The sequence below is a fragment of the Microcystis sp. M113S1 genome, assembly GCF_020246945.1.
Lineage (GTDB): Bacteria > Cyanobacteriota > Cyanobacteriia > Cyanobacteriales > Microcystaceae > Microcystis.
Map to the genome: position 1 here is coordinate 1 of NZ_JADBSA010000160.1, position 47,441 is coordinate 47,441.

Genomic DNA, 47,441 nt, shown 5'->3' on the forward strand with positions numbered 1-47,441 from the left:
CAGGTGGTCAACTACCTAATTTTCAGGGAAAAAGTACCTGAATTTTCCCCCTGATCACTCCCAGGCCTGGTACTTTTTGATTGACAAAAAGTCTAAAAGTCTTACCCAACAAGGTTTTTAGATTTATTCAGCAGACCCTATCTAACAATTATTTCCTGTCGCTATCATTACCAAGATTAGCTATTGCTGTAGGGTGCGTTACCTAATCTGGCTCCTACTGCTGCACCGATAGATTTTGGGGAACGCACCATGCTAATTCATTCAAGCAAGTGATTGCCAGCTAACAACGCCTCTGCACACCGACTGCCGAGATTTAATCGGTTATGACCCTAAGGTTATCCCCACAGTGAACAGCAATCAGTGAACTGAAAACTCACATCTGATAACTGATAACTGATCACTGACTTCCCAACCCCTGCTATACAATGGTTTTTGACTTGTTTTTTGGAAGGGAACGCTAAACTATGTATTCGATCGATATTACCCTGAAACTCTCCCCCATCCCCATTTCCGTGCAGCGCAAGGAAGAAGCAGCAGCAGACGCTTTGTATCAAACAATTATTAACGCTATGCGATCGCCAAATCCGGAATTATTAGAATTAACCTGCGAAAAACAAACCGATAAAAAGGTGGCGGTTTTGAGCGATCAGATCAGTGCGGTGATTGTTTCACAAAAATCCGGGGCTGCCTCCACTGGTAGAGCGCCGGGGTTTGTCGCTTTAGCCACAGAATAGTTCTTTAATCAGTTATCAGTGAGCAGTAACCAGTAATCAGTGACAAGAAAACGGCAATCGCCTACATAACACTTTCCACTGAAAACTCAAAACTGATAACTGATAACTGATCAACTCATAATTATGACTATAAAAGTAAAAGACCTCTGCTTTAGCTGGCCGAATGGGAAATCAGTATTAAATGGCTGCTCTTTGCAAGTTCCCAGAGGGGAATTTTGGATGTTGTTGGGGACAAATGGCAGCGGTAAATCAACCCTGCTGCGGCTCTTAGCGGGATTATTAAAACCTAGTCGCGGGGAAATAGAGATACCTAACCCCCTCGGTTTTGTTTTTCAAAATCCCGACCATCAGTTAGTTATGCCAACAGTGGGGGCAGATGTGGCTTTTGGGTTGGTATCCGAGGGTTTATCCACGCCGGCAATTCGGGCGCGGGTGCGGGAATCCCTAGGGGCGGTGAATTTATTAGAAATGGAAAAACGACCGATCTATGCTCTCAGTGGCGGACAAAAGCAAAGAATCGCCATTGCGGGGGCTTTAGCTCGTCATTGCGAGGTTTTGCTCTTTGATGAACCCACCGCCCTTTTGGATGGGGATACCCAGCTAGAATTAGTCTCTCAAGTGCAGAAATTGGTCAAAAACCGGGGGATTACGGCCCTTTGGGTGACGCATCGCCTGGAGGAATTGGATTACAGCGATGGGGCATTTTTGTTGGAGGGGGGCAAGGTAACGGATCAGGGAAATGCCCTAGAATTAAAAGCGAGATTATTGGCAAGTGCGGCGGTTGAATCTTAAATTTTTTGTTAATATCATTAGGATGCTGTTTTTTAGAACTGCCCTTAATGCCACACCAATTACTCTCAAAGCCATGGTTAATTTCTCTGATCGTTCCCTTCTGCTGGTTGATGGCTACAACGTAATCGGCTCTTGGCCGTCCCTGAAAAAAATTAGCGATCGCCACGGTCTCGAACCGGCGCGAGACAAGTTAATTGAAACCCTAATCGGTTACACCCACCATCAGGGTTATCAAACCCAAATCGTCTTCGATTCCTACCTTCAAGATACCCCCGGCAGCCAGGAACGCTACACTAACCATTTATCGGTTTATTTTACCGCTCACGCTCAAACCGCCGACACCTATATCGAGAAAACCTGTGCCGATTTTTGGCACGATCGCGCCCCAGCTATCGGACGGATTATCGTCGCTACCTCTGATAATGCCCAAAAAATGACGGTTATGGGTTATGGGGCCCAGTGGATTTCCGCTCAACGTCTGGAAATCGAGGTGGATTTAACCGGTCGTCGTCTGAGAAAATCCCAGAGTTCTTCTCAAAGTCCCAAAGGGCGTTTTTTATTCCATTCTCTCGATGCTAAGGTGCAACAGAAATTAGAGAAAATGCGCCACGGAATTAGTTATCAAAAACCTTGACAAATTACCCCAAATATGTATCGACAAAAATCCCCCTTAGAGGCACAGGTAACTGTGTCTCTAGGTTTTTAAAGGTCAGTTGCGGTCTGGGGGATTTTGTCAAAAGCTGGCCCCTCTAAACCACTGGTGTCACAGTTGCAATTCTGCTAAACCTAAATAATAAATTCCCGTGGGTGTCACTTGGAAGCGACAGGGTAAAACTTTGACTCCTTTAGCCACTGCTTGACGCAATAACTGCCCGTATTTAGTATCCTTACTATCCCCCGGAGCAAACTGGTCACAATCACCCCGATTAATAAAGTAGAGCATAATCGCCTCCGCTGCCGGCAATAAAGCCATTAATTCCTGTAAATGCTTCTGTCCCCGCGTGGTGACAGTATCGGGAAAAAGTGCCGTTTCTCCCTGATTCCAAGTGGTATTTTTGACCTCGATATAGGTGAGGGATTTATCACCATGGGTCAACAGAAAATCAATTCTACTGCCATTATTTTGACCGTAGGCCACTTCCGATCGCACCTCGGTGTCATTTTTGACCAAATCGGGAAAAAATCCTTGCAACAGGGCATTTTTCACCACCTGATTGGGAAGATTGGTATTAACTCCCACCCAAGTCTCTCCCAGTTGAATCATCTCCCAGGTATAAGCTAATTTTCGCTTCGGGTTATCACTGCGAGAAAGATAAACCGGTTGACCCTCTACACATACATCCGTCATCGGTCCGGTATTAGCGCAATGGGCCGTAATTAATTCTCCGTTGTCCAGTTGTATCTCGGCAAAAAAGCGTTTGTAACGTTTAATTAAAATACCCTTGACAAGAGAAGGATAAGTGTGAACCAACAAGGGAGTCATTAAATTTTCGCCACGGAAAAAAACAGCGTGTTCTTTTGATATTAACGCGAGTTTTAGCGGAAAATAGCTTATAGTTTCAGAAGAATTGTCCCAAAGTTTCTAAGTCTAGATTAAGAGGAAAACTACCTTGAAATAGGTTTGTTCAGTCTGTGGCTACGAATACGACCCAGAAATCGGCGATCCTGACAACGATATACCTCCTAACCCCCAACCCCCAACCCCTAACCCCTAACCCCTAACCCCTAACCCCTAACCCCTAACCCCCAACCCCTAACCCCCAACCCCTAACCCCTAACCCCCAACCCCCAACCCCTAACCCCTAACCCCTAACCCCTAACCCCTAACCCCTATTCCCGAAAAACTGATAACCGCTCAGGTACAATAAAACCTTGAGGCTTAATAGACATTGAGATTATGGGTAACACTTTCGGACGACTATTTCGGGTTTCCACTTTTGGAGAATCTCACGGGGGTGGGGTAGGAGTGGTTATCGATGGTTGTCCCCCGCGCTTAGAAATTTCCGAAGAGGAGATTCAAATCGATTTAGACCGTCGCAAACCGGGACAAAGCAGAATCGTGACCCCGCGTCGGGAAAATGACATTTGTGAGATAATTTCGGGCGTTTTTGAAGGCAAAACCCTCGGTACACCGATCGCTATTTTAGTGCGGAATCAGGATGCTCGTTCGCAAGATTACAACGAAATGGCCGAAAAATTCCGACCTTCCCATGCGGATGCCACCTACGAAGCAAAATACGGCATTCGCAACTGGAAAGGAGGAGGCAGATCTTCGGCCCGGGAAACCATCGGCCGGGTGGCCGCAGGAGCGATCGCTAAAAAAATCCTTAAATCTGTCTATAATGTCGAGATTATCGGCTATGTGAAGCGAATTAAAGATCTTGAGGCAATCATCGACCCCAACACCGTCACCCTCGACGAGGTGGAAAGTAATATAGTGCGTTGTCCCAACGGGGAAACGGCCGCCAAAATGATCGCCCTGATTGACCAAATTCGCCTGAATAAGGACTCGATCGGCGGTGTGGTGGAATGTGTAGCCAGAAATGTGCCGAAAGGTCTAGGAGAACCCGTTTTTGATAAGCTAGAAGCCGATTTAGCTAAGGGGATGATGTCCTTACCCGCGAGTAAGGGATTTGAAATCGGATCGGGATTCGCGGGAACCTTCTTAACCGGCAGCGAACACAATGACGAGTATTTTATCGATGATAACGGGGAAATTCGCACCACTAGCAATCGTTCGGGAGGCATCCAAGGGGGAATCAGTAACGGTGAAAATATTATTATCCGCATCGCTTTTAAACCCACCGCGACTATCGGTAAAGAACAAAAAACCGTGACGCGCACCGGGGAAGAAACCACCCTGGCAGCCAAAGGAAGACACGATCCTTGCGTTTTACCCCGGGCCGTCCCTATGGTGGAAGCGATGATGGCTTTGGTATTATGCGATCATCTGCTCCGTTTTCAGGGACAATGTACGGTTAGCGATCGCTTTTTCTAAACCTTTACCCGCGATGAAATTTTTATTCCTTCATTCCAATTTTCCCGCCCAATTTCGCCATTTAATCACGGTTTTAGCTCAAGAACCCCGAAATCAAGTGATTTTCGGCACTACCCGGCAGGAGGGAGAGATAGCGGGGGTAAAAAAATTTATTTACAAGGAAAGTCGCGCTGTTTCTCCCCAAACCCATCATTATGTCCGTCCCCTTGAAAGTGCGGTTTTACAAGGTCAAGCGGTTTATGCTGTTTGCCAACAACTGAAAAATCAAGGATTTTATCCCGATATTGTCTATGCACATTCTGGCTGGGGGCCGGGTCTATTTATCAAGGATATTTTCCCGAAAACTAAGTTTTTAGCTTATTTTGAATGGTTTTATCATGCCCATGGTTCCGATGCTGATTTTGATCCGGCGGACCCCCTTAATGCTGATGCCGAGGCCCGGATTAGAATTAAAAATGCGCCAATCCTCATCGATCTGGTCAGTTGCGATCGAGGTTTATCGCCGACTATCTGGCAAAAACAACAATTTCCCCGCGAATTTCACTCGAAACTGACGGTTTTACACGATGGCATCGATACGGACTATTTTTGTCCCCGTCCCGATGTGCAGTTAGTGATTCCAGAGATAGGTTTAGATTTATCGGGTGTTAAGGAGATTGTCACCTACGCAACCCGGGGAATGGAACCCTATCGCGGTTTTCCCCAATTTATGACGGCTGTTTCCCTAATTTTAGCCCGTCGGCCTAACTGTCATATCGTAATTGTCGGGGAGGATCGGGTCGCTTATGGGAAAACTCTACCGGACGGCAAAACCTATAAACAATTGATGTTAGAAAGCCTTTCTTTGGATTTATCCCGGGTGCATTTTACCGGTTCTCTGCCCTACGGTCAATATAAACAGGTTTTACAGGCATCGGCCGCCCATATCTATCTTACTCGTCCTTTTGTGCTTTCTTGGTCAATGTTAGAGGCTATGGCTATGGGTTGTGTGGTGATTGGTTCCGATACTCCCCCCGTGCGAGAATTAATTACTGATGGGGAAAATGGTTTATTAGTGGATTTCTTTTCTCCCCAACAAATAGCCGATCGCGTGGATGAAGTGTTAAATTATCCCCAGGGTTGGCAAAATCTGCGTTTAAATGCTAGGGAAACTATCAAGCAACGCTACGACCTCAAGCAATGTTTACAGAATCATCTAGATTGGTTATTGAGTTGATTTTTCAGTGATCAGTAATCAGTGAACAGTAATCAGTGAATAGTAAACAGTAATCAGTGAAAAGAAAGCTGCGAACTTGCTGGGTAATTAGTCACCGCAATAAGGACAGCCTTATTGAGAATGACTAAACATAGAAGTATTACTGGGTAAGGGTTTCTCAATCAACATATATGAAATACTTATACTAAATCCAGTTATTAAAGACTGATTATCTATTCCTCCTTTTGCCTCTTGCCTATCCTGATATGTAGCCTATGCTCAACGGATTTAGTATAATATCGCTATTAAATTCTTTCTCTTACAATTCTAATTTCTTCCCAAGCAGGAATATTACCTGCTCGTCTTTCTTCTAATAATACGGAGGCGATGAAACGGTTAAAAACTTGTTCCCTTTTGATGGAATATTGAGAATTTAATTCTTGACATTCTGCCACTGTTAAGTTAACCCCTAATCTTTAGATAGGCGGAAAAAATCACCATTTTATATTGTTATGTTGATTCAATAATTTTTATCCCTGCTCTAAATTCCCGCAGTGCTTGAGCATGATTTTCTATACCAATACAACGCATTAATAAACCTACATCTAAATTCGGTAAAAGTTGCGATTTACTAACAGCTTCATAACCATCATTTCCTAAACTATAAAACAATAACTCATCATTCATCCAAAACCAAACTTCGGGAATTTGTAACCGTTTGTATGCTTCCAGTTTATTAATTCCTCCACTACTAACAACCACCTCAATCACTAAATCAGGATGTTTTCTATTTGCTCCCAATTCATAGGATTTATCACCTTCTCTTTTAACCTTTTCAAATTCATTTTCTAAGGTGACAGAACCAGTAGGAGTAAAATCTAATCCCAAAAATTCTAAATAAATTTCTAGTAAAGCACCAATACGTTCTTTGATAGTTTCGTGTTTTTTCCCTGGCATTTTTCTAATCTCCAAAACTCCATCTAAAAAAGATAACCTTAACCCTGGTCGATCAATTAGCTGTTCAACAGCTTTAAATTCTCTCCAGGTTAAGTCACTAATTAAAATTGGTTCTGCTTCTCGTTCGATGAGTGTAGTTATCATGATTTAAACCCAAATTTAGAGCGTGAATTTTGTTCACTATGATATGATATAAAAACAGAGTATCATAAAAAACATCATGCAAGCATACAAACTCAAAGGAAAAATTGATCAATCTGGTAACTTGCTGATTACCGAACCCCTGAATTTACCCCCCGGAAACGTGGAAATTGTAGTTTGGGCAGCCACAGACACCCTTTAATATTTAATAGAATTTTCTTGCAGCCATTCTGATATAGTTTCTTGACTTTCTTGGTCGTTTGCTAGTCGTTCCATTATTAAAACGACTTCGGGTTCTGGAACATCCAACGAATATCCATTTAATTCCAGAAAGATAGCCATTACTACGAAAGCTACCCGTTTATTACCATCTATAAAAGCATGATTTTTAGCAAATCCATAACCATAAGCCGCAGCTAAATCAAATATACTGGGTGTAGGTTCACCATAAGCAAGTAAATTTTTCGGTCTATCTAAACTAGCTAAAAACAAATTGTTATCTCGCACACCTGCAAGACCACCATGCTGTATTAATTGGTCTTCATGTATAGCTTTAACAATTATTTCATCTAACCAGAAAATTCCATTCATTTCCCTAACTCATGAAGTGCATTTCTGTATTTTGTGCTGACTTTTCTGTAAGCCTCCATTGCTTTTTCAAAATCAGGATTACCAGCAGTTATAATAATACCTGTTGGTGTTTCAGTGACAAATACACTGTCTCCTTCTTGAACTTTAAGTTTTTCCATGGCTTCTTGAGGTAATGTTATAGCCAAGGAATTTCCAACTCTACTAATTTTTAAGGTGTACATTTAGTTAATAACCTCCTATTCAGCCAATTTGAGATAATAATATAAAAACAGAGTATCATAAAAAACATCATGCAAGCATACAAACTCAAAGGAAAAATTGATCAATCTGGTAACTTGCTGATTACCGAACCCCTGAATTTACCCCCTGGAAACGTGGAAATTGTAGTTTGGGCAGCCACAGACACCCTTGATCATACCACAACCCCAACCACTGAATCAGCACCAGAAACACCAAAAAAGACCAACTAAAATCAAGGTTTTGCAAAACTGGTTTGAGAAAACCCAACCTGCACCTCCTGATTTTGATCCAGATCAAGCTAAATGGGAATATTTAAAGGAGAAACATAACCTGTGAAAGTCTTGCTTGATACCAACATAATTGATAGTGTAAACTTAAAGAGTTCACCTATTACCAAAATTCTATGACTCGCTGGTTTAATATTGCCGGTCCTTGTAAAGACGATATCCACTATATGCTCTCTCCCACAGTACGATTACCAGATTTAGAGGAGCTAATTCAACAACGTAGTTATTTTGTCCTTCACGCACCACGACAAACGGGGAAAACCACCGCTATGTTATCCCTAGCAAAACAACTGACTGATACTGGAAATTATGCCGCAGTCATGGTATCTGTAGAAGTAGGAAGTGCATTTAATCATGATCCTACTGCCGCAGAATTAGCAATTTTAGGGGCATGGTATAATACAATTGAGGATAGTTTACCGACCGAATTACAACCAGCTGCTAAACAATGGCAACAGGAAGAACCAGGAAGCAGAATAAAGGCTTTTTTAAGAGGTTGGGCAAAATCTTTAAACCGACCTTTAGTATTATTTATAGATGAAATCGACTCTTTACAAGACCAAACATTAATATCGGTTTTACGACAATTAAGAGATGGTTTTCCTAATCGTCCAGAAAATTTCCCGACCTCAGTAGGATTAATTGGTTTACGAGATGTGAGAGATTATAAAGTAGCATCTGGTGCTAGTGATAGATTAAATACATCTAGTCCTTTTAATATAAAAGTTGCTTCTCTGACTATGCGAAACTTTAATCTTGCAGAAGTGGGAGAATTATATCAACAACATACAGCAGCAACTGGACAAATTTTTACACCTGAAGCTATAGAAACAGCTTATGATTTAACCCAAGGACAACCTTGGTTAGTCAATGCTTTAGCTAAAGAAATTATAGAAAAAATGGTAAAAGATAGAAATACTGCTATTACTAAAGAACACATTTTAACAGCCAAAGAAATATTAATTGCTCGTCAAGATACTCATTTAGATAGTTTAGCGGAAAAACTCAGAGAAAAACGAGTTAAAAACATTATTGAACCAATTTTAGCAGGGCAAACCTTACCCGATACCCTAGCAGATGATAGGCAATATTTAATTGATTTAGGATTATTAAGACGTGATCCGATGGGGGGATTAGTTATTTCTAACCCCATATATCGTGAAGTTATCCCCCGTGTTTTAGTTCAAGGAACTCAGGACAGTTTACCTTTAATTAGTCCTAGTTGGTTGACGGCAAAAGGTGAATTAAATATTGATGGTTTATTAACAGCATTTCTCAAGTTTTGGCGACAACAGGTCGAACCTTTATTAAGTAGTGCTGCTTACCATGAAATTGCCCCCCATATAGTATTAATGGCTTTTTTACATCGTGTGGTTAATGGTGGGGGAGTTTTAGAAAGGGAATATGCAATTGGTAGTGACAGAATGGATTTATGTTTGCGTTATAAAGATGTAATTTTAGGGATTGAATTAAAAGTATGGCGGGATAAAAAACGTGATCCTCAAGCTGATGGAATTGAACAATTAGAATCTTATTTAGGACGTTTGGGATTAGATTTTGGTTGGTTATTTATCTTTGATAGGCGGAAAAATGCCTTACCAATGGAAGAAAGGTTATCAACTGAAGTTGTGCTGACGGAAAATCAATATAGAATTACTGTGATTAGAGCTTGAGTGTTTTAAAAACTTACTGTTTGCGTTACATTTCATTAACGCACCCTACAGGATTAACTTTGAGAATTTTGCTAAACTAGAAATAGGTAGAAAACGAGGAAATATGGCTCTACCGAACCTGTCATGTAAAACTATCAACAACTTATGCTTGTAAAGCTTGTACAATAAGCCTTTGAGTTTTTGTTAGATTGATATTTATCAACTTTAGAGCATTGCTGTGCAGAGAGGGAGCTTGAGGAATTTTCTACAGTGTAAGTTCGGAAGAACCAGAAATATAAAGTTATGACAGTTGCTAATTCATCACTTTCTCAACAATACATACTTGATATTGAACCAGAAGGACGTTTAACTTTACCGCAATAAATCCAACAAATTCTTAATTTAGAATCTGGATATAGATTAATTTTAACTCTGGAAGATAATGGTACATTACAATTAGTTAGTCTCAAAAACCAAGTTAAAAAATTAAGAGGTTTATTAAAAGATAAATCACCTGATAGAAATTTAGTAGATGAACTTATTCAAGAAGGCAGACAGGAGTATTTAAGTGAATAAATCTGTGTTAGATGCTGCTGCCTTTTTAGCTTATCTTAGAGATGAACCAGGAGCAGAAATTGTAGAAAATGCCTTGATTAATGGGTGTTATATCAGTATTATTAATCGGGTAGAGGTATTATCGAAAATTGTTGACCTAGGAGAATCCCCAGAGGAAATTATTAAACGATTGAGAGATGAAGGATTATGGCTCTTCGTTACTTGTTATGGTTCGATAGGGGGGCATAAATTGACTAAATCCTTCTCTGGCAAGAGACTTAATTGATGAGTTCGCTCTAGATCAAAAACAATTGACAAAAATCGCCAAATGCCTTTCTACATAAGAGTTCCATCCTTTATAATCCCAGTCCATTGCATAACACAAACCGAAGAACCAAGGAATTATTACAAAATAGTCCAGAAATTCTAGAAATAGATCTAGCGATTCTAGGCAAAAAGCTAACGAAAGAATTAGGAATAGGAGCGAGCTTACTAGGAATTATTATTAATAAGTGAGAGATGGTGCGGCGGACTTTTTCGAGCTAAAACCATGAAAAGCTTATGATATATGGATTTCATCCTTCTTGTCCCCCTGTCAGATTTTTGATTGTTGTTAGTTGATAAAAAAGTGATATGCTAAATAGATACGGCAATATTACCCAATAAAATCATCAATGAGTAACCGATATACTCGGTAATTGCTTAGAACTGGATTTATTAGGTAACAATAATGACCAAATTTCCCTGCGAATAAAGAATTATGCAAAATCCTAAACAACTAATTGAGAAAATATTCAATGAAACAGGTCAGTCTGAAAGAGATGCTGAAAACCTTGCTAATGCTTTAACAAGACTTACAGGTGATTTGTATACAGAAACAGAACGATTTATCTTTGAACTCTTGCAAAATGCTGATGATATACCTAATGAAACTGGTCAAGTAAACGTACTATTTGTCATTCTCTGCGAACATTTTTTGATTTTGCATAATGGTAAGCCTTTTGATAGCACTAATGTAGACGCTATATCGAGTATATCCAAAAGTACAAAAGTCAATAATTCTGAGCAAACAGGTTATAAAGGTATAGGGTTTAAATCTGTATTTGCGGATTCAGAATGTGTATATATTAATTCTGGTAATTTTTCATTCAAATTTGATAGAAATGACAAAAGACATAAAAACCTTGAGAAAACTCCTTGGCAAATCAAACCTATTTGGATAGATAAAAAAGAATATCCTGTAGAAATTCAGCAGTATCAACAATTTTTTACTTTTCCTGTTGCAACTGCTATTTATGTGGGACAAGCTAAAATTAAAGAATATAAAACAAAGTTAGAAAAATTATTTCAAGATCCTAGATTAATTTTATTTTTACGTCATGTTCACAGAATTGATGTAATAGGCTTAAATATAGGCTTAAATATTGATATCTCCATCACTAAAGAAAAGCAAGGAGAAAAATACAAAATATGTAGAAATAACCAAACTACTTATTGGTTAGTACAGGGTTTTGAATTTAATGTGTCTAAACAAATCAAAGATAAGATGGAGGGCGATAAAAAAATACCTGATAAACTCAAATTAGTTGAACGGTCAAAACTTACCTTTGCTGCTCAAATTATAGATAATAAATTGGTTGCTGTAAATGAAGAAGATTCTGTTTTATTTACATATTTACCAACCAATGTAAAAGAATATAAATTTCCTTTCTTAGTTAATGCTGATTTTCTGACTACAGCTAACCGACAAGAAATTCATCATGATAATCCTTGGAATATATTTCTTTTTGCTAACATAGCTTATTACTCGTTAACATGGATAGCTGAAGTTGCGAAAAAGACAGAATATAGAAACCAAGTTACTAATATTTTACCATCTAAATTTTCTTTGAACTTAGCTAAAAGTGAAACTTTTATCTCATTTAATCAAAAATTTGATCAAGCTCTAGAATTAATTGCTTTTATTCCTTCAGAACAAGATAATAAATTATTAACTGTAAATAATTCTATTTTAGATGAGACAGAAATTACTAAAATAATACCAGTTGAAACTGTAAGAACATCTTTTGATTCTAAGCGATACTTTATAAGTAATTCATTACTCAATAAAACAAAACTAAAGAATTTTGGTGTTAAAATTTTTGATGTAAAATCCCTTGGTAGTTTTTTGAAGTCCATACATTACCAAAATATTGTTAAAAGCAACCCGCAGCTTATTTTTCAAGTATTAGCTCATTTAAAAACAAAAAACTTATCTAATAGAGAATTACTTTCTATAAAATTTATTTTGGATGAAAATAGTAATTTGGCTAGTCCTGATCTATTATATTTCCAAATTATTGAATCAGAGAAAGAAATAAAAGAAATATTAAATTTCGATATTTTTTATTTTATACATCCTGATATAGACGAAAAACTTAGACAAGACCAAGAACTCTTTGCATGGGCAAAAAATAATTTAAGAATTAAGATTTTTAATGGTTACGAAATATTGAAAGAAAGAATAAATCAAGCTAAATACAAACCAGATGTAAAATTATCCTTAGATAACTGTATAAATTATGTCAGATTTATTTTTAAATATTATTCTCAACTGAATTCTGAACAATGTCAAAAATTAAATGAATTACAATTAATTTATCGTAATCCAAAGGATAATAAATATTATCTTGATTGTGCTTGTAATTTTTATTTATCCGATTTTTATAAACCTCAATATCCAACAGAGGAAGTAGCAAATTTAATTGGTATTGAAAATTTTAAGTTTGTTATTCATAATTATTGTGAAACTACAGCTACAGTTAGTAATTGGAAATATTTTTTCTTATTTATAGGTGTTAAAGATCCTAATGGATTAGATATTATATCTAACACAATAATTCCTATGATTACCAATAATGCAATTAATGATACAAATACCATTAATATTACTAGATATATTTTTAATGTGTGGAAGACGTTATCGTTGAGTAATGAGGATATTGAATCACTTCATAAATTACCTTTATTAACTAACAATGGATTAGAAGTAGCAAGTCAATGTAACTTATCTGAGTTTTATACAAATGAAGAGTTGGAAGATATATCACTATTAGAGGTATCATTACCTAATTTAATCAGTAATAAATATTATCAAGAAGGAGATTCTATTATTGAATGGAAAAGGTTTTTTACTGGTGTCTTAGGAGTATCTGACTTAAAGGGTGTCGATTTAATTAGAGAGAAAATTTATCAAGTCCTCAATAACCCAGAGATTATAACATCTGAAAATGCTGTTGATATATGCAGAAAAATATTTACATATCGTACCTATTTAACTCAAGAAGACTTTCAGAAATTACGTGGATTAAAACTTTTGGTCAGAAACAATAATTTAGAACTAGCTAAAAAGTGTTACTTATCAAATTACTATAATCCCCAGCAAAATTTAGAAACTTTCTATGAAGATACTGATTTTTATCAATTTGTTAGTTCTAAATATTCCGAACATGAATCATCTAATAAAGAGCAATGGAAGGAATTTTTTATAAATATAGGAGTAGAAGAGAAAGTCAGATTTTGGATATATAATGATAAGCGAGAAATTCAATTTTCAACGCAATTTGAAAAAGAATACTTAGGAGTTATTGGACTTGATTCTAATGAGCAAAAACACTTTTTTCAAAATTTTATTTATTACCCCCATTATGTGTACTTTAATAATTTTAGATTTTCTCAGAAAATATGGAGGTATATAAATGATAATTGGGATAGATTAAATTTAGGACAGCAATCAAAAGTATGGAGAAATAATATTCCAGTAGAAGTAATTTCCTATTTTCAAGTTTCAGTAAAACATAACTACTCAATTCCTTGCTTTGATGAAAAATGCCATAAGTCATCTGAGGGTATATACTCTAATCGAATCAGAGAACTCGCAGGAGATTGCTACAATGTATGTATATGTAGCTTGAAAGAAGAAGTAGAAGATTTTATTGGTGTGAAGCGAGAGCTTAATGTAGAAAGTTGTTTAACTATCTTAGATGATATTGCTGAAAAATATACTGAGCATACCAACAAACATGATAGACGACTAAATCAAGTCTTTGAACATTTTTTAAGATGTATTATACAAGGAATAAATGAAGAAGATAAAGAAAAAATTAAAACTTGGATAAATAGTGGAAAATTACTAACTTATGATGGTAAATTTCGTTTTATTAATGATTTATTCTATTTTAGTACATCATTGAAATTACCTCCTAAGCGCAACTCTAGTTTAGTAAAATTTGCTGATTCTGGTGTAAATTGTTCTCAATTTGAAACAATACTTGATATTTTAAAAGTTAAAAAAATCACTATTGAGGATATGGATATTAATTTGGATAAAAGTGAAATTGATAACTATCTACCTGGTTTAATTAAAGCAAGGTCTATATTTATAGGTATATTACTTACTGGAAAACGTGATATTTTAATAGAGGAGCAAATTAAAGAGAAAGTAGATAACATTCGATTTTATAATCCTCCTAAAATTCTCATGATGTGTAGTTTAATAGACTATAAAGAGTCTTTACATAATTACTATGATAAAGATAATAATTCTATTTATTATGTAAGGAAGTGGAATAGTATTAAAAATGTTAATTTGGGTAAACATTTACTTGATGCTTTGAAGTTAGATAAAATGAAAATTACAGAGCAATTAATGTTACAGTTACTAGATGATGAGATTGAAGACATCAAAGAATACTTACTAGAAAATGGTTATGATATTGGGGATATTCCTGAAGAAGAAAAATTTACGCCCCCTCCAGAAAATATCCAAGAACCACTAAATCAAAAAAATATATCTAATAACTCTATATTTGTTTATTCTCCTGGTGGTACAGGTGAGAATAAAGAGTATTGGGGAGAATGGGGTGAGAGAAAAGCAAAAAGAATGTATAAATTACTAGGTTATTTTGCTGAAAAACAAAGTGATTATTTAGCTTTAGGATATGATTTTTTGTGTAAAGATTCAAAAGGTAAAAATATTTACAGTGAAGTCAAAACTATAAGTTATAACAATCCTATCATTCGCTTAAAAACAAGCCAGTGGGAATCTTTATGCTCAGAAAATCGAAAGGATAACTATGAACTTGTAATAGTAATTCATAAAGGAGATACATTAATAGAAATTATTAGAGTAAGTTCAGTTTGGGCTACTTTAAAAAATATTTTAAGTAAACTTAACCACCAGAGTATATCTCAAGCTAATTATCAAGGAACTGTTGAAGTGATACTTGGGTTACAAAAAAATCAGGACGGAAACGCTAATGAAATTTTAATCAACTGGCAAAGGCTTTTTAAATCAATACAACATTCCCATGTCAATATATATCCACAAGGGATACCTAATGTTACAAAGGGATCGTGAATGTTTTCAGAAAGTCACTAACTTTCTTTTATCCATTTTACAAGCTCGTCACTCACATTTCTCTTCCCGTTAATATACTGAAATTCTCTCAACCAAAATCTGATTGATAATTTGCTGCTTCAACGAATCCACAGCAACTGAAGCAATAATTTCTTAATCGTTTTCTATCAATATTAACCCAAGCAATTCGGTTTAATCCCTGCTCTAAATTCTCCCAGCGCTTGAGCATGATTTTCTATACCAATACAACGCATCAATAAATCTACATCTAAACTCGGTAAAAGTTGCGATTTACTAACAGCTTCATAACCCTCATTTCCTAAACTATAAAACAATAACTCATCATTCATCCAAAACCAAACTTCGGGAATTTGTAACCGTTTGTATGCTTCCAGTTTATCAATTCCTCCACTACTAACAACCACCTCAATTACTAAATCAGGATGTTTTCTATTTGCTCCCAACTCATAGGATTTATCACCTTCTTTTTTAACCTTTTCAAATTCATCTTCTAAGGTGACAGAACCAGTAGGAGTAAAATCTAATCCCAAAAATTCTAAATAAATTTCTAGTAAAGCACCAATACGTTCTTTGATAGTTTCGTGTTTTTTACCAGGCATTTTTCTAATCTCCAAAACTCCATCTAAAAAAGATAACCTTAACCCTGGACGATCAATTAGCTGTTCAACAGCTTTAAATTCTCTCCAGGTTAAGTCACTAATTAAAATTGGTTCTGCTTCTCGTTCGATTAGTGTAGTTATCATAATTTAAACCCAAATTTAGAGCGTGAATTTTTCTCAACATGATATCAGATAAAAACAGATGATCATGAAAAATATCATAGTCTAACAAACTCCCCTTAATCATACCATAGCCAGTAAACCTTTTGAGAATACCAAATCATCAGACCTCTTGTAAAAATCAAAAATTGTTGTTAGGATTAGAAGTCAGTAGTCAGGAGAATTAAGAATGAATAATAATCAATTAAATGGTCTATTTACAGATTTTAGACAATCTAATCCTTATTTTTGACGTTTTTGAACCATCAAAAATTAATTATGCAAGAGACATTATCTAAATTACTTGTTAATACTGCACACTTAAAACTCAAATCTGATAACTGATAACTGATAACTGATAACTGTCTTACTCAGCTTTTACCAAACCCTGAGAGCGAATACAGGCCTGTTCCCAGCGACAATCGGGATTAACTTCCACCGGTTTGAGTTGCGCCCAGATTTCGCCTTGAGCATCGGCATAAAAACTATCGATAATAGCGGCAATACGAGTACCAAAAGGTTCGGTAATGAGGACAGAATCGGTCAGATTAAATACTTCGCCATTGGCTCCCGTCGCTTTTTCGATGACAGGAATTTCTGCTTTGGGAATTGGTTTTCGGAATAGAGGAGCCGAATCGGAACGAGGACGGAAAGGAGATTTTATCTCGCTACTGACTGATTTTACCGTTTCTGCGGCTGGTTTTTCCTCGATGATTTCTGAAGGGGTTTCCGGGGGTTTGGGGGGTACTGCAGCCCTAGAACCCTTTTTAATAATTTGTAGAGGTTGTAGGGGAGGAGTGGTTTTAATTGGCTCTTCGGGGGGTTCAGGGGTGCTAGGGGTTTTCTTCGGGGGACGTGGCATGATACGACAAGGAAAATAAAAACTATAGAATTATTGAAGCACATCGAGCCGCTAACCCGCTCGACCGATGCTTGTATCAATAGATATCTAGGGTTTGCGGCAAAAAGTTTTTCGTGGGGGTAGGGTGTGGGGTGTGGGGTGTGGGGTTTTATGGCTGGCACTTTTTGATGTCAAAAAAGTCTAAAAGTCTTACCCAACAAGGTTTTTAGATTTATTCAGCCAACCCTATCTACGAATTAGTCGATTCCCCTCTCTCCCAACTTAATGAAAAAACTTCTCATTAAGTATTGACAAAAATTCCTAATAAGCTTATAGTTATTTATAGTGTTCTCCTCTCAAGGATCGGCAGTGGAACCGCGCGGCAGTCTCTAACAATGCGGTTCCCATTTTTTTTTGGAACGATAGAAGGCTTTTAACGTCTCTAAACTTCTAGGTTTCCTCATCCTTTGGCTTTTATGAACGATAATTCCGACCTGTACCTCGATCATCTCACCCATGCGGATACTGTCATTACTGCTGAAATTGTCGAGCATGAGAGTCAATCAACAGATGAGACAGATTGGCCGGCTCTATCCTCTCATTTACGTCAACAAAATCAAGAATTACAAGGGGAGATCTGGCGACGGGAGCAGGCTCTCGCAGAACTACGATCGCAGTTAGCCGAGCAACATCGTCGCTGGCAAAGTTGTGATACCCTAATCCAGCAGCAAAACGAGGAACTGCAATACGAAAAGCAACAATTACAGCGAGCTTTAGGAGAAATCGAACAGTATCGTCAAGCAGAACAACGGCAACCGATGATTATTGCCAATTTGACCGCAGAATTGACCCGCACGCGTCAACAATTAGCCCGTTTAGAGCGAGAATGTGCCTTAATTCAGGAAAGTTATCAGGAAAAAAGCCAAAAACTGTGCAACTATGACCAGCAATTGCAGGAATTACGCACCCGTCTCCAACGTCAGCAACGCTACACCCTCCAGTATAAAGCGGCCTTAGCCCAGTATTTCCAGCGCGGGAGCGATCGCAATTCTCCCCCGGATTTAGCCCTTGTCGCCAAGGCAGCCGCGATCGAGCCTTGGTCTCAGACAGAAAACCAAGAAAGGGATGAAGTGGCTCCCATCGATGAGTTTTTAGCGGAATTAGAGACAATTGAGCCAGTGGAATCCTTAAATAAGAAAGAGAGGGATTGGCCCGCACCTATCATCTCCCCTTCCCCGAAATATTCCTCTTTTCGGGTTGATTTGCCCACTTTTATTAAATATCGCCAAGAAGAAAATAATTCCTGAACAACAGAAAGAGAGCCGGCGACTGTCCATGTTTCGTCTCGGCTCTCTATTCTGGTTCGCTCCTCACACTAATTAAAATCTATCATAAGCTGATGGTTTTGTCCACTAAATTCATAAAAGTTAATATTTTTATAGTTCCGTCATCGGCAGCAGTTGCCATTTTTGACGGAGAAGACGGTTAAGTAGTTTTTGACTGACGCTAATCAGGATTAATCTCGATCGCTGAATTGGGGCCGATTCTCCGATAATGCGACAGTTACGCTCAAAATTGAGCATTGCCTCGCAAAAATTTGCGGTTAGGGGATAGGGTTTCTGGCGTTCCCAACAATCACAAACAGTTAAAATTTGCAGGATTAAAGCTATTTCGGCGGGATGATGCCACGATAATAGTTCTGGCTCGATTAATCTAATTTTTTCCCGATTGAGCAGTTGTAACAAACCAGAATAGCGAGCGTGAGTGTATTGAAATAAAAAGAAAAATTCTCCTCTGGGATGGAGAGGAAGCTGATCCGAGAAAAATTGATCGATTAAATCGTTTAGTTTCAGTAACCAAAAGGACAAACATTGCTGATCTAATAATAATTCTAGCCATCCTTCTTTAAGCTGAATTTGCGGAAAAAGGACGATTAAATGGTTAAATATGGTTTGAAATTGAGCGGGCGTAAAATAATAAAACAGAGGTGAACGATAGAGGATAATATCAGTTTTTGGGCAACGATAGAAAGTTAATTTATGGTTGTTTTCTGGAAAAATATTAATTAATTGTTGTTTTAAGCAATGCTCGATCGAGGGATGATTGCAGATAAAATTCATACTCAGAAGGGTAAACGTAGTCGTGCCCAATTAATTGCCATTGGCGAGATAGGCACTATGGTCAAAGCAAATTTTTAGCTTAAGATGGATATAGGCGATCGGATAGTCTTTCTCTTGTCAGAAACTTCAGACTATCTCTAGGGGCTTACCTCTGTCAATCCCGGGGGTTGCACTTCACTTTTGCATGGGCGCTATATCTAATATATTATCGAAGAAGACTATCTTGAAAGGGGAGTTTACTGCTATCATTGAAGCGGCAACAGAAGGGGGATACTGGGCGATTTGTACTGAAATTCCGGGTGCAAATGGTCAAGGAGAAACCCTTGAAGAAGCCAAGGAAAGCTTAAAAAATAGGCACTCATGCAAGAGGTAGTTATATCTGTGTAATTAATTTTGCTTAGGTACTGACAATAAATTTATTCTTTAATTTGAAAAAGGAAAAGCGCCAATGTCACAAACCCTTCAATTTCATCAAATTTTAGAAATGATTGACAATCTTTCTTTTGATGAACAAGATGATTTAATCAGTATTATTAGACATAGACAAATTGAAAAAAGACGAGAAGAAATCGCGAAGAATATCCATCAAGCGCGTCAAGACTACCAACAAGGGAAAGTCTTTCGGGGAAACATTGATGATATTATTGCAGAATTAAACAATGACTAAATTAATTCTAAGCTCATCCTTTAAACGAGCTTTTAAGGTAATCATTAAAAGCAGACCCGATTTAAAAAGCAAAATTGAGGCTAAATTAAGATTACTTGCTGACGATCCCTATAATCCTATATTACGCACTCATAAACTTAAAGGAAAATTATCAGGAGCTTGGGCTTGTTCGGTTGAATATGATTGTCGTATTGTCTTTTGCTTTGAGCAAAATCAAGAAACCTTGCAAGAAGAAATCAATTTAATCGATATTGGGACTCATGATCAAGTCTATTAATAGTCTTGCCCCTCGATCTCTTGAAGAAATATTTTTATTCATGTCGTCTTTTGTGTTAGGCTTAATTTTTGTCAATTATTGATCAGTAATTCCCAGATTTCTTCCCTATTATTGCCCTGGGAATTAATATTTCGTCGGGCTTTTACCCTTTGAATATTATAATCTTTATATAAATCATCAAAAAAATTATTGTTAGAGTCAAAGTTTTTAACGTCGGAATTACTTAAAACAAATTTATAACCGGCCTGATCCACTCGATCGATAAATTGTTTTAATCTTATTTGCTCCTCATCGTTAAAATTTTCTTTAGTATAAGAGGTAAAAGCTGATGTTTTTTTAATCGGTTTATAGGGAGGATCAAAATAAAATAAAGTCTTGTTATTGGCATAATTTAGGGTTTGGACAAAATCTCCTTGTAGGATCGTTACTTTTTGTAAATGATGGTTGACAGCTAATAAGTTTTCTTCATTGCAGATCAACGGTTTGACATATTTTCCAAAAGGGACATTAAAAAGTCCTTTGCTATTGACTCTATAAAGTCCATTAAAACTTGTTTTATTGAGAAATAATAACAAAACTGTCTTTTCTAGATCGTCATCGCAGCTGCGAGAATTAAATTCTATTCTTTTATCCAAAAAAAACTTTTGTTGTTCCTCTAGATTTTTAAGTTCATAAAAATCCTGCTGAATTTTTTTAAGCTTGACTATTAATTCTTTGACATTATTTTTAATAACATTATAAGCCATGATTAAATCAGGATTGATGTCATTAATAATGACTTTTTGGACAGAAGAAAAATTATTTAAGACTGAGAATAAAACTGCCCCACCTCCGACAAAAGGTTCAATGTAGTTAAACTGACAATCTTGAGAAATCTGGGAATTAATCAAAGATAGAATATTGGGAACCAGTTGAGTTTTGCCTCCCGCCCACTTTAAAAAAGGTTTGCCGCTAACTGTTTTCCTTTCAGACAAAGAAGTGGTCATTATTCCTACCAGATTATCCTAATTTATTCAATTTACAGCGCAATTCAAGAAAACCCGAAAGGCGGATTTGGTATCAGAAAGGTAACCGGGGCATTTTTTTCAATACTGACTCAATTTGGTTGATTAAATCCAGCAGACGATTGCCATCCACATGAACCTCGCTGGTGGGATAATTAGCGAGGACTTCGATGATTTGAATCTCGTTATCGTTGAGGGCAGAAGTGACTAAGGAACCTCGTAAAGCTTGCCGACTAGCAGCCCGATTGGGGGTGTGGACAATTTCGGCGGCATAATCTAGCAAACTTTCGCCCAAAAAACTATTAAGAAATTTGGAAAGAAAGACGGCATCCACCGCTACGCGACGATTAAGGATTTTACGGAATTCTTCGGGTTTTTGGTTAGCCATCTTTAATTGTGCCGCTAAAGCGGGAGCTAATTCGCCTGTTTCGCTCAATTGCTTTAATTCTGATACCGATACAGACCCTTGGAAGATGTAGTATTTGATGATAGCTGATTCGGCGGCTGACAAAGACTGACAAACACCGAGAAAGATAGATATTCCTAGGGGAAGTAAAAGATTTTTGAACATAAAGCAAAGGTGCAAAACAAGCGAAAAGCGATCGGGATGATTGACTCATTCTAGCGGAATTGGTTGCCGCTTAGGAAAAACTTAAGACGGTGTTGATTATCTAGAGATGAATTTTTTAGTCACCCAACTAGAAGCGGAAAGCTGATAGCTTAATGCTAATCATTAATTTACATTCGCGAGAGGGCAGCGATTTTCGCTAGTTTATCTTTTTCCAAACCGTTGAGATCCTCTAGCTTTAACCATCCTTCCTTTAACAGTTGAGCAAAGACAAAAATTAGGGAAGTATAGCGATAGTCATATTTACCATCAATCTGATGTCGTCGGGCGCTTAGATAATCGTGCATTTGCCAGATATCATCTAAAACCGTGATCTGAACAGACTGTTCTTTAATATGTTCTATTAAAGTGCTAGTTTCTCGCTGATAGGCTTTTTGGAAAGCAGTTTGAGCAATTTCTTGTTCGGTATCTGACCAAATTATTTCACTCACGGGCATGATTTTAGTTTTAGGGATGATAATTTTGGGTTTTTGAGCGACCATGACTCTTGGCTCCGACATCTGTAAGAATGATCGTTTAGTTATTCTTACCTACATCAGAGAGGAAACTGGTGTATTTCCCAATTTTTTAAAGTCAGCTTTTTGATTGTAGAAAAAAAAGAGTTCACTTGACAAGGAACTCTAATAAATTTCATCAGAATTTTTAATGATTTCTTCCAGTAGCTATTTAGCCACGGGCAAAGTTTAATAATTCTTTCGGAGAAGCTAATAAATCGATCGCTACGAAGAAAATTTTATTATCAGGAGTTAGGAGGAAGCGCCATGCCATATTCATACCCACACCCGCACCAAACCAGGGGGTTTGTACTTTTCCTGTCACTTTAATCTGAGTAAAACCGTCATCGGCGGGTTCCACTACACCGCATTCGGGGATTAATTTCAAATTTTGGCATTCTTCGCGGAAAAAGCGATATACTGACTCTTTACCGACGATGGGACGTTGGAAAGGTGGTTGCAGAGCGCCGTCAGGGGTGAATAATTCAATTAATACATCAAAGTCATTGGCGTTGAGGTTGTCCATATAGTTGAGGACGGTGGCATTGGTAACGCCTTCAATGCTAACTTTGGTCCGTTCGGCAATATTTTGGGGAGGAACCACGGGTTCGGAAATACGGTTATAATCGCCCAGTTTCTTGGGATCGTAGCCCATATCCACCACACAATTCCGCAGAACGGTGATTTGTTGTCCCGACTCTAATTTTTTAATCCCGTCTAAAACGGCGGTAGCATTAGCAGATAGTTGATAACCCTTGGGAATTGGCGCAACACTGCCATCTTCCATCCATTGTCCTAATTGATACCAGAATCCCAGTTTGATATTAGCAGACCAAGTGCCGTAGGTACGACAAATCGGAGTGTCAGCATGGTTCGCTAAGTCGCACATCACCTGCGACTGTTGCAAGGGTGACATCTGCCGAATTTCATTCATGGTGTTTTCGGCAAATACCATACTAGCAGCGCCGGGGGCGGCAACGGTGATGGTTTTGCCCATTTCTAGATAGGCAAACCAAATCAAGGCTAGTTGATCTTCGGTATTCAGCTGATTGAAACGCGCAATCGTGGCGGGAACCACATCCGCTGATAGCGTGTTGGGGAAAATGCTCCGCGCTGATTCGATCGTAAACGGCATAGATTCACCTTGAAGTAAAGTTTTGTATCAATTTACTCCCATTCTATCATATTGGCGACCCAAGGCAGCACCGATGGAGAAACTTCCCCAAAAAAAGCTGTACTTTAGATCACACTTGCCCAGGATTATCACAAAATCTTAATGGTTGAACAACTGTTCCATCATTTATCTAGGGGTTTGCGGCAGCAGCGATCGCTGTTTGAGGATGATTTTTGCTGCTCTAACTCGTTTTGAACCAGAGACTACTCTTGATGATCCCTAGTTTTTTCTAGGATTTCTCACCCCGTAGTAGGCCGTAAATTTGATCCGTATAGTCATAAAACTGAGATTGTCGTTTAATTTTATAATTACGATCTACGGGTAAATTAATTGTTAATTCCCGTTGTATAGTCCCTGGCCTAGCACTCAAAACATAAATACGTTGAGCTAAAAAAACCGCTTCATCCACATCATGGGTAATCATTAAAATACTACACCTAATTTTTTGCCAAATTTCAATTAAATATTCGTGCATTCTTTCTTTGGTTTGTACATCTAAAGCGGCAAAAGGTTCGTCCATTAATAAGACTTTGGGATGACAGGCAAGAGAGCGGGCGATCGCCACCCGTTGTTTCATCCCACCCGATAGTTCTCTAGGATAAGCATTAGCGAATTGAGTTAAACCGACAATATCCAGATAATAACAGGCTACTTCCCAGCATTCTTTTGTCGATAATCCCTGTAGTTTTAAGCCAAATTCAACATTTTTTTGGATCGTCATCCAGGGATAGAGTGTATAATTTTGAAAAACCATACCGCGATCGGCTCCTGGCCCTGTCACTTCAACACCATCAACGGTAATTTTGCCAGAAGTGGGCTGCTCTAAACCCGCAATCATTCGCAACAAAGTTGATTTACCTGAACCAGAGGCCCCGACCGCACAGACAAATTCAGCACTGTCAACGTGTAAATTAATATCTTTCAGAGCGACCACAGCACCTCGTTTAGTGATGAAAATTTTATTGAGTTGAGTAATTTCTAAGTGCATTAAGGTTCTTCTCTTATCATTAAAATAACTTTACTGGTGACATAATAAACTCTGTGCTTGAGTTTTTAAGTTAACGAGTAATTGACCATTTACAAGTCCACTGCAAAAACAAACGAAAACTTAAATCTAGAGCAAAGCCAATAATTCCTAGGACAATTAAACAGGCAAAAATTTCATCAGTTCTCAGAAATTTTTGAGCCAATAAAATGCGTTTGCCTAACCCATTATCGGCCGCCACCAATTCCGCCACCACTACCAAATTCCAAGCGGCCGCCATATTAACGCGAAAAGTATCAATAATATTAGGAATAATATAGGGAGTAATCACTTTAAATAAAACCTGTTTTCGAGTTCCTCCAAGAGTATAAGTTACTTCGATCAATTCCCGGGGAATAAACTTGACCGCATCCATAATCATCAGAGTATTAAAGAAAATTGTCCCGATAAAAATGAGCATGATCTTTGACGTTTCTCCAATACCCAAATAAATAACCAATAGGGGAATAAAAGCAGGAGCGGGCATATAACGTACAACGCCAATAATCGGTTCCATTAAACTGCGAATACTCGGAAAAGTTCCCATTAAAATCCCCAGGGGAATAGCAAACAATCCTCCCAAAAAAAAGCCCCCAACTACTCGTAAAAAACTGGTAATAGTATCTTGAATTAAAAAGCCCTGTTCTGCTAATTTTCCTAGTGCTTGAATAACGGCTAAAGGAGAAGGCAAAAATACGGATTCAATGCCCGCAAAACTAGAGATTAGTAACCATAAAATAAGCGGGACAATAATAGAGGAAATCATTAAAGTCCACTTTAGGGATTCGGGAATATTCTCGGTAATCTGCCAAAAAGTGCTTTGAGGAAGCGTTTTAGGTGTTGTGGTCATGGGATTTTTAAAAGAAAAGAATAATTTTGATAGCCAATATCACCCAGTTATCAAAAAATTCTTGAGGTCAACTTGTCTCCCTAATCCCTCTTATAGATAGAGAATTGGAACCTTTAATTTCTCGATCTACAAGAGGGGATAATTAGGCTTTTTTGTCTTGATTTGCCAACACCTTGACAAATTGGGGATCTAAAATGGTTGTTAGATCGGGGACTTTTTTAATAAAGCCAACTTCCCTCATAAAATCAGCCATTTTTTGAGCGGCAAAGGGCATATTTTTCATAGTTTTACCAGGACTAAACGCTTCTAGGTTTTCTTCTAAGGTGAAAAACTTCGTTCCCTCTTTATATAGGGCTAATTCTTCTGGGCTAATGCCCGCACGCTTGGCCATAATCTCATCGGCTTTTTGGGGATTTTTAGCCATAAAGTCTCGAACCTCAAACCAGGTTTTGACAAGAGCCTGAACCTGTTCTGGTTTTTCTTTTATTAATTTGGCACTGACAACTAATAAATCAGGAATAGCACCTGGAAAAGCTTTAGAACTAATTAATTCTTTAGAACCTTTTCTTTTAAGGGCCGTTGACCAAAAAGGTGGAAAAGCGGCCACTGCATCGACTTTTCCCGATGCAAAAGCGGCAGCAGCAGCCCCTGTTTCCATGGGGACAATTTGCACATCTTTACGGCTCATTCCCTCTTTTTCTAGGGCTAAACTGAGGAGAAAGTCACCAACAACGCCTTCTTCAACAGCAACTTTTTTGCCTTTTAAATCTTGAATCGTTTTAATCTCTTCTGTGACAATAACTTTGTCATTTCCTGACGAGTTATCATTGACTAAAACAGCAACTTGACCATTCACTGCATCTCCTGCAAAAGTGATGGTATCGTTGAGAGTTTGACTATTTCCATCTAATTGTCCGGCGGCCAAAGCTTGCAAGGATTCAAGATAACCATCAAACCATTTCATTTGAACATTAGCCCCATTTTTAGCAAATAATCCCTCTTCTTCAGCGATCGCCCATGGCCACCAACCGGCCCAGTTACTATAACCGATGACAATGGGGACAGTGTTACTCAGAGAAGTACTTGCATTGGGGGTTTGCTGAGGAGCTTGATTACAACTAACGGTCAGGAGTAAGCTACTAAAAAAAACGAGAGGTAAGGAGAAAAAATTGCGCCGTTTCATAGGTAATAGCCTTTAGAGGTGACAGCTAGTAAAACAGAAATAAATCTCAAAAACTGTTACTGATTAACAATTCAAGAACCTCGGAGTATTGACTTGGCTTTTTACCCAATTTAACCATTCTTCTAAACCTTCTCCTGTTTGAGCAGAAAGAGCGATAATCTTTACATCGGGATTCATGGAGCGAACATTTGCTTCTAAACGGTTTAAATCAATCTCTAAATAAGGAGCCAGATCTAATTTAGTAATAATCAGACAATCCGCTTCTTGAAACATAATTGGATATTTGAGCGGTTTATCTTCTCCTTCAGTCAGACTTAATAGAGCAACTTTGGCGTGTTCCCCTACCTCAAATTCGGCAGGACAAACTAAATTTCCCACATTTTCCACCAACAATAAATCAAACTCTTTGGGGTTATAATCTTCTTTGAAACGATGGATTCCCCCGGCTACCATTTTGGAATCTAAGTGACAGGAGCGACCTGTATTAATGGCAATCACGGGAACTCCATATTGTCTCAGGCGATCGGCATCTAGTTCTGTAGTCATATCGCCTTCAATAACAGCCATTTTTAAGTGATCTTTTAAGGCTGCGAGGGTTTTTTCCAATAACACAGTTTTACCCGCACCAGGACTACTCATCAAGTTTAAACAGGTAATGCCCCACTCGTCAAAATGTTCCCGGTTGTGATCGGCTCCTGTTTGATTGGCATGAAGTAGATTAATTTCTAGGGCCGCGTCAAAAGTTTGGTGCATTTTAATTGAGAATGAATAATTGATCATCGAACTTGTATAAGCGATCGCCCAACTTTGTTTAAAAAACTAAAGAATATTCAATATGGTCAATTTTTAACTCTCGACCTGAACGAATATCCTCCATCGGTGATCGACAAGTTGGGCAAGAATATTGCTGGCCAATTTGGGGTTGATAATCCTTTTGGCAGCAATGACAATAAGCAATTAGGGGAATATTTTTAATTGCTAATTCCACACCAGCAAGAAAAGTATTGGCAGTTTGAACTTCAAAGGCAAATTGTAAACTGACCGGTTCGACACAGGTAAATTCACCAACCATGAGATGAATTTTTTCAATTTTGAGCTTTTCAGGTTGGCTATTATACCAATCTCGAACTGTCATAATTAACGCCTTGGTCATATCAGTTTCGTGCATAGGAAATTACTGCCAGGGTTCGTCAACGGCCAGATTGGCCTCAGGATGAATATAATAAGGCTTTTCTTTACGGGGTAATTGACCTGAAATAACCAGATGGGCCATGGCATCACAAATAACACGGGTAGCCATCAAAGAGGTCATATCACTAATATCGTAGGGAGGGGAAACTTCCACCACTTCCATACCACAAATGGGAGCTTTTTGGATAATTTTACCTAATAAAGCTAAGGCTTCACGGGGTAATAAACCGCCCGGTTCTGGCCAACCTGTACCGGGGACAAAACCGGCATCAATGCAATCAATATCAAAACTAATCCAAACGCAATCCGTACCATCTAAAGCTCGTTCTAAGGCAAATTCGGCGGCAGCATCAAGGCCTCGTTCTACAATGTCGGTGACGGTCAAAATATTAGTGGCGCGCTCGCGGCAAACTTTAACACCTTGACGGGGAACTTGCCAACCACCAATCCCTAATTGGACGAGATTCTTAGCAGGAGCATTTTTCATATTGGTGGCATGAAACCAGGGGCAAGTGTGCATCCGTTCATCTAAATCCGTTTCCTGGGTATCCACATGGCGATCAAAGTGAATAATACCGACTTTTTTATCCCCTAAATGCCGACAAATACCCCGCACTGTCGGAAAACCAATGGAATGATCACCCCCTAAAATAATCGGCAAGGCACCGGAACTAAAGACATGGGCAACCCCCTTAGAGATTTGATCAAAGGACTTTTCATTATTAGCAGGAATGGTGAAAATATCCCCCAAATCACAGAGCGTAATTTGTTCGCGCAAATCTACCCCTAATTCAAAATTGTAGGGCGTATAAAGAGCCGAAATCCGCCGAATTCCCTGGGGTCCAAAACGAGTTCCGGGTCGGTAAGTTGTCCCCGAATCATGGGGAACACCCACGATTGCCACGTCATAATTGCCCACATTCCGCACATCTTCCAAATAGGGAGCCTTCATAAAAGTATTAATTCCCGCATAGTGGGGTAACTCACCCCTGGAAAAGGTGGGAATACTGCGATCGCGGATACTATCGGCCGCCTCTAAACCGTAGGTTAACCCCTGAGAAACTTCCTGTTGCCAACCGGTTAGGGGCAAATGGCGTTCTTTTTCTAGGGCCTGTTGAGCTTCGGTTAAATCAGGGGGTTGAAAAGTAGATTCCTCGGACATCATTTCACCTCAAAATACAATAACCCGGGAGTCTTCAAAGACACTGCCTCAAAACAGTTATCCTCAAAGTCTCCTGGGCTTTTATCCCGCCGTGTAGCCAGCTTAGATGGAAAAATTTTTTGATCCGCTCATTTAAGACTAGCTTGCTCCTCTCGGACCTGACATTTAAAGACGCTTAAATCGGAACCCTAGAAGCAATTTCTTTGACCCTATACGATCTCAATCAAAAAAACAGTATCACAGACTACAAAAAAGAGATTTTTCCCGCTTAAATAGGGTCTGCTGAATAAGTCTCTTGCTGGGGTTAGGAGTCGGTCGGGGAATTCAGAATAACAGAATGACCTGATATTCAGCCAACCCTATATAATAAAAAGTATCTCCAGAGAATGATTTTTCCTGTCTCTATGCAACACCCCTCTCTGACTCGCTTTGAACCTGCGACTACTCTTGATGAAATCTATTCAACTACATCTCCTGAACCCCTATTAACTCAGAAGGAAATAGATGCTTTTTATCGAGAAGAAATGAATCGGGTGAGAGGGGAAGATAAAATTGAGCGTCTAAAATTAGGGTTAAAACGGGTCATAGATACGCAACAATATTACAAAGCCTGTTTAATGGGACACACGGGGGTAGGCAAATCGACAGAATTAACTCGTTTAATTAATGATCATGAGATTAAACAGCATTTTGAACCCCTGCGATTTAGTGTTTTAAGTGAACTCGATGCGATTAATTTCAGTCCCCTTGATGTATTTCTCTTTATGGTGGTGGAAATTGTTGAGAAAACCGCTCAAATTTCTCGGCAGCCTAGTAGTCAAAATTTACAAAAGCTTTGGGATTGGTTTAGTTCTGAAGAATTTACCCGCAAGGAAACCAGAGAAAGTCAAATCAAAATGGAAGCAGGAGCGGGAGCAAAAGAAGATTCTCTCTGGAATAAAATTCTCGGACTTTTTGCCTCTCTCAAGGGAGAATTCCGGTTTGCTTCCTCGCGAGAGAAAAAAGTTGTTGAATACCGTCTTTCCCGTTCCAGAGATTTAATTAATATTGCTAATCAACTCCTGAAAGAATGTAATCAGAACTTACAGGAAACTATGCAGAGAAGCTGGCTAATTATTGGAGAGGACTTCGATAAAGCTGGTGTTTCACAGGAAGCGGTCAGGGATTTATTTTTAAACTATTCTAATATTTTCAAAGATTTAGACATTCACATTATTTTTAATATTCCGATTGGATTATATAATTCATCTCCCGGGATTAACCTCACTTTTGACCATAATCTCCTGATTCCCGATACTCCAGTTTTTTGCCAAAAAGATCATACTCCCAACCAAAAAGGACGGGAAGCAGTTAGAAAAGTTTTAGAAGCAAGAGTTAAATCTAATTTATTTGAAGATGGACAAATAGAGCGGGTTATTATTGCCTCCGGTGGCAATATCAGAGATTTATTTTATCTGGTTAGAGAAGCTTCTGATGAGGCAATTGTCAATAAACAAAATCTGATCATGTCTAGTCATATTAGCAGAGCAATTCGCAGTTTAAGAACAGATTATGAAAGACGTTTAGGCCAAAATCCTTATGATACCGATCATGTTAGTTATGGGGATAAGGTTTTATTGTTAAAACGAATTTATGATGCTGATAAAGAGGCACAAATTCCCAATGAGATATTATACGCTTTATTAAATGATCGAGCGATTCAAGAAGTAGATGGAGACGGGGAAAGATGCTTTATGGTACATCCCCTTGTGGTTGATATTTTAAATGCTCAAGGTCATATTCCTACTGCTCCCGATGGAGGTGTCCCCGGTGGTACATCAAGTTAATCAAACTAATCAATCGGAGTTAGAACCGGGTACTATTGCCCATACAGCAGCTCGTTTGCTATTATGGGGACGAAGACCATCTAGAGGTTTAGCTAGGGTGGAATTTTATGATGAGTTTTCCCGTCAGCAAGTAGTTAGAGAATTAGAAAATAAACTGCAAGAACAAGGCATTATTTTTCATAAAATTGTCTTACCAAGATGGGAAAAACCCTCTTTTGTCTTGAACTTCTTGTTAACACAATTGGCAGAATTGGAGTCGGGAGTAGTATCAATTACTGGTTTTGAAACCGCTTTTAGTTCTGATGTTTCCCTAGTAGATGCCTTGCAATTAATTAATTTCAATCGAGAAAATTTAGCTCGCTTCAATCTCCGACAAATTTGGTGGATGACCCATGATTTTACTAACAAAGTTATTCGGTTTATGCCAGATTTAAATTCTTGGTTTTTCCTGCGGTTATCTTTAACAGAAAATTCAACCCAAGCTACCAACTATAATCAGCTATTTACCGATAAAAATACCGTTAATGATCCCTATAATTTACCAAAAACAGCAGTTAACTTTGTTGGTAGAGAACAGGAATTATCCCGGATTAATCAAGCTTTTCAGCAATCTTCCCCAGTGGTTTTAAGTGGGATGGGAGGTTCGGGAAAAACTGAATTAGCTTTACAGTATGCTTGGCAACATAAAGGGGATTATCCTGCGGGTATTTGTTGGATAAATGTCCTTAACAGTGACCCCGGTTTGGCTATTTTATTTTTTGCCAGAGAATACCTGGGTTTAAACATCCCCAATCAGGGAACCTTAAGTGAACGAGTGCGTTACTGTTGGCAAAATTGGCCCGAGGGAAATGCTTTAATTATTTTTGATGATGTGCGTGACTACGACCAAATTAAATCTTATCTACCACCGGTAAAAGAATCTCGTTTTCGGGTTTTAATTACCACTCGCAAGGAATATTTATCAGCGACAATTGCGACTTTTCGGGTAGAAGTCTTAAAAGAAGAAGATGCTCTTGATTTATTGCGTTCCTACCTTGAAAATAACAGAATTGACACACAAATCGAAGAAGCTAAATTATTATGTCAGGATTTGGGTTATTTACCCTTAGGGTTAGAATTGGTGGCAAGGTTGCTAAAACGGCGACAGGATTGGAAAATTAGCAAAATACGGCAGAAATTAGCAGAAAAAGGCTTAGATGATCCAAGTTTAGACAGAAATCCCAAGTTTCATGCAGAAATGACTGGGGAAAGAGGGTTGAAAGCTGCCTTTAATCTCAGTTGGGAGAAGTTGAATAGCGAACCAGATGCCCAAATTTTGGCACTTTACCTCAGTTTATTCGCTCTTGCGCCCTTTCCCAAGGGGATGATTCTGGATTTATTTCCAGATGAGGATGGGGATACAGTGGAGGAATGGTTGACCGATAGTTTAGTCCATCTGAGTTTAGTTCAGGATATGGGTGATGTTTGGTATGAAATTCATCCCCTGTTGCGTCGCTATTTTCGGGATAAGTTAGAAGCATCACCCCACGCAGAACCAGCAAAAAGTCGTTATTGTACGGTGATGACAGATACATCGAGAACAGTCCCCCAAACTCCTAGTCTAGATATTATTCAAAATCTGACTCCCTTAATTCCCCATATTGAACAAGCTGTCAGGGAATATCCAGAATATATCGCTGACGAGGATTTATTGTGGTCCTATACCGGTTTAGCTCGTTATTATAATGGACAAGGATTGTATGCTATTGCTGAACCTTACTGTCAAGCTTGTTTAACCGCAACTCGAACCCGTTTAGGAGACAATCATCCCGATGTGGCAACTTCCCTCAACAATTTAGCACTATTGTACTATTCCCAAGGCAGATACCCAGAAGCAGAACCTCTCTATCTAGAAGCATTAGATTTGAGAAAACAACTCTTAGGAGACAATCATCCCGGTGTCGCAACTTCCCTCAACAATTTAGCAGGATTGTACTATTCCCAAGGCAGATACCCAGAAGCAGAACCTCTCCTTCTAGAAGCATTAGATTTGAGAAAACAACTCTTAGGAGACAATCATCCCGATGTGGCAACTTCCCTCAACAATTTAGCACTATTGTACTATTCCCAAGGCAGATACCCAGAAGCAGAACCTCTCCTTCTAGAAGCATTAGATTTGTCTAAACGACTCTTAGGAGACAATCATCCCGATGTGGCAACTTCCCTCAACAATTTAGCACTATTGTACTGTTCCCAAGGCAGATACCCAGAAGCAGAACCTCTCTATCTAGAAGCATTAGATTTGTCTAAACGACTCTTAGGAGACAATCATCCCGATGTGGCAGCTTCCCTCAACAATTTAGCATACTTGTACCAATCCCAAGGCAGATACCCAGAAGCAGAACCTCTCCTTCTAGAAGCATTAGATTTGTCTAAACGACTCTTAGGAGACAATCATCCCGATGTGGCAGCTTCCCTCAACAATTTAGCATACTTGTACCAATCCCAAGGCAGATACCCAGAAGCAGAACCTCTCTATCTAGAAGCGATTAAGATTGCTACCCAAGTATTAGGGGAAAATCATCCCCATACCCAAACCTTTTATCAGAATTATCTGAGGATGTTATCGCAATTACCCGAAGCAGAATTAAGACAACGGTTTCCTGAGGAGGTGGTGGAGATGTTGAAACCAAAACCCCCTCATCCTTGAAAACAGCTATTAGGAAGATTGATACAAGGGTTTCTGATATTGTTAATTTTACCCTTTTATAGCCTCTGGTTAGGCTTGCGGTGGTTGCTGAGGAGACTGGGTTTCTAAGGAAACTTCAATGGGGAGTATTTGATGCTTGAAAAGAGGGTCTGCATACGCACGGATTTTCCATTATGAATATAATATCATGTCAAGTCGCCTTTGTCAAGAGAAATTTTGACAAAATCCAGAAAAACGTAGTGGACTGTTTCAGCTAATTTGGTGTATTAGAAAAATGCTATAAATTCTATAATCTAAGACTTTAAGCCGAAATCTATTGCCCTATTTTAGCTGAAACAATCCAGTAGGGTGCGTTAGACAGCAAAAATTTCCGCTTTAACTTCAAGCTAACAATCCGTCCTAACGCACCACCTATCATCGACTGTGGTTGGTGTGATTGAATGATGGACTATGATTAGGTATCTAGTTAAGACCATTGGAAAATAGGGTTCGTAGGCGCAGGGATTTTCCATTATGAATATGGTATCATGTCAAGTCGCCTTTGTCAAGAGAAATTTTGACAACATCCAGATTTAGTAAAACGTAGTTAGACAGCAAAAATTTCCGCTTTGACTTGAAGCTAACAATCCGTCCTAACGCACCACCTATCATCGACTATAATTGAATTAATCACTGATGACTGATAACTGATTAAGTAGGTGGGTGGAATTAAATATAAGATGAACGTAGGTTGGGTTGAAGTATGAAACCCAACGCCCGCATGGGTTACGAAGTGCGCTAACCCATCCTACAAATAATTGTGCCTCCCTACTTAGCAAGGAATAAAACCATGAATACTAAAGAGAGACTATTACAAGAGATTGAACAAGCACCGGATTCTTTAATAGAAGAAACTTTAAACTTCCTACTTTCAGCACAAGCTAGTTATGCTAAATCTGAAAGTAATGTAGGGGATGCAATATTAAAGCTTCTGGAAGATATACCATTAGACAATGACGACTTAGAAAAGTTGCCTACAGATCTTGCTAATCAACATGATCATTATCTTTATGGAGTTCCCAAATCTTAAGCAAAGCCGAAACTCAAGTTTCTAGCATTATAGCAATGAAAACAATCTTTGCAGACACATTTTATTGGGTTGCTCTCATTAACAATCGTGATGATTGGCATGAGAAAGCTATAGAAATGACAAGGAAACTCCAGCAGGTAACAATAGTGACAACCGATGAAGTCTTTATTGAAGTTTTCAACAATCTATCTGCTTATGGAATGTCAGTTAGACGAAAAACCTTACAAGTTATTAGAGGGTTACAAAATAATCCCCAAATCTTAGTTATACCCCAAACTCATCAGACGTTCCAATCAGGATTAGATTTATATCAAAATCGTCCAGATAAAGATTACAGCTTAACAGATTGTATATCCATGCAAACAATGCGCCAAATGAATATAAATGAAATTCTTACCCACGATAAGCATTTTACACAAGAAGGATTTTTCATTTTATTTCAAAATATAGAGTTACATTAGATTTGAGAAAACGACTCTTAGGAGACAATCATCCCGATGTGGCAAGTTCCCTCAACAATTTAGTACACTTGTACGATTCTCAAGGCGGCTGCTCAGAAGCGGAACCTCTCTATCGAGAAGCGATTAATATTTTCAGGGAAAGATTATGGGAAAATCATCCCCATACCCAAATATATATGGAGAATTATAAAACTATGTTGTCACAACTCCGGCAAGCCGAATCAAGATGAGTTAGAGTTTAAATGCTTAGGAAAATAGGGTCTGTAGGCGCACGGATTTTCCATTATATATATAGTATCATGTCAAGTCGCTTTTGTCAAGAGAAAATTTTTCTGACCCGGAAGGAATTCAACCTAGATAAAAACTGAGGATCAGAGCCACTAAAAAAGTCATTAACAGGCATAAAATTCCGAAATAAAGGACGATTTTAGGACGGAAAGCTGATAGGAGGAGGATAAAAGCTTTAATATCAATGAGGGAAGCGACCAGTAAAAAAGCGAGAGTGGAACCCACAGAGAGATTAGTAATTAAAGAACCGGGGACAAAAGTGCTAAGACTGGCATTAACAGCGAGGGTGAAACCAAAAAACAACTGCACGAGAATTTGAGTAACGGGAGTATTCCCCCAGGCAATTAATTGACTCTGAGGTAATAATAGCTGAAAGACACTAGCGATCGCACAGCCAATAATTAATAATCCCCCTAATTCCAGTGCTTCATCGATAAAGTTATCGAGAAATAGCTGCAGAGAAATTGGCCAAGCTTGCCTATCTCTAGTTTTATACTCATAAACAAGATTGCCGACTCTTTGTAGGGGTTGACCGGCTGCTTCCTCAGGTAAAAAACTACCGGAAAGAACTAAACTTGATTCTAGGGGAATTTCGCTATCGGTGCGGGGTTTTTCCCGGTAGAAACTAAAGAGAGTACCGATAAAAATTGCCATTAACCAGACCGAAAGCGATCGATAGAAGAAAATACTAGAATAGGTGAAAGTCTGCCAAGTTAGCCAAAGAGTGACGATATTTAGGGTAGGTGCAGCGGTGAGAAAGCTAAACACCACCCCTGGGGGTACTCCCTCTAATAAGAATCTTCTAGCGACGGGAATCGTGCCGTATTGTCCGACCGGTAGGATTAATCCGATGGCACTGCCAACGATCGCTCCTAACAGTCGATTACGGGGAAATATCGCCGCTAATCGCTGTTTATTGACGAAAACCAGCAAAAAACTGGAAACGGCTGCCCCGAAAAGTAAAAAGGGAAGGGAGGTCAAGACTAAACTAAGAAAAAAAGTAACTGCGATAGAAATTTGATTCATGAATAGGGTTCAAGATCGGAAGCTATCCTACAAAATAGCAGATAAGGTAAAAAGTAAAAAGAGCGGTTTTAGATGCAACAATAGGTTAGTTTGTTGAAATCAAAAATTAAAAAGAACGTAAAGCGATTAATTGTGCCTCAGCTTTATGAAGGGATTCTAACCATTCTTTTTCGGGATCGCTATCGGCAACTATTCCCGCTCCCACTTGTCCCCAAACGGTGTTTAAATTCCCTTGAGCAGTCATTAATAGGGTACGGATGAGAATATTCAAATCTAAATGACCCCGTAGGTCAATATAGCCACAGGAACCATAGAATAAATTACGTCGCACCGGCTCCAATTCTTCGATAATTTCTAGACAACGAACTTTCGGACAACCGGTAATTGTTCCCCCCGGGAAAAGAGCTTTAATTAAATCAATAGCATGATACTTTTTATCTAATTTTCCTTGAACATTACTGACCAAGTGCATAACGTGACTATAACGCTCGATCGTCAGTAATTCATCAACATCAACCGATCCCCATTCACAAACCCTACCTAGATCATTGCGTTCTAGATCCACTAGCATAATATGCTCGGCGCGCTCTTTTTTATTAGTTAATAGTTCCTCGGCCAATTGTCGATCGAGTGCCTCAGTTTTACCCCGGGGACGGGTTCCAGCGATTGGTCTAGCGCTGGCTATTCCTCTTGCTAATTTCACCAATCTTTCGGGAGAACAACTAATCATTTCGCCCCAAGGGGTGCGCCAATAACTGGCAAAAGGAGAAGGGTTAATCTGTTGTAAACTGCGATAAATTTGCCATCCTTTTGCCTTAGTTGTGCTTTGAAATCTTAGGGATAAATTTGCTTGAAAAATATCGCCTTTTCTGATATAATCTAAGGCTTTTTTAACAGCTTTTTCGTAGTCGAGTTGAGAAGTATAAAAGATTAAGGGAGAGGGATGGGGATCGATCAACTCAAAATCGGGGTGATTGGTTAAAGATTGTTCGTATTTATCTAAATCTTCGGGTTTAGTGGCAGCTAACCAGAGAATTTGTGCTTGGTGATCGAGAATAGCAAAACTGTCCGGTTCGTACCAATAAGCGACGGGAAAAGGGAGATTATCAGCTTTCGTGCTGGGTAATTTTTCTATTTCCCAAGCTAAATCGTAGCCTAACCACCCCAACCAACCGCCATGGAAGGGAAGATGATCGGGAAGAACATCGGATCGGGTTTGGGGGAGTAAACTGCTTAAAAAGGGCAAAATTTCCCCTAGTGCGGGGGTCCAAAACTGACGCGGGGAACCAGCACAAAGAGAGTAACGGGAGAGGGAATTACCCGGATAGGGACTTTCTAGTAAAGTAGCGATCGCATCTTGGGAGAATAAACAGGCAAAAACCTCAGAACCAGTGCGCTGATGTAGAGGAAGAGATCGCCAATGCCATGCTAAAGGTTTTTGCATCTAAAATCGCGGGACAAAATAGCTGGTAAATTGGGTATAAATAAGGGTTTGGTGTTAGTTGTGGGGTAGTTGATCTTTCCTATCTGCTAACACCTATTCTCTTAGTCCTAAATGTTGGCTGTCTCCTAATTATCCCCGATAATCGAGGTCAATTTCTTTAGAACCGCCGCGCTGTAATTGGCCTAATAATTCCCCTAACTGACTCCAAACCAAACCACCGATAAAGATAGTCATGGGGAGAGAGATAGCGTAGGCAACCCAACCATTGAGAATAAATATATCTAATCCCGAGGCGAGGAAAAGACAGATTCCTACACAAATACCGATAAAAGGAATTTGTAAGGAACTGGATTTTAAAAGATTTTGATCGTCTGAACCCTTATTTTTATACCAATTGTTAACCACTTGCTTGAGACTAGCTTCAAAAGCGGCCCCGCAGGTAATACCGATAAATAAACCGGCAAAAACTAGAAAATAGGGCGGTTGGGGCAGAAAATAATAATCCATAGAAAAAGTGATTAACCGATGATGACCTTAAACACTTTAACGCGAACTGGTTTCTCCCGGAAGGACAGCGGCCACACCTTGGGCAGATAATTCCCGAAAAGCGCTCATGGCCACATCCAAGAGTCGCCGCGGTTGCAATTCTCCTTGGATTAAACCCCAGAGACGTTGTACTTCGGCGGTATGGAGACGGTCATCTTCCGTTAAAGCTAATAGCAATTGACGACGCAGATAACGACCTTCTTCCGAGAGAAGAAAAGTGATGCCTAATTGCGCGGTGGGCAGTAAATCGAAGTTACTTTCCGAGCGAGCCATTGTAATCATGTTTTCTAGGCGTTGCCACTGGAATTTACCGTCTTTGAACAGGACATCCAGTAAACGCCGGCGCAGTTGCGGCGATTCCCCGGTCAGGAGACGTTTAGCGACGTAGGGATAGGCCACTTGGACGATTTTGAAGTTAGGATCGAGGGTGAGGGCTGCCCCTTCTTGGGTGACGAGGGAACGAATAATCAGGGCGAATTTGGCGGGAATCCGGAAGGGATACTCGTACATCAATTCGGAGAAATCATCGGTAATGGTGCGGAAATTGAAGTCACCGACCCTTTGACCGATGGCATTGCCTAAAACCCGTTCTAGAGCCGGAATAATTGGTTTTATATCCGTTTCTGGGGTTAAAAATCCCAGCTTGACAAAGTTGCTGGCCAGGTTTTCGTAGTCTTTGTTAATTAAATCGACGACGCAACTGGCGAGGGTTTCTTTAGTTTCCTCCTCTAACTGGTCCATCATGCCAAAATCGATATAGGCCATGCGACCATCAAAGGTGGCGAAAAGATTACCCGGGTGCGGGTCAGCATGGAAAAAGCCGTGTTCGAGGAGTTGCTGTAATCCAGAGGTGACGCCGATTTTAACGATATTATTGGGGTCTAATCCTAAAGCTTTGATGTTCTCGGTATCGGTGAGTTTATAGCCATCAATCCATTCCAGGGTAAGGACGCGGCGACCACTATAACGCCAGTAGATACTGGGAACTTTAACTTCGGGGTTATTTTGGAAGTTGGTGGCGAATTTTTCAGCGTTGCGACCTTCGTTTTGATAGTCGATTTCCTCAAACAGTTTGGTGCCGAATTCATCCACAATCAGGGTGAGGTCGTGGCCGAGATTGAGGGGTAATAAACGACCGAATTTTTGGGCAGCCCAGCGCATTAGGTATAAATCGAGGCTTAAAAGCGCCCGCAGCCCGGGTCTTTGCACTTTAACGGCTACTTCTTCGCCGGTGGGGAGTATCGCTTTGTAAACCTGTCCTAAACTAGCGGCAGCCACCGGGGTGGGGGATATTTCTCGATAGGCTTTTTCTACGGACATTCCCAATTCTGTCTCGATAATGGCAAAAGCAATGTCGTTATCGAAGGGGGGAAGTTGGTCTTGCAGTTTAACTAATTCGTCTAAAAAGTCTCTGCGAACGAGGTCGGGACGGGTAGAGAGAGCTTGACCGACTTTGATGAAGGTGGGACCTAAACGGGTGAGAATTTGCCTAAGTTCGCTGGCACGCCGGTATTTATTGGCTTCTTCTTGCTTTGTCCATTTGTCCCAGAGGAGACTGAGGAGAAATAATCCTAAAGACCAAATAATCACGAAAGCGCGACCGAACAATTGCCAAGGTTTGTAACGGTATTGTTGAGCGATCGCTTCTGCACTGTAAGGAGTGAACTGTGTTTCTTCTCGTTTCCGGTCAGTTTGACTGTCTTGATGCCGACTCACAAGCTAATCTCTATATATCTTACGCCACTTGATATTGTAGCTAAGTTCTTGGCATCGGTATACAAAACTACACATTATTTAATAATTGTTATAATTCCCTGAGAAATCATAAGTATTTATTGCTGGACTGCCGGGGTGAGTTGGGCTGCCCTAACACACCCAACCGGATATTTAAGCAATTTCATCGGGATTAATGCCCAATTCTCGCAGCTTTTGGGCTAATTTTTCCGCCCGTCGTTGTTCTCTTTCTTTGGCTAATCTTTCCTGTTCTTTGGCTAATCTTTCCTGTTCTTTGGCTAATCTTTCCTGTCGGGCCGACTCTTGAGGGGTGGGAACCAATTCGCCCGATTCGGTGAAATAGCGCAATTTATTGGCAAAAATTCCTAAATATAATCCTAGTTGCTTACTCCATAAATAACCGTTTTCATTGGGGGTAATCGGTTGGTATTGTCCCTCGATTAAAGTGAATCCTTGCCATTCTAAAGTATTGGGATCAAACCAAAAATATTCAGGAGTCCGGAAAGTATGCTGATATAGTTCCTTTTTAGCTTTTCTGTCCACATTAGCGGTGGAATCGGAGAGAATTTCGATGATTACATTGGGATATTTACCCCCTTCTCCCCAGACAACCCAACTTTTTCTAGGACGTTTTTCCGTATCTAAAACCAAGAAAAAATCTGGTCCACAAAAATCTCGCTGTTTCAGTTGCCTTTCGTTATAATATATGGTCAAATTGCCCGAGGCATAGTAATCGTTTCTATCTTGCCAGAGCCAATCAAGACAAGATAATAATAAAATAATTTGTTGTAAATGCAGATCACTTTCCACGGGTGGTTCATCACTCCATAAATCGGTGGGAGGACAGACAATATCGGTAGCAATATCTAGGGTTGTCATCGTTTATAAACCCATTGAGTCAATTTGGGGTGATTCTAGCAACAAGCCACAATCAATACAATTATATTATAAGTCCGATCGTTTTGCTTGTATATAGGGTGTGCTGAAAAAGTTTGTTGGTGGGGTTAGGAGTCGGTTGGAGAAGTCAGAATACCATGACCTCAATCCCCTTCGTTGAAGGACTTATAAAAACCAGAAGAAAGCAATTAAAATAACAGTGAGAGTGGCGGCAAAAATGAGAGCGTATTCAATTTTTTTACTGAAAATACCAATAACAATGACTAGGCTAATTGCCAGAAGAAACACACCGATATAGACTAGATCTTGAGTACCTGAATTAACTAAATTATTATTTAAAGTCGGTGTGGGTGTGGGAGTTTGTAGAATTGTTGATGAGAGACTAATCGTGGAGGTAATGAACATAAATATTTATGACTACCATAGAACTAATTTTATACAGTAAACCGGACTGTCATCTTTGCGAAGGGTTGCTAGAGAAACTAGAAAAAATCCGTCAACCGGAGTGGCAGTTAGAAATTAGGGACATTACCAGTCGAGAGGATTGGTTTAACGCTTATCAGTACGAAATCCCCGTCCTCTGTCAAAAACTAGCCACGGGGGAAAAAATCCTTCCTCGTCTTTCCCCCCGGGCAAATGCCGAACAATTGGCCCGTCTTTTAGCCAATAATTTAACCTAGGGGCTAATTACCCGGACCAGGAATAACGACCGGACTAGGAGAGGGAGAAGACTGGGCGACCGGTTGCGGTTTGGCTGCGGGTTGAGTTTGATACCATTTAAAGTGTTGGTAGGCCGTGCGCGATATTTGTTGAATCAGAGTCCTAGCGTTACTATCATTGTGGGGACGTTTCACCATCACTGCTCCTAGATAGCGTTTTCCGTTGGGCATATCAATAATCCCCGCATCCGCTAACATCGAGCCAATATCACCGGTTTTATGGGCAATATCGGCGGATTTCTCGATACCTTGCGGTAGGAGGGTGCGAGTGCGCGTTTCCTGCATAATATTCAATAGACGATCGCGGGAACGTAAACTGAGTAATTCCCCTTGATTAACTTTTCCTAAGATTGTCACCAAATCTCTCGGACTTGTGGTATTGGTTCCTTCCAAGTCGGGTAAAGCGTTATTAATTACCGTACTGGTCAAACCCCAAGCTTGAAAACGCCGATTAAGAGCCTCTTTGCCGCCCATCCGCTTAATTAACATATTAGTAGCGGTATTATCGCTAATTACGTTCATTTTAGTGGCGGTTTCTAGGGCAGTATAGGTTTTATTCACTCCTAGATACTGCATATCCCCGGACCCACTGGCCATGACATCCTTAGTGGCCACAAAGGTTTCATCGAGACGAATTTTCCCCGCATCCACATCCTCAAAAAAGGCGACCAGAATCGGGATTTTAATCGTACTAGCGGCGGCAAAAATAGTATCTCCGCGAAAATTAGCGTAAGCACCGTTATCGAGGTCAATAAATAAAGCTCCCACCTGTAATTTCGGATATTTGACCGCTAAAGCCTGTAATTTCTGGTTGAGGCTGCTGAGATTTTCGTTTAAAACTAACGTGGTCAGTTTTGGGGTGACGGGTTTGGGAGTCGGGGAATTAGTAGCGGTGGGTTTTGGATGTAGAGGTAATTTGCTCGGATCCACCACGGTTAAAACCGTACCAGCGATCGCACCTAAACCGACACCAAGGATAGAGAAGCGAAGAACCTGAAGGAGAAAAGAGGAGATTAGGTTAGTTTTACGCTGTTTTTTTGCTTTTTTAACCGGTAAAGACTTTTTTTTGTTGTTTGAGTCCATGGACCTAGGGGAATTAAGGCCAGATTGGACTTTAGTAGGACGACGAGTTACTTGACGAGTCACGGTTTTCCTCAAGGGTATCCAGATTTATTATCGATCGCTAGGAGAATTTTTTTTCTTGCCCTTGAGACTATCAAGACCGAGAAAAAGTTGCCCGATACTTTCAATATGGCCGATAATACCCCGCAGCAGGGCTAATTCCTCCACCGTGGGACGGGCCCGATGATAAAATTGCCGGAATTTCTCCATCCTAGCGGCGGCGGTGTGGGGGTAAAGATAGCCAATTTTGAGCAAAAAGCTCTCCAAGTGCTGATAATAGCCTTCTAGAGCTTCAAAAGTGGCATTAGGGGGCGTTTCTAACGGGGGTTCGAGCCTATTTTCCGTGGCCATTTGGTACAGTTCGTAGGAGCAAACCGCCACCGCTTGGGCGAGATTGAGGGAGGAATATTGAGGATTAGCGGGAATACCGACAAAACGCTGGGCGTGGTTCAGTTCGCTGTTACTTAAACCCCGGTCTTCTGGCCCGAAAATTAAGGCCGATTCCAGGTTAGGGGTGAGTAACCAGGGTAAGGCAGTCTGGGGTGTTTCGAGGGGAGTATTCAGGTGACGGGGTTTCGAGGTGGTGGCAATGATGCGATGACAACCCTGCAAAGCTTCCGCAAGGGTGGCTACCTGTGAACAGTTTTCTAGGACTTCAATCCCGTGTACTGCCATGCGTCGCGCTTCTTCTGCAAGGATATCACAGGCAGGATTGACGATAATTAAGCGACTTAAGCCCATATTCCGCATAATTCTGGCGGTGGAACCCACATTTAAGGCTCCGGCCGGTTCAACCAAAATAATTCTCAGGCGATCGAGCGGGGAACTCTGATTATTTTCATCTACACTCATAGATAAGGCGCAGTTTTTGACTTTTTAATTTTAATCATGGCACGTCAGCCCTCGAAGTCCGATCTTCCCAGTAAAATTTGTCCCGTTTGCGGTTTATCGTTTACTTGGCGCAAAAAGTGGCAAAATTGTTGGCATGAGGTCAAATACTGTTCAGAACGCTGTCGTCGTCGCAAGTCCTCGACTAATGAGTAAAAAGCCGAGAATTTTAACTATGAGATAGGCACTCTTGCAAAAGGCAATTTTTAGCTGAGGACTTAGATGGGTGATTAATTTTGCTTAGGTACTCTATTAGCTTTTAATTTTACAGCTAATTTAGTAAGCTAATATTTGGCTAAATTAACTTTTTCTTAAGAGAATCTCAATGCACATTGCCTGGTTAGGAAAAAAATCTCCTTTTTGCGGTAACGTTACCTATGGGCGAGAAGTGACTAATTCTCTGCTCGATCGAGATTATCAAGTCAGTTTTCTGCATTTTTCTTCCGAAAAACCCACCGTAGGCGATTGGCCTGACTTTTACGACGAAATCACCCTGCCACGTCTCTATAGTTCCCAAGTCTATACTATTCCCACCCTAAAATCGAGTCGGGTTCTACAGGATAAACTCAGGGAACTGAAACCCGATCTAGTTCATGCGTCCTTACCCCTGTCTCCCCTCGATTTTCTGCTACCAGAAATTTGTGAGTCTTTAGATTTGCCTCTGGTGGCGACTTTTCACCCGGCTTTTGATAGTAAAATTCGCAATCTGATTTCTAGTACCCAATTATTAACATACCAACTACACGCTCCTTTTTTAGCTAATTACGATAAAGTAATTATTTTTTCCACCTCTCAACGGGATTTTTTAGTTAAATTGGGGGTTCCCGAAGAAAAATTAGCAATTATTCCCAATGGGGTTGATGTTAATAAGTATTGTCCAGGACCATCGAATATTAAAGCTCAATATAATGCCGATTGTTTATTTGTTTATCTCGGTCGGATCATGCCGGAGAAAAATGTAGAATCTTTATTGAAAGCTTGGAAAAAAACCAGTTTAGGTGATAGATGCAAACTGCTCATTGTTGGTGATGGTCCGTTAACTCCTTCCCTTAAACCTTTTTATGGAGAAGAAGATGGTATTATCTGGTTAGGTTTTATCGGCGATGAAAATAAACGAATTGAAATTTTGCGCGGGGTTGACGGCTTTATTTTACCCTCATTAGTGGAAGGTTTATCGATTTCCCTCTTGGAAGCGATGGCCTGTGGTGTTGCTTGTATGGCTACGGATGTGGGGGCCGATGGGGAAGTGTTAAAAGGTGCGGGAATAGTTCTAGATACTAAAGGACTAATTACCCAATTAAAAACTCTCTTGCCCGTATTACGAGAGCATCCTGAATTAACAACAATTTTAGGACAAAAAGCCCGTCAAAGAGTTTTAGAATCTTACAGTCTCAGCAAAAATATCGATCACTTACAGTTAGTTTATCAAGAAGTGTTAGCCAAAAAACAATCTTCTCTTAGCTACTTTCACTAAGGAATTTATATGACGATTGCCCGGACAATTTGCTTGGGATTTATTGCGGTAATTTTAGCGGGAACTTCCCTGTTGATGTTGCCTGTTTCTACCACTAGCGGCACTTGGAATGACCCAATTGTTGCCATCTTCACCTCCACTTCTGCTGTCTGTGTAACCGGTTTAGCAGTAGTAGATACGGGTACTTATTTTTCTTTTTGGGGTCAATTATTTATTGCTTTATTAGTGCAAGTGGGTGGACTGGGATATATGACCACTACCACTTTTTTAATGTTATTAATTGGGCGAAAATTTGACCTGAGACAGAAGTTAGCAATTCAAGAATCCTTTGATAGACCTTTCCTACAAGGTAGTCAAAGTTTAATGAAATCAGTGATTGCTACTACTCTAGTTTTTGAGTTAACAGCAACTTTGGTTATGTTAACTGTCTTCGCCCAAAAGTATGATTTTAGATATGCGGTGTGGTTATCTTTATTCCATAGTATTAGTGCTTGGAATAATGCTGGTTTTGGCTTGTTTAAAGATAACTTGATGTCCTATCAGTCCTCAATTATTATTAACTTAGCTATCACAGGATTGATCATTTTTGGAGGTATCGGTTATCAAGTAATTATCGAGTTTTATACTTGGTCTATTCACCGCTTTCGATATAAAAGAAAAGGCTTTGTTTTTTCTCTTAACTATAAAGTTGCTATCAGTACAACTATATTTTTATTAGTGATGGGAACATTGGCTTTTTTATTTACTGAACAGGGAAATGGTGACACTTTGGCTAATTTATCAATTAAAGATAAATTGCTGGCTGCTTGGTTCCAATCGGTAACATCGAGAACAGCAGGATTTAATACCATTGATATCGGGAAAATTTCCGTAGAAGGTTTATCAATTACCATCGCTCTCATGTTTATAGGAGCCAGTCCTAGCGGTACAGGGGGAGGTATTAAAACCACAACTTTTAGGATTTTATATAACTGTACTCGCTCGGTTTTAAGAGGCCATGAAGAAGTGACTCTCTATCAAAGACGCATTCCTATGCCGTTAATTTTAAAGTCAATGGCGGTGGTTTTTGGTTCGGTTATAGCGATTATTATCTCCACCCTAGCTATCTCATTTGTGGAGACAGATTTTAAAATGATTCAACTGTTTTTTGAGGTAGTTTCTGCCTTTGGAACTGTCGGCTTATCTATGGGTATAACCGCCGCTTTATCGCCGATTTCTAAGTTAATTATTGTTTTTATGATGTATCTGGGACGGGTAGGAGTTATACTTTTAATAGCGGCTATTATCGGCGATCCGAAACCAACAGTGATTAATTACCCCGAAGAAAACCTTTTAGTGGGATAATTAATATCAGTTATCAGTTATCAGTTTCTCCTGTCTCCTTACTCATTGACACTAGCATTTTAAATGCGTAACAGTTTAACTTAAAATTATGCAATCAATTAAATTTTTTAGTAGTATGCGTCCCCAAAATCGTCAATTTGCCGTCATCGGATTAGGCAGATTTGGGCGCGCCGTCTGTGAAACCTTACGCAAACAAGGTTATCAAGTGGTAGCGACAGATATTGACGAAGGATTAGTAGCACAAGCGTTATCTGATCGAATAGTAGATAATGCGATCGAGCTTGATTCTACCAAACCTAACGCCCTGCGAGAAGCGGGAATTTTTGAAACTGATACGGTGATTGTCGCTATTGGTAAATACGTTGAAGAAAGTATCATTACTACTCTCAATTGTAAGGAAGCAGGGGTTAATTTTGTCGCCGCTAAAGCCTCCACAGAAATCCATGGAAAATTACTAAAAAAAGTTGGTGCAGATTTAGTAGTTTTTCCCGAATACGATGCCGGTTGTGAGTTAGCGCACCGTTTAACTAGACCGTCAATTTTAGAACGATTTGATCTCGATCCCGAACATAGTATTGTCGAGTTAAAAGTCCCGGAAGCTTTTCACGGTAAAACCCTAGCAGAGTTAGAAATTCGTAATCGTTATGGGTTAAATATTGTCGCTGTCGGTAATGCGGAAAAATTCAAGATTAACCCCAATCCCCAAGAAAGATTACACAAGGATTTAGCAATGGTGGTGATTGGTTCTAACCGAGATATTCAGCGTTTACCGATTTGACACTCCCCGCTCTAAAGAGACGGGGATTCTTGGTTCACAGAGATTACTTGCGAAAGACAGAATTGCTTCTGAAAAAGTAGAGGTATTCTCTCCCCAAGCGTTTATTGGATCTAGCATCGAAGGTTCCGGTATGCCCTACCGTACTTAGTCCCCTTTTAAGGATGTTGATTGCGGCGTTTTCATCCCTATCCAAAACACATCC

The 47,441-nt window shown here is 39.4% G+C and carries 48 protein-coding genes, 3 pseudogenes and 1 riboswitch; of the genes and pseudogenes, 24 read left to right on the forward strand and 27 right to left on the reverse strand.

The window, feature by feature from the left end; genetic code table 11:
• Positions 1-464: 464 nt before the first annotated feature.
• The 3 genes from IM319_RS07980 to IM319_RS07990 all read left to right on the forward strand — a co-directional run bounded on the left by IM319_RS07980 (position 465) and on the right by IM319_RS07990 (position 2,160).
• A complete protein-coding gene (locus IM319_RS07980) occupies positions 465-734 on the forward strand; it encodes a hypothetical protein (RefSeq protein ID WP_002756830.1) in 270 nt (89 codons plus the stop codon).
• Between the two features lie 123 nt (positions 735-857).
• A complete protein-coding gene (locus tag IM319_RS07985; RefSeq protein WP_287686982.1) occupies positions 858-1,526 on the forward strand; it encodes an energy-coupling factor ABC transporter ATP-binding protein in 669 nt (222 codons plus the stop codon).
• Between the two features lie 22 nt (positions 1,527-1,548).
• A complete protein-coding gene (locus IM319_RS07990) occupies positions 1,549-2,160 on the forward strand; it encodes an NYN domain-containing protein (protein WP_287735219.1) in 612 nt (203 codons plus the stop codon).
• A 129-nt stretch (positions 2,161-2,289) separates the two neighbouring features.
• Here the strand turns inward: IM319_RS07990 and sfsA are convergent, their stop codons facing one another.
• Positions 2,290-3,009: a DNA/RNA nuclease SfsA gene (gene sfsA, locus IM319_RS07995; RefSeq protein WP_287735221.1), complete on the reverse strand. Its 720-nt coding sequence runs from the start codon at positions 3,007-3,009 to the stop codon at positions 2,290-2,292.
• A gap of 142 nt (positions 3,010-3,151) precedes the next feature.
• Between sfsA and IM319_RS22455 the strand changes: the two are divergent.
• The 3 genes and pseudogenes from IM319_RS22455 to IM319_RS08005 all read left to right on the forward strand — a co-directional run.
• Positions 3,152-3,241 (forward strand): annotated as a pseudogene (locus IM319_RS22455) (rubredoxin); the annotation flags it as partial.
• 182 nt (positions 3,242-3,423) lie between these two features.
• Positions 3,424-4,524 carry a chorismate synthase gene (gene aroC / locus IM319_RS08000; protein WP_287735223.1) on the forward strand — a complete coding sequence of 367 codons (1,101 nt, stop codon included), beginning with the start codon at positions 3,424-3,426 and terminating at the stop codon, positions 4,522-4,524.
• Positions 4,525-4,537: 13 nt separating this feature from the next.
• Complete coding sequence (locus tag IM319_RS08005; RefSeq protein ID WP_287735224.1) at positions 4,538-5,740, forward strand: glycosyltransferase family 4 protein; 1,203 nt, start codon at positions 4,538-4,540, stop codon at positions 5,738-5,740.
• Between the two features lie 284 nt (positions 5,741-6,024).
• Here IM319_RS08005 and IM319_RS08010 read toward each other — a convergent pair whose 3' ends face one another.
• Both IM319_RS08010 and IM319_RS08015 read right to left on the reverse strand, forming a co-directional pair.
• The gene (locus IM319_RS08010; protein ID WP_287735225.1) at positions 6,025-6,174 is read right to left on the reverse strand and encodes a hypothetical protein; all 150 of its coding nucleotides are present in this window, start codon (positions 6,172-6,174) and stop codon (positions 6,025-6,027) included.
• Positions 6,175-6,229: 55 nt separating this feature from the next.
• Positions 6,230-6,820: a Uma2 family endonuclease gene (locus IM319_RS08015; protein ID WP_287735227.1), complete on the reverse strand. Its 591-nt coding sequence runs from the start codon at positions 6,818-6,820 to the stop codon at positions 6,230-6,232.
• Positions 6,821-6,896: 76 nt separating this feature from the next.
• Between IM319_RS08015 and IM319_RS08020 the strand changes: the two genes are divergently transcribed.
• Positions 6,897-7,019 (forward strand): hypothetical protein, encoded by a 123-nt coding sequence (locus tag IM319_RS08020; protein ID WP_286823715.1) that lies wholly within the window; start codon positions 6,897-6,899, stop codon positions 7,017-7,019.
• Here IM319_RS08020 and IM319_RS08025 read toward each other — a convergent pair.
• Together IM319_RS08025 and IM319_RS08030 are read right to left on the reverse strand one after the other, a co-directional pair.
• Complete coding sequence (locus IM319_RS08025; protein ID WP_287687475.1) at positions 7,016-7,408, reverse strand: type II toxin-antitoxin system death-on-curing family toxin; 393 nt, start codon at positions 7,406-7,408, stop codon at positions 7,016-7,018. The two genes, IM319_RS08020 and IM319_RS08025, sit on opposite strands and share 4 nt — an antisense overlap.
• Positions 7,405-7,629 carry an AbrB/MazE/SpoVT family DNA-binding domain-containing protein gene (locus tag IM319_RS08030; protein ID WP_158201318.1) on the reverse strand — a complete coding sequence of 75 codons (225 nt, stop codon included), beginning with the start codon at positions 7,627-7,629 and terminating at the stop codon, positions 7,405-7,407. The genes IM319_RS08025 and IM319_RS08030 overlap by 4 nt, the downstream gene beginning before the upstream one ends.
• Before the next feature lie 69 nt (positions 7,630-7,698).
• Between IM319_RS08030 and IM319_RS08035 the strand changes: the two are divergent.
• The 4 genes and pseudogenes from IM319_RS08035 (at position 7,699) to IM319_RS08050 (ending at position 15,540) form a co-directional block, all read left to right on the forward strand.
• Positions 7,699-7,984 (forward strand): annotated as a pseudogene (locus IM319_RS08035) (hypothetical protein).
• A gap of 67 nt (positions 7,985-8,051) precedes the next feature.
• Positions 8,052-9,608 carry an AAA-like domain-containing protein gene (locus IM319_RS08040; RefSeq protein ID WP_287735229.1) on the forward strand — a complete coding sequence of 519 codons (1,557 nt, stop codon included), beginning with the start codon at positions 8,052-8,054 and terminating at the stop codon, positions 9,606-9,608.
• 547 nt (positions 9,609-10,155) lie between these two features.
• Positions 10,156-10,428 carry a type II toxin-antitoxin system VapC family toxin gene (locus IM319_RS08045; RefSeq protein ID WP_287735230.1) on the forward strand — a complete coding sequence of 91 codons (273 nt, stop codon included), beginning with the start codon at positions 10,156-10,158 and terminating at the stop codon, positions 10,426-10,428.
• Positions 10,429-10,902: 474 nt separating this feature from the next.
• A complete protein-coding gene (locus IM319_RS08050; protein ID WP_287735232.1) occupies positions 10,903-15,540 on the forward strand; it encodes a sacsin N-terminal ATP-binding-like domain-containing protein in 4,638 nt (1,545 codons plus the stop codon).
• A gap of 173 nt (positions 15,541-15,713) precedes the next feature.
• On the opposite strand, the gene IM319_RS08055 is transcribed toward IM319_RS08050, so the two are convergent.
• Positions 15,714-16,304, reverse strand: coding sequence for a Uma2 family endonuclease (locus IM319_RS08055; RefSeq protein ID WP_287735233.1), 591 nt, complete (start codon positions 16,302-16,304; stop codon positions 15,714-15,716).
• A 382-nt stretch (positions 16,305-16,686) separates the two neighbouring features.
• Positions 16,687-17,181, reverse strand: coding sequence for a hypothetical protein (locus tag IM319_RS08060; protein ID WP_287675003.1), 495 nt, complete (start codon positions 17,179-17,181; stop codon positions 16,687-16,689).
• Positions 17,182-17,636: 455 nt separating this feature from the next.
• Here IM319_RS08060 and IM319_RS08065 point away from each other — a divergent pair, with 455 nt between their 5' ends.
• Positions 17,637-18,467 carry a hypothetical protein gene (locus tag IM319_RS08065; protein ID WP_287735234.1) on the forward strand — a complete coding sequence of 277 codons (831 nt, stop codon included), beginning with the start codon at positions 17,637-17,639 and terminating at the stop codon, positions 18,465-18,467.
• 129 nt (positions 18,468-18,596) lie between these two features.
• Here IM319_RS08065 and IM319_RS08070 read toward each other — a convergent pair whose 3' ends face one another.
• The gene (locus IM319_RS08070; RefSeq protein WP_287735235.1) at positions 18,597-19,280 is read right to left on the reverse strand and encodes an anticodon-binding protein; all 684 of its coding nucleotides are present in this window, start codon (positions 19,278-19,280) and stop codon (positions 18,597-18,599) included.
• Positions 19,281-19,728: 448 nt separating this feature from the next.
• Between IM319_RS08070 and IM319_RS08075 the strand changes: the two genes are divergently transcribed.
• Positions 19,729-19,947, forward strand: coding sequence for a hypothetical protein (locus tag IM319_RS08075; RefSeq protein ID WP_286825227.1), 219 nt, complete (start codon positions 19,729-19,731; stop codon positions 19,945-19,947).
• Entirely contained in the window at positions 19,940-20,224 is a 285-nt protein-coding gene (locus IM319_RS08080) for a type II toxin-antitoxin system YafQ family toxin (RefSeq protein ID WP_287076827.1), read from the forward strand. Before IM319_RS08075 ends, IM319_RS08080 begins: the two co-directional genes overlap by 8 nt.
• 71 nt (positions 20,225-20,295) lie before the next feature.
• Here IM319_RS08080 and IM319_RS08085 read toward each other — a convergent pair whose 3' ends face one another.
• From IM319_RS08085 to IM319_RS08130, 10 genes are all read right to left on the reverse strand, one after another.
• The gene (locus IM319_RS08085) at positions 20,296-21,210 is read right to left on the reverse strand and encodes a DNA adenine methylase (protein ID WP_287735236.1); all 915 of its coding nucleotides are present in this window, start codon (positions 21,208-21,210) and stop codon (positions 20,296-20,298) included.
• Between the two features lie 73 nt (positions 21,211-21,283).
• Positions 21,284-21,799 (reverse strand): alpha/beta hydrolase, encoded by a 516-nt coding sequence (locus IM319_RS08090; RefSeq protein ID WP_287674995.1) that lies wholly within the window; start codon positions 21,797-21,799, stop codon positions 21,284-21,286.
• A gap of 167 nt (positions 21,800-21,966) precedes the next feature.
• The gene (locus IM319_RS08095; RefSeq protein WP_286825230.1) at positions 21,967-22,356 is read right to left on the reverse strand and encodes a hypothetical protein; all 390 of its coding nucleotides are present in this window, start codon (positions 22,354-22,356) and stop codon (positions 21,967-21,969) included.
• A 166-nt stretch (positions 22,357-22,522) separates the two neighbouring features.
• Complete coding sequence (locus tag IM319_RS08100) at positions 22,523-23,485, reverse strand: orange carotenoid-binding protein (protein WP_287735237.1); 963 nt, start codon at positions 23,483-23,485, stop codon at positions 22,523-22,525.
• 268 nt (positions 23,486-23,753) lie between these two features.
• Positions 23,754-24,512: an ABC transporter ATP-binding protein gene (locus tag IM319_RS08105; protein ID WP_287735238.1), complete on the reverse strand. Its 759-nt coding sequence runs from the start codon at positions 24,510-24,512 to the stop codon at positions 23,754-23,756.
• Positions 24,513-24,582: 70 nt separating this feature from the next.
• Entirely contained in the window at positions 24,583-25,398 is an 816-nt protein-coding gene (locus IM319_RS08110; RefSeq protein WP_287735239.1) for an ABC transporter permease, read from the reverse strand.
• Between the two features lie 142 nt (positions 25,399-25,540).
• Positions 25,541-26,581, reverse strand: coding sequence for an ABC transporter substrate-binding protein (locus IM319_RS08115; RefSeq protein ID WP_287735240.1), 1,041 nt, complete (start codon positions 26,579-26,581; stop codon positions 25,541-25,543).
• Between the two features lie 63 nt (positions 26,582-26,644).
• Positions 26,645-27,334, reverse strand: a complete 690-nt coding sequence (gene hypB / locus IM319_RS08120; protein ID WP_287735241.1) for a hydrogenase nickel incorporation protein HypB — start codon at positions 27,332-27,334, stop codon at positions 26,645-26,647.
• Between the two features lie 58 nt (positions 27,335-27,392).
• Entirely contained in the window at positions 27,393-27,749 is a 357-nt protein-coding gene (gene hypA, locus IM319_RS08125) for a hydrogenase maturation nickel metallochaperone HypA (protein ID WP_287735242.1), read from the reverse strand.
• A 6-nt stretch (positions 27,750-27,755) separates the two neighbouring features.
• Positions 27,756-28,934 (reverse strand): agmatinase family protein, encoded by a 1,179-nt coding sequence (locus tag IM319_RS08130; RefSeq protein ID WP_287735243.1) that lies wholly within the window; start codon positions 28,932-28,934, stop codon positions 27,756-27,758.
• 68 nt (positions 28,935-29,002) lie between these two features.
• Positions 29,003-29,137: riboswitch (guanidine-I (ykkC/yxkD leader) on the reverse strand.
• Between the two features lie 201 nt (positions 29,138-29,338).
• On the opposite strand from IM319_RS08130, the gene IM319_RS08135 reads away from it, so the two are divergent.
• From IM319_RS08135 to IM319_RS08155, 5 genes are all read left to right on the forward strand, one after another.
• Positions 29,339-30,760: a hypothetical protein gene (locus IM319_RS08135; protein WP_287735244.1), complete on the forward strand. Its 1,422-nt coding sequence runs from the start codon at positions 29,339-29,341 to the stop codon at positions 30,758-30,760.
• Entirely contained in the window at positions 30,729-33,449 is a 2,721-nt protein-coding gene (locus IM319_RS08140) for a tetratricopeptide repeat protein (RefSeq protein WP_287735254.1), read from the forward strand. The genes IM319_RS08135 and IM319_RS08140 overlap by 32 nt, the downstream gene beginning before the upstream one ends.
• A gap of 829 nt (positions 33,450-34,278) precedes the next feature.
• Positions 34,279-34,518, forward strand: coding sequence for a hypothetical protein (locus IM319_RS08145; protein WP_286825244.1), 240 nt, complete (start codon positions 34,279-34,281; stop codon positions 34,516-34,518).
• Positions 34,519-34,553: 35 nt separating this feature from the next.
• A complete protein-coding gene (locus IM319_RS08150) occupies positions 34,554-34,979 on the forward strand; it encodes a type II toxin-antitoxin system VapC family toxin (RefSeq protein ID WP_002756072.1) in 426 nt (141 codons plus the stop codon).
• A gap of 2 nt (positions 34,980-34,981) precedes the next feature.
• Positions 34,982-35,209, forward strand: a complete 228-nt coding sequence (locus tag IM319_RS08155) for a tetratricopeptide repeat protein (RefSeq protein WP_287078630.1) — start codon at positions 34,982-34,984, stop codon at positions 35,207-35,209.
• 118 nt (positions 35,210-35,327) lie between these two features.
• Here IM319_RS08155 and IM319_RS08160 read toward each other — a convergent pair whose 3' ends face one another.
• From IM319_RS08160 to IM319_RS08185, 6 genes are all read right to left on the reverse strand, one after another.
• A complete protein-coding gene (locus tag IM319_RS08160) occupies positions 35,328-36,293 on the reverse strand; it encodes a permease (RefSeq protein WP_287735246.1) in 966 nt (321 codons plus the stop codon).
• A 106-nt stretch (positions 36,294-36,399) separates the two neighbouring features.
• Positions 36,400-37,737, reverse strand: a complete 1,338-nt coding sequence (locus IM319_RS08165) for an anthranilate synthase component I (protein ID WP_287735247.1) — start codon at positions 37,735-37,737, stop codon at positions 36,400-36,402.
• Between the two features lie 129 nt (positions 37,738-37,866).
• Positions 37,867-38,244 carry a hypothetical protein gene (locus IM319_RS08170; protein ID WP_002734118.1) on the reverse strand — a complete coding sequence of 126 codons (378 nt, stop codon included), beginning with the start codon at positions 38,242-38,244 and terminating at the stop codon, positions 37,867-37,869.
• Positions 38,245-38,280: 36 nt separating this feature from the next.
• Positions 38,281-39,999 carry an ABC1 kinase family protein gene (locus tag IM319_RS08175; RefSeq protein WP_287735248.1) on the reverse strand — a complete coding sequence of 573 codons (1,719 nt, stop codon included), beginning with the start codon at positions 39,997-39,999 and terminating at the stop codon, positions 38,281-38,283.
• A 171-nt stretch (positions 40,000-40,170) separates the two neighbouring features.
• Entirely contained in the window at positions 40,171-40,896 is a 726-nt protein-coding gene (locus IM319_RS08180; RefSeq protein ID WP_286825698.1) for a Uma2 family endonuclease, read from the reverse strand.
• A gap of 183 nt (positions 40,897-41,079) precedes the next feature.
• Positions 41,080-41,319: a hypothetical protein gene (locus tag IM319_RS08185; RefSeq protein WP_287684162.1), complete on the reverse strand. Its 240-nt coding sequence runs from the start codon at positions 41,317-41,319 to the stop codon at positions 41,080-41,082.
• An 8-nt stretch (positions 41,320-41,327) separates the two neighbouring features.
• On the opposite strand from IM319_RS08185, the gene IM319_RS08190 reads away from it, so the two are divergent.
• Positions 41,328-41,594 (forward strand): glutaredoxin family protein, encoded by a 267-nt coding sequence (locus IM319_RS08190; RefSeq protein WP_002750529.1) that lies wholly within the window; start codon positions 41,328-41,330, stop codon positions 41,592-41,594.
• Positions 41,595-41,597: 3 nt separating this feature from the next.
• Here IM319_RS08190 and IM319_RS08195 read toward each other — a convergent pair whose 3' ends face one another.
• Together IM319_RS08195 and IM319_RS08200 are read right to left on the reverse strand one after the other, a co-directional pair.
• On the reverse strand, positions 41,598-42,779 hold the full coding sequence (locus IM319_RS08195) for a serine hydrolase (RefSeq protein ID WP_287735250.1): 1,182 nt from the start codon (positions 42,777-42,779) through the stop codon (positions 41,598-41,600).
• 27 nt (positions 42,780-42,806) lie between these two features.
• Positions 42,807-43,607 carry an RNA methyltransferase gene (locus tag IM319_RS08200; RefSeq protein WP_287078621.1) on the reverse strand — a complete coding sequence of 267 codons (801 nt, stop codon included), beginning with the start codon at positions 43,605-43,607 and terminating at the stop codon, positions 42,807-42,809.
• A gap of 36 nt (positions 43,608-43,643) precedes the next feature.
• Between IM319_RS08200 and IM319_RS08205 the strand changes: the two genes are divergently transcribed.
• The 4 genes from IM319_RS08205 (at position 43,644) to IM319_RS08220 (ending at position 47,239) form a co-directional block, all read left to right on the forward strand.
• Positions 43,644-43,799 carry a DUF2256 domain-containing protein gene (locus IM319_RS08205; protein ID WP_158198517.1) on the forward strand — a complete coding sequence of 52 codons (156 nt, stop codon included), beginning with the start codon at positions 43,644-43,646 and terminating at the stop codon, positions 43,797-43,799.
• A 169-nt stretch (positions 43,800-43,968) separates the two neighbouring features.
• The gene (locus tag IM319_RS08210) at positions 43,969-45,117 is read left to right on the forward strand and encodes a glycosyltransferase family 4 protein (protein WP_287735251.1); all 1,149 of its coding nucleotides are present in this window, start codon (positions 43,969-43,971) and stop codon (positions 45,115-45,117) included.
• Positions 45,118-45,126: 9 nt separating this feature from the next.
• Positions 45,127-46,461 carry a TrkH family potassium uptake protein gene (locus IM319_RS08215; RefSeq protein ID WP_287735253.1) on the forward strand — a complete coding sequence of 445 codons (1,335 nt, stop codon included), beginning with the start codon at positions 45,127-45,129 and terminating at the stop codon, positions 46,459-46,461.
• A gap of 88 nt (positions 46,462-46,549) precedes the next feature.
• A complete protein-coding gene (locus tag IM319_RS08220; RefSeq protein WP_061432893.1) occupies positions 46,550-47,239 on the forward strand; it encodes a potassium channel family protein in 690 nt (229 codons plus the stop codon).
• Positions 47,240-47,250: 11 nt separating this feature from the next.
• Here the strand turns inward: IM319_RS08220 and IM319_RS08225 are convergent.
• Positions 47,251-47,441, reverse strand: a pseudogene (locus IM319_RS08225) (RNA-guided endonuclease TnpB family protein); the annotation flags it as partial.

What these genes read in the sequence shown, in the direction of transcription:
- IM319_RS07980 (WP_002756830.1), top strand. Translation starts at nt 465, where the DNA reads ATGTATTCGATCGATATTACCCTGAAACTCTCCCCCATCCCCATTTCC.
- IM319_RS07985 (WP_287686982.1), top strand. Translation starts at nt 858, where the DNA reads ATGACTATAAAAGTAAAAGACCTCTGCTTTAGCTGGCCGAATGGGAAA.
- IM319_RS07990 (WP_287735219.1), top strand. Translation starts at nt 1,549, where the DNA reads ATGCTGTTTTTTAGAACTGCCCTTAATGCCACACCAATTACTCTCAAA.
- sfsA (WP_287735221.1), bottom strand. Translation starts at nt 3,009, where the DNA reads ATGACTCCCTTGTTGGTTCACACTTATCCTTCTCTTGTCAAGGGTATT.
- aroC (WP_287735223.1), top strand. Translation starts at nt 3,424, where the DNA reads ATGGGTAACACTTTCGGACGACTATTTCGGGTTTCCACTTTTGGAGAA.
- IM319_RS08005 (WP_287735224.1), top strand. Translation starts at nt 4,538, where the DNA reads ATGAAATTTTTATTCCTTCATTCCAATTTTCCCGCCCAATTTCGCCAT.
- IM319_RS08015 (WP_287735227.1), bottom strand. Translation starts at nt 6,820, where the DNA reads ATGATAACTACACTCATCGAACGAGAAGCAGAACCAATTTTAATTAGT.
- IM319_RS08020 (WP_286823715.1), top strand. Translation starts at nt 6,897, where the DNA reads ATGCAAGCATACAAACTCAAAGGAAAAATTGATCAATCTGGTAACTTG.
- IM319_RS08025 (WP_287687475.1), bottom strand. Translation starts at nt 7,408, where the DNA reads ATGAATGGAATTTTCTGGTTAGATGAAATAATTGTTAAAGCTATACAT.
- IM319_RS08030 (WP_158201318.1), bottom strand. Translation starts at nt 7,629, where the DNA reads ATGTACACCTTAAAAATTAGTAGAGTTGGAAATTCCTTGGCTATAACA.
- IM319_RS08040 (WP_287735229.1), top strand. Translation starts at nt 8,052, where the DNA reads ATGACTCGCTGGTTTAATATTGCCGGTCCTTGTAAAGACGATATCCAC.
- IM319_RS08050 (WP_287735232.1), top strand. Translation starts at nt 10,903, where the DNA reads ATGCAAAATCCTAAACAACTAATTGAGAAAATATTCAATGAAACAGGT.
- IM319_RS08055 (WP_287735233.1), bottom strand. Translation starts at nt 16,304, where the DNA reads ATGATAACTACACTAATCGAACGAGAAGCAGAACCAATTTTAATTAGT.
- IM319_RS08060 (WP_287675003.1), bottom strand. Translation starts at nt 17,181, where the DNA reads ATGCCACGTCCCCCGAAGAAAACCCCTAGCACCCCTGAACCCCCCGAA.
- IM319_RS08065 (WP_287735234.1), top strand. Translation starts at nt 17,637, where the DNA reads ATGAACGATAATTCCGACCTGTACCTCGATCATCTCACCCATGCGGAT.
- IM319_RS08070 (WP_287735235.1), bottom strand. Translation starts at nt 19,280, where the DNA reads ATGAATTTTATCTGCAATCATCCCTCGATCGAGCATTGCTTAAAACAA.
- IM319_RS08075 (WP_286825227.1), top strand. Translation starts at nt 19,729, where the DNA reads ATGTCACAAACCCTTCAATTTCATCAAATTTTAGAAATGATTGACAAT.
- IM319_RS08080 (WP_287076827.1), top strand. Translation starts at nt 19,940, where the DNA reads ATGACTAAATTAATTCTAAGCTCATCCTTTAAACGAGCTTTTAAGGTA.
- IM319_RS08085 (WP_287735236.1), bottom strand. Translation starts at nt 21,210, where the DNA reads ATGACCACTTCTTTGTCTGAAAGGAAAACAGTTAGCGGCAAACCTTTT.
- IM319_RS08090 (WP_287674995.1), bottom strand. Translation starts at nt 21,799, where the DNA reads ATGTTCAAAAATCTTTTACTTCCCCTAGGAATATCTATCTTTCTCGGT.
- IM319_RS08095 (WP_286825230.1), bottom strand. Translation starts at nt 22,356, where the DNA reads ATGTCGGAGCCAAGAGTCATGGTCGCTCAAAAACCCAAAATTATCATC.
- IM319_RS08100 (WP_287735237.1), bottom strand. Translation starts at nt 23,485, where the DNA reads ATGCCGTTTACGATCGAATCAGCGCGGAGCATTTTCCCCAACACGCTA.
- IM319_RS08105 (WP_287735238.1), bottom strand. Translation starts at nt 24,512, where the DNA reads ATGCACTTAGAAATTACTCAACTCAATAAAATTTTCATCACTAAACGA.
- IM319_RS08110 (WP_287735239.1), bottom strand. Translation starts at nt 25,398, where the DNA reads ATGACCACAACACCTAAAACGCTTCCTCAAAGCACTTTTTGGCAGATT.
- IM319_RS08115 (WP_287735240.1), bottom strand. Translation starts at nt 26,581, where the DNA reads ATGAAACGGCGCAATTTTTTCTCCTTACCTCTCGTTTTTTTTAGTAGC.
- hypB (WP_287735241.1), bottom strand. Translation starts at nt 27,334, where the DNA reads ATGCACCAAACTTTTGACGCGGCCCTAGAAATTAATCTACTTCATGCC.
- hypA (WP_287735242.1), bottom strand. Translation starts at nt 27,749, where the DNA reads ATGCACGAAACTGATATGACCAAGGCGTTAATTATGACAGTTCGAGAT.
- IM319_RS08130 (WP_287735243.1), bottom strand. Translation starts at nt 28,934, where the DNA reads ATGTCCGAGGAATCTACTTTTCAACCCCCTGATTTAACCGAAGCTCAA.
- IM319_RS08135 (WP_287735244.1), top strand. Translation starts at nt 29,339, where the DNA reads ATGCAACACCCCTCTCTGACTCGCTTTGAACCTGCGACTACTCTTGAT.
- IM319_RS08140 (WP_287735254.1), top strand. Translation starts at nt 30,729, where the DNA reads ATGGAGGTGTCCCCGGTGGTACATCAAGTTAATCAAACTAATCAATCG.
- IM319_RS08145 (WP_286825244.1), top strand. Translation starts at nt 34,279, where the DNA reads ATGAATACTAAAGAGAGACTATTACAAGAGATTGAACAAGCACCGGAT.
- IM319_RS08150 (WP_002756072.1), top strand. Translation starts at nt 34,554, where the DNA reads ATGAAAACAATCTTTGCAGACACATTTTATTGGGTTGCTCTCATTAAC.
- IM319_RS08160 (WP_287735246.1), bottom strand. Translation starts at nt 36,293, where the DNA reads ATGAATCAAATTTCTATCGCAGTTACTTTTTTTCTTAGTTTAGTCTTG.
- IM319_RS08165 (WP_287735247.1), bottom strand. Translation starts at nt 37,737, where the DNA reads ATGCAAAAACCTTTAGCATGGCATTGGCGATCTCTTCCTCTACATCAG.
- IM319_RS08170 (WP_002734118.1), bottom strand. Translation starts at nt 38,244, where the DNA reads ATGGATTATTATTTTCTGCCCCAACCGCCCTATTTTCTAGTTTTTGCC.
- IM319_RS08180 (WP_286825698.1), bottom strand. Translation starts at nt 40,896, where the DNA reads ATGACAACCCTAGATATTGCTACCGATATTGTCTGTCCTCCCACCGAT.
- IM319_RS08185 (WP_287684162.1), bottom strand. Translation starts at nt 41,319, where the DNA reads ATGTTCATTACCTCCACGATTAGTCTCTCATCAACAATTCTACAAACT.
- IM319_RS08190 (WP_002750529.1), top strand. Translation starts at nt 41,328, where the DNA reads ATGACTACCATAGAACTAATTTTATACAGTAAACCGGACTGTCATCTT.
- IM319_RS08200 (WP_287078621.1), bottom strand. Translation starts at nt 43,607, where the DNA reads ATGAGTGTAGATGAAAATAATCAGAGTTCCCCGCTCGATCGCCTGAGA.
- IM319_RS08205 (WP_158198517.1), top strand. Translation starts at nt 43,644, where the DNA reads ATGGCACGTCAGCCCTCGAAGTCCGATCTTCCCAGTAAAATTTGTCCC.
- IM319_RS08210 (WP_287735251.1), top strand. Translation starts at nt 43,969, where the DNA reads ATGCACATTGCCTGGTTAGGAAAAAAATCTCCTTTTTGCGGTAACGTT.
- IM319_RS08215 (WP_287735253.1), top strand. Translation starts at nt 45,127, where the DNA reads ATGACGATTGCCCGGACAATTTGCTTGGGATTTATTGCGGTAATTTTA.
- IM319_RS08220 (WP_061432893.1), top strand. Translation starts at nt 46,550, where the DNA reads ATGCAATCAATTAAATTTTTTAGTAGTATGCGTCCCCAAAATCGTCAA.